Source organism: Chitinophaga sp. (assembly GCF_039596135.1).
Lineage (GTDB): Bacteria > Bacteroidota > Bacteroidia > Chitinophagales > Chitinophagaceae > Chitinophaga.
This window is the reverse complement of the sequence record NZ_JBCNKH010000019.1, coordinates 57,672-100,662: the sequence shown is the minus strand read 5'-3', so window position 1 is coordinate 100,662 and position 42,991 is coordinate 57,672. Positions and strand designations below refer to the sequence as shown.

Sequence of the window (42,991 nt, the reverse complement as noted above, 5' to 3'; positions counted from 1 at the left end):
TGTCCGGGCAAGGTGGAGGTAAGACACTATTAATCGAACTAGGTAGAATTGAAATCCTGATGAATTGGATTATGGGCAAGTTTGATACATATCTATTAATCGAACTAGGTAGAATTGAAATGGTGATTTTACCCCTGTTGCCGGCGTCCCTTTGGGCCTATTAATCGAACTAGGTAGAATTGAAATATTGTATACAACTGGTAATATTGGCGGCAATACGAACTATTAATCGAACTAGGTAGAATTGAAATGCTGGAAAAAAGTTTCTTCCTCTGCATTGGGCACTATCTATTAATCGAACTAGGTAGAATTGAAATTGACATATGAAGAGCGTTTGCGACATTATGCGCAACTATTAATCGAACTAGGTAGAATTGAAATATCCGGGAACTAGTATGCTGGTTAAACCGATGCAGATCTATTAATCGAACTAGGTAGAATTGAAATCCGTCCCGGAATAATATCCAGTCCTCCGGGTCTTTACTATTAATCGAACTAGGTAGAATTGAAATACTTGTACGTATTGTCCGGCTTTTAGACCGGAAATACCTATTAATCGAACTAGGTAGAATTGAAATAGAAGGACGTATTATGAAATACATAATCAAGATAGACTATTAATCGAACTAGGTAGAATTGAAATTTCCTCAAACATCTTTGCGCCGAATTTAACGGCTATCCTATTAATCGAACTAGGTAGAATTGAAATTTTGCGTCTGAAGAGTGTCCATACTTTTCGTAACTCTATTAATCGAACTAGGTAGAATTGAAATTCGAATGGTTGCAGCTTCTCAATATTGCTCCCCACTTCTATTAATCGAACTAGGTAGAATTGAAATACAAATGAAAAGTAAAGATCGCATCATGCGAGCTGTCACTATTAATCGAACTAGGTAGAATTGAAATTCATATGCCTGTAGCACCACTTGCAAACCTTCTTCAGCTATTAATCGAACTAGGTAGAATTGAAATTTTAAAGCCGTTAATTCGGCTCCTACCGGCATCCTGACTATTAATCGAACTAGGTAGAATTGAAATTAGCAAAGTATTACAGCAATGGCGGTCAACTGAACACTATTAATCGAACTAGGTAGAATTGAAATATATGTTTGCCTTCACATGTATACCGTATACACACCCCTTAATTGAACTAGGTAGAATTGAAATGGTAGCTATTTATTGCATGGCAACCTTTGATCAGGATCCCTTAATCGAACTAGGTAGAATTGGAATCTATCCTTTGCCCCTTTTCGTATGCTGCTTTCTGGCCCCTTAATCGAACTAGGTAGAATTGAAATAAATTAATTACATAAAAGGACGGTTTATTCTTACCCCCATTAATCGAACTATGTAGAATTGAAATATGGTCAATGTACCCAAGTTCATGATTCTGGATTTCCCTTTAAACGAACTATGTAGAGATAAAATTTGGGAAAATGGCTAAAACCCGCAAAACCCCGCAAAATCCATGCTGTCTTTTAATCGAACTATGTAGAATTGAAATATTGTGAGACTCGTTTAATTGCTTTTATTTGCCTCACCTTTAATCGAACAAGATAGAATTGAAATGGAGATACTGCGTAATAAATAGTTTTATCACTAATCCCTTAATCGAACCAGGTATAATTGAAATGGGATCAGGTCTGGGCTCAAGTCTGGGATCAGGTCGCCCTTAATCGAACTATGTAGAGTTGAAATTGGTATCGGTGAGATAACGTATAGCATCCCAGCTGCCTTTAATCGAATTATATAGAATTGAGTTACGTAACTCGTGATGGTACAAATCTGAGGAAGGAGCCTTTAATCGAACCTGGCAGAATTGAAATCCAGGTTTGAGCTGTGTGAAAAATGCAGATCGTACCCTTTAATCGAACCAAGTATTATAAAACACATTTGTGGCAGGATGTGAAAATTTATATTTCGCCATAACTCATAAAAATAACAACATGGCAAATTATAACTTTGTAGCTGCAGGCTTTTTATTTTTAAAAAAACCTACTCAATATGAAGGGTAAATTAGCCCTCAAGCTGCCAATGAATAACCAATCCATTTGAATTTATTGCCTTCTCATTTGTGTTGAACAAATGCGGAGCATAAAGCATTGCCCGCTATACAAAGAGTGGCAAATGAAAAGTGAAAACCATAGGATTTATGAAATGATAACGAAGATAGGTACTAACTTATTATATTCGTAAAAGTAAACACAAGCTAATGGAGAGAGCCCTGCTGTTTTATATATTCCAGGAACCATCGTTTAGCATCCCAAAACGCGGGCTATGCAACCCGATGATACCATTCTACAAACCCGAAATAAGGCGAATGCTTCTATGGAAAGTCGAATGCAGATCACGGTGACGCCAATGGTAAATGATATAAGAAATGAAGCAGACAAGGCACTGGAGCTACTTCAAAAGTAAAAGTTAAAGGACTACTTCATTATCTAAACACATGAAATTCTTAACACGCACCATCTGGATACTCTCATTTATCAGTCTACTCACTGACATCGCCAGTGAAATGCTGTACCCTATCATGCCTATATATTTAAAAACCATTGGTTTTTCTGTATTACTGATCGGCATTTTAGAAGGCCTTGCAGAGGCAACTGCCGGATTAAGCAAAGGATATTTCGGAAATTTGTCTGATCATCTAAACAAACGTGCACCCTTTGTCCGGCTGGGTTATACGCTTAGTGCTTTTTCAAAACCTATGATGGCATTGACAGTATATCCTTTATGGATATTTCTTGCACGTACTGCCGACCGTTTGGGCAAAGGTATCCGCACCGGAGCAAGAGATGCCATGTTATCAGACGAAGCAACACCAGCTACGAAAGGTCGGGTATTTGGTTTCCACCGTTCAATGGATACGCTGGGTGCTGTACTGGGGCCTACATTGGCATTATTGTACCTGTATTTCTACCCCGGTCGTTACCGAATGTTGTTCCTGTTGGCGTTTTTACCGGGAATGCTGGCTATTAGCTTGTCCTTTTGTCTGAAAGACAGAAACGCACAACCAAAAGAAAAGAAGTCCACGGTTTCTTTTTTCTCCTTCCTGCATTACTGGAAAAATAGTCCTGTCATTTATCGCAAGCTGGTAGCAGGGCTGTTAATATTTACTTTATGCAATAGTTCTGACGTATTCCTGCTTTTAAAAGTGAAACAGGCAGGTTTAAATGACGTTTCCACCATAGGGGTATATATTTTTTATAACCTGGTATATGCCATTGCTGCTTTCCCGCTTGGTGTGCTGGCTGACCGGATAGGATTGAAAAAAATATTTCTTGCCGGACTGTTGCTATTTGTAATGGTATATATAGGTATGACTGCTATCGGTAGTTGGTATTGGTATGGGTTATTGTTCCTCCTGTACGGATTGTATGCAGGGGCTACAGAAGGAATATCAAAAGCGTGGATAAGTAATATTACAGAAAAGGGGAATACGACCACTGCTATAGGTACTTTCACTGCATTTCAAAGTATCTGCACCATGCTGGCAAGTGCTCTTACTGGTTGGTTATGGTTCAGGTTTGGAGCCGGAACTGCATTTTTAATTACGGCAATGATGGCTTTTGCGGTGGTACTTTATATTTTATTTGCTATTCCCGAACCCCGGAATGATAAATAGCCACTTTCGGATCTACGTTTTATTACAAAGTATCAACCCACACCTGATTATTTCTAAATATTGACAAATATCAGTAAAATACCATTAACCCTGATAGAGATCAATAAACAATATCACCTAATTTCCTCAAAAATGTCCCTATCTTGTAGAACTGCTGGTAGTCCAAAAATACCAGCAAGTGAGGTTGCCATGCTTTATAGATTTATGTCCCGGAAGATGTGGGACATAATTACTGCTCCAACCATTTTTATAAGAACAGAAAATCCAATTCCATGATAATGAAAACTAGACTATTAATGTCAGCTTTGGCTTTTTTAGCCTTATCTTATACAAATGCCAACAATCTGCAGGTACAAACAGCCATCCCCCAGAGCTATTTTAAACTAACCACCTCCAATGGCCTAATCGTATCAGTCTACAACGAAAAAACAGGAGGTATCGACTATGTCTATCCACATATTTTTACCAATACTGATTCAATCCACTACGTCAACCCTTTTATAGGAAACATAAAACTCAGAAGCAAAGAGAAACCGCTCCGAACAGTTTATGTTCAAAATACCCATGTTATTTCGGCTGAATATAAAGATTTTAAAGTCTACTATACTGCTTCGTTTCTGCGCCATGACAAAGTCTTCTATATAGTGGTACGGGGCACCAAAAATAAAATAGAAAACCTGGAATTCGATGCTGAAATGGGAGCCGGAAAGCAGGTATCCGGAATTGATCATCTCGAAAATTCGCTGCAGGATTTACCCTGCCTGATAGAAGGTAATGCTATTTCAGGTTCCATTATCAAACAATATAAAGGTGATATCTACGAGAAATATTTCCTTTACTCATTTACTGACCCACGACATAAAGACCGGGATATCGTAAATAAGGCAATTGAAAATATCAGGTCCTCGCCAAGGTCATTAATTGACGCAGAAATAAAATACATGAGAAAGCTGATTGACAACTGTAAATATCCGCCAGCTTTGTCTTCAAAAGAACGGGATATCTTAGAACAGTCTGTAACTATGCTGAAAATGTCCCAGGTATCCGATTACGAAATATTCCCAAATTCCCCCGGCCAGATCATGGCTTCCTTACGCCCCGGGTTATGGCATACAGCATGGGTTCGTGACGCTGCCTTTGCCATACAGGCAATGACCAGGCTCGGCATGTATAACGAAGCAAGGAAAGGCCTGGAATTTATGCTGAAAGCTCCCGCCAATAAGTATAAGCATTATATTTATAAGGATGGTAAAGATTACGGCCCCGGAATGGATTACCAGATATCACTTACCCGCTATTTTGGAGATGGCAGTGAGGAATGTGACACCAACAATGAGGGCCCGAATATCGAGTATGATGACTTTGGGCTTTTTCTTATTGCCTATATAGATTATGTGAACCGTAGCGCAGATTGGGCATTTTATAAGAAATGGAATGATATTGCCACCCATAAAATAGCAGATGTGATCATTCACTGTATGGAATCCAATAATCTTATAAAGGCCGATTCCGGACCCTGGGAGCATCATCTGGCATTGACCAAACAATATACCTTCACTTCAGGTGTCTGTGCCCGCGGATTAGAACTGTTCAGCAATGCACAAAAAAGCCAGGGGCTGCCTTACAAAAAATATAAAGAAGCCGCAGGAAAAATAAAACAAGCCATATTAGATCATATGCTGGTTGACCATAAATACCTGAAGGGCAATGCCGGTGACATGAATATTACCGATCATGAGTACTGGGATGGCGGTTCCTTTGAGCTTTTTGCCAACGGACTAGTAGCCGATACAAATCTTTTTAAATCACACATGGAGGCATACAATAACAGGTTAAGAATAAAAGGAGAACGGCCCGGTTATATTCGCCTGGAAAGCGGTGATCCGTATGAAAACCAGGAATGGATGTTCATCAATCTCCGCATAGCCTATGCCCATTTGAAATTTGGAAATAAAAAAGCTGCTCAACCCCTGATTGGCTATATCACAGAACAGGCTGCTGCCAATCACAACACGATTCCCGAAATGATCAGCAATAAATCTCAGATGGAAAAAGTGCCGGCAGAAAAACGTGACATTGAGGTTTGGTGCAATTGCGTTCGAGACCAGGATGATATGTACATAGGTATGATACCGATGATTGGATATGGGGCAGGGGCATATACTTTGGCCCTGCTGTCATTTTATGGACTTAACTGAGCATAATGGATATAGAAGTATGCAGCTCTTATGAAGAAATAAGCGTAAAAGCAAAAGATATAATCGTTGAGCAGCTTAGGTACCACAAGCGCCTCCGCCTCTGTGCTGCAACGGGTGGAAGCCCTACCGGGCTTTACAAAGAATTAGCAGCGGAATTTGGTAAACAACCCGATCTGTTTGACCAGCTTCATATCATAAAACTGGACGAATGGGGCGGGCTTGACATGAACCATCCGGGAACCTGTGAAACATACCTGCAGCAACATGTTATCCAACCCTTAAAAGTAGGAGAAGACCGTTACCTGTCTTTTCAAAGTGGTCCGGATGATCCCCTGGCAGAATGTAATAGAATCAAAAATGAATTATACTGTCTGGGAGGGATAGATATCTGCATCCTCGGGTTAGGGATGAATGGACACCTGGCACTGAACGAACCTGGTAGTGCTTTGGAATCTCAATGCCATGTTGCCCGGCTGGATCCCCAATCCCTGGAACATCCTATGCTCGGTGACGGTGAAAGACCCCAATATGGCCTGACCTTAGGCATGGCAGAAATCCTGCAGGCAAAACAAATAGTCCTGCTTATAAGCGGAGAGAAAAAGAAAGAGATAGCATATAAGCTGCTGTCTTCAAAAAGTGTAACCACCATTCTCCCTGCATCATTTGTCTGGCTGCACCCCCATGTTAAATGCCTGATAGATCGTGAGGCATATCAGGGCCTCAATAATCTTAATAATGAAAACAAATAAACTGGTGAAAAAACATATATTCTTACTATTAGTAACAGGTTGCCTTACTATTCATACCAAGGCACAAAAACAGGATATCAACGCACGGGTCGAAAATCTGCTGGCACAGATGACCCTGAACGAAAAAGTCGGACAATTGAACCAATATAACGACGATGGTGCTGCTACCGGACCTGTAACCGTTGATGGCGATAAAGAAAACCAGATCAGGCGTGGTGAACTGGGATCTATGCTAAATGTATTTACCGTATCGCGTATGCGCCAATTCCAGGATATTGCCATGCAGTCCCGCCTGAAGATTCCCCTTATATTTGGGCAGGATGTCATACATGGTTATAAAACCACTTTCCCCATACCATTAGGAGAAGCTGCCAGCTGGGACCTGGAAGCTATCAAACGCTCTGCGCGAATAGCAGCTACAGAAGCTTCGGCAGGTGGTATACACTGGACGTTTGCCCCTATGGTTGATATCAGCCGGGATCCCCGTTGGGGAAGAATAATGGAAGGGGCAGGAGAGGACCCCTACCTGGGATCACTCATCGCAAAAGCAAGGGTAGAAGGCTTTCAGGGCGATCAAATAGGTGCAACAAACAGCGTGCTGGCATGTGCCAAACATTTTGCTGCTTATGGAGCTGCGGAAGCTGGTCGCGACTATAACAGCGTGGATATGAGTGACAGGTTGCTATGGGAGGTATATCTTCCACCTTACAAAGCTGCCCTGGATGCGAATGTCGCTACTTTTATGACCTCTTTCAACGATCTGAATGGTATTCCGGCTACAGGTAACACCTATCTCTACAGGGATATTCTAAAAGGAAAATGGAACTTTTCAGGATTAGTTGTTTCCGACTGGGGTGCCATAGGTGAAATGATTAACCACGGGTTTGTCAAAAATGGAAAGGAAGCTGCCAGAGCCGCAATAACAGCGGGAACTGACATAGATATGGAAAGCAGGGCCTATAAAAACAACCTGGCGCAGCTGGTTACAGAAGGCAAAGTAGATATTGCATTGGTAGATGATGCAGTAAGGCGCGTATTGCGAAAGAAATTTGAACTGGGGTTATTTGACGATCCTTATAAATACTTTGACGAAAAGCGGGAAAAAGAAGAAATGAATAATCCGGAACATACAAAATCTGCAAGAGCTATTGCAGCGAAGAGCATTGTTTTGATGAAAAATAAGGATAACCTGCTTCCGCTTTCAAAGGAACTAAAAACCATTGCATTCATTGGGCCTTTAGTGAAAGAATATAAACAAAACCTGGGTTTCTGGTCAATCGAACTGAATAATGTAGATTATGAAAAATTTATTGTTTCACAATGGGATGGCCTGAAAAATAAGGTTGGAGAAAATACAAAACTGCTTTATGCCAAAGGTTGTGAAATAGAAGGTACCGACAAGAGCGGTTTTGCGGAAGCTATTGAAACAGCCAAAAAAGCGGACGTTGTGATTTTGAGTATAGGAGAACGCCGGGATATGAGTGGAGAGGCTAAAAGCAGAAGCGATATACACCTGCCCGGGGTACAGGAAGATCTTGTAAAAGCGATCCAGGCCACAGGAAAACCAGTAGTGGTACTGATTAACGCGGGCCGCCCCCTGATATTCAACTGGACGGCAGATAATGTTCCTGCTATTCTCTATACATGGTGGCTTGGCTCAGAAGCCGGCAACGCTATTGCAGATGTCTTGTTCGGAGATGTGAATCCCGCCGCCAAACTACCTGTTACTTTCCCCCGTGAGGTAGGGCAAATTCCGATTTATTATAACCATTTCAATACAGGCCGCCCTGCTGAGTGTGACGACTGTACATTTTACAGATCAGCGTATACCGATTTGAAGAATAGCCCTAAATATGCCTTTGGTCATGGCCTGAGCTATACATCCTTTGAATATAAAGATCTGAAGTTATCTAAAACAAAAATGAATAAAAATGAAACCATTGAGGTTTCGTTCAACCTGTCAAATACAGGGAAATATGATGGGGAAGAAGTGGTTCAGCTTTATCTGAGAGATAGGGTAGGATCAGTTGTACGCCCTGTAAAAGAGCTGAAAGATTTTAAGAAAATAATGCTCAGGAAAGGGGAAACCAAAACGATCACGTTTGTTATCGATAATAGTAAACTCTGTTTCTATGACAGGAAGTTAGAGTATAAATCTGAAGATGGAGAGTTTGACATTATGATCGGTGCGGCTTCTGATGACATCCGTTTACATAGTGAGTTTGAGCTGGTGGACTAAATAAAAGGCGATAAATGTAAGCGTATTTATCGCCTTTTAATATTTTACGAAAAATATTTTATTAACTGGCTATTGGCAAAATCAATAAAAAATCCAATCCCAAAGGCTGTTAAAATATGTTCCAGGGAAGGAGTTCTGCGTCTATGGCTTATTCGTTTCATTACTGCCGGCAGAATTGCGAATCCAAATATTAACGAAGCGAAAAATACATTCCATTTAAAATTATCCATATTCATTGTTACTTTAGGGAAATTGGTGATCTGCCTGCAAAATATTCCAAGGGATACTAAAATATAGACAGCAATTGTCCAATTCATTTTCTTTTGTAAAATTTTCCTCCCATTAAATCTTGCATCCGGGTAAAATCCCATATCTCCAAAATAGGTTGAAATAGATGTTGCGATGTTCATATTTTTCTAGTTAAAGGGTAATAAATATTTTCAACGTGCTCGCCCCATCCGGGAAATTGCTGTCTCAGCTCTTTGATGGTACGTTTATCAATTAATCCCTGTAAAATGCTCAATGCCTCTGTGTCAGGAATTTCATGTTCCGGGGCTATAATTCTATCAGCATACCCCTGGTTTAAGAGCAATTCTGAAAAGGATGCTACTCTTTGTTTAAACAGTAATCCGGTTTTCAGATTTTCATTGCTGGCTTCACATACTAAAAGGACAATCACCCGCTCTTCATTGGACGATGTCGTTCTCTGCGGCCAGGATTTAATTTCATCAATCGAAACTGTTTCTCCCCCAATGAACATTTTCATACCATCTGAATGTGCTACAACCAACAGAACGTTTTCAGCGCCGTTGATTAAAATATTTTTGAAGTCATCTTTAGATCTTATTGCCTCCTTAAAATGCCCTTTGACCTTTTCATTTACTTCATTGTAATATTTTATCCAGCCGTCTAGCCCTAAAAGAGTGAAACCAGTTTTGGCCAGTTCATCTTTATTAGTTGGTAACCCATTGCATACAAGTGCCTGTTCACTATTAAAGGAAATTCCATCTGAAGTAATTGCATTTGATAATGGCTTATTGACATAGGGACTCCTTCTTAAAGTATGCACCTTGTTTTTATCTGCCAATGCCGTTACATCAGTAGCAGTGACTTTGTCTCCGCTCCAGATAATATGATCAATAAGCCCTTTCTCTTTTAGGTATTGAATATCAGTATTTAAACTCTGCTCCTTCCATAGATTTTTGTATTTATCGAATTTTATAATTTCGGTATAGCCTATCAATTGATTCCCCTGGGGAAATATCGTAGTTAGGTATTCTGTTCTTTTATCCGTGGCTTTATAGGTAAATACAAAAAGCGTTTTCTGAAAAGAGCTTAGGTCCTCAGGTATTTGATTTATAAAGATGGATAATTTTGAAAAATATAGTAGACTGTCCTTCCCGTATTGAAAAAAGGTTGGCGAAAAAATGTAATTTCCTGTTGGATCTAATTTTGTAAAACCAACTCCTGAAGACCTAGCACTATAAATTATCCGATGTGTTATTTCTTTGAGGGGATGAGTCCAAACGTTGTCAGTTGAGTCAGGAAGAAAGTCAAATGGCAATTTGGGCGGCAATAAATGGTTTTTCCAATTAGGATAATGATTAATAATATTTGGATAATACTTTGATAGTATAAGTTCAATGGTATTGTAGTCAAAATCGCCTGTAAGCAGTAAATTCTCCGCTTTTTGTAATTTAAGGAGACCAATTCGAACGTCAAGTTTGGGATATTTTTTAAGACCCGACGGTAGATACTTTTGGGTGATGAGATATTTTATGTATTTATTTTCTGCATTGTAAGTAGCTTCGAAATTATTAAAGATATTTTCGTGTAAATGATGACTCCCGTGAAGGTCCAATAAGGCCGACCAGCCTGAATCCTTCAGTAATGCACTGATAGTTTCCTCCGAATAAGTACCCGTAACTTTAAACCCGTTATCTATCTGGAACAAAGTTAAAAGACTCTTCCCGTCTTTTCCTTTATAATTAGTGAAATAGGAGGTTTTCTCAAAATTAATAGCCGCAAAATGTTTTCTGATCGCTCTATATATTGTTGCATTTACTATCCCGTTTGCAGGGAGATGTTCATCCTTGCATATTTTAATAACGGTAGATTCGAATTGCTCGATAGTGATATGCGTATAGGGGTCATCCCTGGTCTGATCATCAATTAAATCAAATGCTAATTTCGTTTCTTTATTTGGGGCAATCCACAAATCTCCTTTTGCCTTGCCTAATTTTGTACGATTATCTTCATACCATTTATTAAATGAAATACGATTATTATTTTCTATGACGTAGGAATTTTCTTTTAGAAATGGAATTAACCTTGATGGTTTTATACTGGTTCCGGATTCACTGACTATAGCCCCTACTTTTTGAGAAAGTGTTATCTCTCCTCCTTCACGTCCTAGTAATGAAAGACCTTCTACAATTATTTCGCCTATCTGTGCATGCAAAGTAATCTGCTGTAAAAGCAGCATGATAAATAAGGGGATAATTTTCCGGGTAATCATTTGGGGGCGTATTTTATTGGAAGATATAAGGGAATATGCTTTTATGTATTATCCAAATAAAATTAATAAAAGATTTATGATGTAATAACAAAAGAAGTAAAATTATGTTTGAAAAAAACATGGCTTTGAGATGAAATGTACAAAATCTCTGAGCCATGTTTACAAAGTCACTAGTAACCGATTTCCAAAAACTGCCTGATCAACTCCCCGATCCTTCCCGGCGCATCTTCCAGACTATAATGCCCCACATCAGGCAATTCATGTACTACGCCAGCAGGAAATACCGATTTGAAAAGCGGAATAAAATATTTCCCATGCAAAGTTCTATCGCACCCACCCCAAATAACCAATGCCGGTAGGCGGCCTATTTTTTCTTTGGCCTCATTTGATGGCACTTCAAAATTATGAGCACCAATTGCAAATCCCTTTGCCCAACCTATTGCACCCAACGTCTGACCGGGTGTTGGAAAAGCGGCACCATAGGCTGCTATCCAGGTATCAGTAATGATTTCATTTCGTTCAAACCCATTTAATTTGAGGGTACTTAAAATATGATAATGAAGTTCATGCAAAACCTGTTCAAGTTTCCCCGAATTTTCCGCCGCAAGAATCCATTGAAACCATGGAGATTCCTTCGTATTTGCCTGGAGTACCTGTACCAATTCGGGTTGTCCGAAAGGTGTAGGGCTATTAAGACTGATTACACGGAGTATACGGTCCGGCTGCCGCGCTGCTAACCCCATGCCTACTGGTCCTCCAAAATCGTGCACCACCAAAGTGATACCCCGAAGGTCAAGGTCAATTACGAACTTTTCAAGGTTGTCAATGTGATCCTGCAGCCAATAGCTCCTGTCGGCAGGTGTCTCACTTTTCCCGAAGCCCATATGATCAGGAACAATTACCCGGTAGCTGCCTGAAAACTGGGTAATAATATGCCGGAACAAATACCCCCAGGTCGGTTCGCCATGCAGACAAAGCAAAATATCTCCCTGCCCCTCGTCAACATAATGCATATTGAATCCTGGCGCCGAATTAAAATGAGGTGCGAAAGGAAAGGTACCCTCAAACGTTTCATTCTTTGAAATCATAATTAAAATATTCATAGTAAAATTAGACTGAAAAAAAGCATAATTCCGGTATAAATACAGGATAAAACAGTACATTTATCCCTCGAATAAGGTATGTATGCATCAGTCCGTGGAAGTCATTTATAGAAAAGAAGATGAGGGAAAGACAGGAGAATTGCATTTTCCATTTTTCCAGATGGCTTATGTTATCTCCGGTAAGGGAAGTCTTGGAATTAACGAAAGCCGTGTACCTTACTGGCAGGGAAACCTAATGCTACTGACCCCGGACGACCGGCACCATTTTGAGATTGAAGCCGAAACAGAATTCCTCCTGGTTAGATTTTACACCAACTATATAAAAGAGTACAGCTGGCGGAGTATTGACCATATGGAGTGTATTTTATATTACGCTTCACACATGTCTGGCTGCATTCTGCATAATACTTCCGATTTTTCACTGGTAGCAGCACTGGTTGACTCCATTCTCCACTGTATTAAACATGAGGGTATCTATAACGAGGACTTAACAATTAACTTTGTCAATGCCCTGATTGTGATCGCAGCAAGAAATATTGCCCTCATCAAACCTAAAGGTATCAGCCCAAATGCGGATAAGAGAATTTTAGATATCATCGCCTATATTCAACGTCATATTTTTTCTCCACAGCAGTTAAAAGTTCCCTTAATAGCCAACCAGTTTGGTATATCTGATACTTATCTGGGAAGTTATTTCAGGCAGCAATGCGGAGAAACCATACAGCATTTTATTTCAAACTATAAGATCCGCCTCATTGAGCATAGATTGAAATTCAGCGACAAGCGGATCAAAGAAATTGTCCATGAATTTGGGTTCGCTGATGAAAGTCATCTGAACAAGTTTTTTAAAAAACATAAAAATGGAATAAGCCTGACAGCATACAGAAAGGAGAATTCAAAAGATAAATTTGCAGAGAGCCAATCTCTGGCATAATTCCGGTCATAGAATAGAAACAAGACGTATGAAGAAAATAGGATTTTTATCATTCGGGCATTGGTCTGATCATCCAGCCTATAAAACCCGTACGGCGGGCGACACCTTGCTTCAGTCCATTGATCTGGCCGTCGCTGCCGAAGAAATCGGTTTAGACGGCGCATATTTTCGGGTACATCATTTTGCTGCTCAATTAGCATCTCCATTTCCACTGCTTGCTGCCATCGGCGCCAAAACAAGCAGCATAGAGATTGGAACAGGTGTGATTGACATGCGTTATGAAAATCCCCTCTATATGGTGGAAGATGCCGGAGCTGCCGATTTAATTTCGGGTGGACGATTACAACTGGGAATCAGTAGAGGTTCGCCAGAGCAGGTGATAGATGGGTGGCGCTATTTTGGGTATGAACCCGCCGAAGGAGAAACTGACGCAGATATGGGACGCAGAAAAGCGTTGCAATTTTTGGATCAGCTCAAAGGTGTTGGATTTGCAACGCCAAACCCGCACCCAATGTTTCCAAATCCACCGGGCTTATTACGGTTGGAACCTCACTCAGAAGGATTGCGGGAACGTATCTGGTGGGGAGCAGCCTCCAATGCTACAGCTATCTGGGCTGCCGAAAATGGCATGCACCTGCAAAGCTCTACCCTGAAATTCGACGAAAGTGGCAAGCCATTCCATGTTCAACAGGCAGAACAGATCAGGTTGTATAGAGAAGCATGGAAAAAAGCAGGGCACCAGCGCGAGCCAAGGGTGTCTGTGAGCCGGTCCATTTTTGCATTGATGAATGACCAGGATAGATATTACTTCGGTCGGGATAGCAATGCCGCTGACAAAATTGGTTACATTGAAAAAGATAAACGAGCCATTTTCGGGAAAAGCTATGCTGGGGAACCGGATCAGCTCATTAAGGAGCTGGCCCGGGACGAAGCTATCCAGGAAGCCGATACGCTCCTTTTGACAATTCCCAATACGTTAGGAGTGGAGTATAATATTCATGTTCTGTCTTCTATTCTGAAGCATGTTGCGCCCGGTTTAGGATGGCGTTAAAAATATAGAGCGTGTTACTTTTTTCAAACCTACGAAAAAAGAAACACGCTCTCCCTAATTTTTATTTTCCCAAACAATCCCATCTTTAATAATCGTTTTCCCTGCCAGAAAATTCTTCTTATCCTCAAACGGGCTATTGTCCCAAATCAGCAAATCCGCTTTCTTCCCTTTCTCAACAGCTCCATATTTATCTGTTAATCCCAAAGCTACCGCTCCATTGATTGTTGAAATCTGCAGAATTGCCGGGATGCTAAATCCATATTCTGATAAAAGTAATTGCTCAGAAATAAATGCCTTACCACCATTGGGCCAGTCAGTGCCGATCCGTAGTGTTATCCCCTTGTCAAATGATTTTTTTACATACCCCATCAATATATTAAAATTCTCCCTGCACCTGGCCAATTGCGCTGCCGATAAAGACGTATCCAGCTTATTGGAAAAATAAGTTAACCCAAATGGCTCCCCCATCAAATGAATGGATGTAGAATACGTTGCATGTTTTTTTGAAAGTTGATCAATCAACGCGTTTAAAACTTCCGGTTTTTTGTCGTGAATAAAACGAAACATCTCCAATCGCTCTACCTGGCCATTAGCATGGCCCGGGCCATAATATTTCTGCATGTCCAGGTTAAAATCGCCCACATCTTCCGGTGTGTACAGTACACTGTTCACCAAAGTCAGCATATGCTCATAGTTGCGCAAGCCAATATCCAACGTTGAATCGATATGCATGATATTTTGGTCTATATGCCCATAAACGTTCATTCCCAGGCTGTCGGCCGTCTTAAACGCCGCTTCAAATTCCGGCCCTCTTAGCTTCCAATATAATTTAATATGCCTGATGCCTAATCCATAATATTCGAGCACCTTTTGCCTGGCATCCAAAGGCGAATTCACCACAACATGATTGATATAAGGCTTACGGCCTCCATTTGAAACCAACGCGCCGCCTACTGTATAGATGTCCAGGTAATCAGGCTGTGGATGATTTTGCCAGTCAAGTATTGGCGGCAACCATTTTTCAGACTGCCCCATGATCATGGCGGTTGTAACACCATAAGGCAAGAATTTATCAGAAAGGCGCTTCCTGTAGAGTTCCAGAGAGTCTTTTGGCAGGTACTCCCGCAACTCACCATAGCTGCGATAAACATCGGTCGGATGAATGTGCGTATCGACAAATCCCGGGGTTACCAGTTTGCCCCCGGCATCGATGGTTTTTGCTGCAGCATAGTGCTTTTTATCGCTGGTTACTTTAGCAATGATGCCATCTTTGATGAGTATTGTTTGATTGGGTGAAAGCGTTGCCGTTTTGCTGTTAAATACCTTTGCGTGTTTAATGATCAGGTCAAATTTCCCTTTCTGCGCAAAAGAAGTATGGGCAATAAACAATGCCAGGGTAAGCGTAAATAATTTCATAATTAAATAAAGATATAGTACAATTTGAAGATGAATACTGCATTTGGGATGAATGCCCCGAAAAAAGGTATCAAAAATTACCACCCGCCTGCCTCCATTTTTTATATTCACCTTTCATACAATTCCCACAAGGACGATAGCCATTTTGCAGTGCTTCCTGCACCGAACTAAAGAAAACCCTGTTTTCCCTTTTCATTCGTTTGCCCGAACTACAAGACAGCAAACCGTAAATACGCAGTGCTTTATTGCCGGCAACACAAATTTCCTTGCGCCGGATCCTGTACCTTAATCCTTTATCCGAAATATCACGATGTTCTATCATTGTCTAACTGGTTGCATCATGGAAAATAATTCCCAGCGTATGGCGTTCACCCGATTTAACTTCGCTCACCCCATGTTTCATGTTTACCCGGTAATATCCTTTGGTACCCTTTTCTGGTTTAAAGTTCGTAGTAAAAATCAGTACATCTCCTTTCCCGGGCTTTAATACAATCGCTTTCGATTGCGCCCTTGGAATTTGCTGTGTGAGGACAAATTCACCTCCGGTAAAATCTTTATCAGGCTCATTCAACATCAATACTATCTGAATAGGAAAATAAACATCTCCATACAAGTCCTGGTGTAATGTATTAAATCCACCTGGTCCATATTTTAAAATTAAAACAGTGGCTTTATCCTGCCTGCTTTGATGGCATTGTTGTAATAGTGCTGTATGTTCCAGCGGAAATTGCGTAGTGATATTTAAGGCTTTAAACCACGCGTTGGCAATAGGGGCAAGTTTTGCATAGATATTTGTTCTGATGGTCTGGATAACTTCAGGAAGGGGATAATTGAAATATTTATATTCACCTAACCCAAAACGATAACGGGCCATTACGATCGTTTTGCGATAAAGTGTTGCATCTTCATAATTTGCCTTCAGCAATTCACATTGTTCATCTGATAGTAAATCCTGAATAATGGCATAACCGTTTTGATGCATAGCTCCGGTAATGTTTTCCCAATCTGCATTTTCTATTTTTTGAATTATTTCCTGCACTGGTTTGATGATTTATAATTCAAATTTCTGAAAAGAAGGGAAACCCAAAAATCCGGAACATGCTAAATGTAAAACAGCCCATACTTTGATAGTACAGGCTGTTTATATCTTATGCCATACCCACCTCTTCAATCACCGTACTATACACCTTCAACCCCGCTACCCAGGTTTCCAACACTTCAATATTCCGCATGTTCATGTACGGATTTTCCATTGTGAGCGGATCCTGCTGCAACACCACAAAATCTGCGAAGTTCCCCACCTTCAGCGATCCCGTCCACTGTTCTGCATAACACTGCCACGCTGCATCGTAGGTAATCGCTTTCAATGCCTGCCTATGCGATATACATTCTGCCCCATTCAGCACACCAGCTGCAGGATCAGCTTCCATTTTGCGGGTAATAGACTGCTCCATCATCCGCAACGGTCCCAGCGGACTTACCTGGTTATCACTATGCATTGTGATCTGCATACCTGCCTGTAGTGCACTGTTACAAAGATCAAGCATACTTGATTTCTCCCCGAAAATCGCTTCCTGGAAAGCATATCCCCAATACCCTACGTGGCCAATCAGGAAACTTGGAGATACCTGTAGCTTTTTCATGTCAGCTAAATTCTTCTGCGTGGTCAATGAGCAATGTTCTATCCTATGCCGTACTCCTGCAGCAGGATCAGGAATCGATTCCTTAAATGCTTCAATAGCGAATTGAACAGCCAGGTCACCATTCGCATGGAGCATGACAGGCCATTTTTTCTCCCTGACGATCGTTTCCATCAGATCTCTGAACGCCAATGGCGGATGTTCCGGCTTTGTATTATCCTTGCCTCCGAAATTATATACGCCATAGTTATCGGCTGGCTTACATAAATAGGGTTCAGACTGATAACCTGTCAATCCCTGGTTAGAGCCATCAGAAATTACTTTTACATGGCTCAGGTAGATGTCTTTGTACGAAGCTGGTATGGAGAATGTCCCCAATTTCTTAGCATCCTCTATCGTATCGCATACCTGGGCGGCCCCAATGCGTACAGTCGGTGCATGCACCTTTAAATAGGCTTCCAGTATGGATTTCTGACCATCCGTCATCCCAGCATCATGCATAAAGGTGACACCTCTGGAATTGGCGGTCTCGAATATTTCTTTCAGGTATATAAATGACTTCAGGAAAAAGGCTGCCTTCTGTAACAGTGGAATTGTTTTTAAGGCTGGATCCATGCCCGCAGCTTCCTGCAACTGACCTTTTGTTTTACTCTTGTAATCGTTGAAGGAAGAATAGGTGTTTAATAACTCGAGGTTACCCGGGAAGTTCCATATTAACTGCAGTGCAGGCGTGTTCACATAAAGCGTATGCATAGATGCACTAATGATACATACAGGCGCTTCTATAGTAATACTATCTAAAAGGTCGATATCTATTGTTAATAATTCTGTATTATTATTTAACAGTGGCATCAACGCCGGGTCAAGACCGGCACCCAGGAACCACAGGTTCGGGTCTAATTTGTTTAATTTACTGGCTTCCTTCGCAATAATAGCGCCTACTGTAGCGATGTCATAATTCGGTTTCAGCACCTGCCCGTCAAATCCGCCCAGATCAGTCCAGCCCATTAGCATAGCCGTAGGTACCAGGTGAACATGTGGTTCTATCAGACCGGGCAATAAAGTATTGCCTTCGTCCAGCTCCCTGGAAGTAAATCCAGGATAGTTTTGCTGCATAAATGTGGATACATCTTCTTCTGTACCCGCGGCTACCACAAGCCCATTTGCAAATCCGATGGCAGCTACCGGCTCCGCCGATCCGTTGATCATCGGGCGTATCGTTCCGCCAGTGACCATAAAGGGTTCGGATTGTTCTTTTTTTTCAGTAATCCTTTGGGTGGGGAGCTGTGCAAAATTTTCAGGGGTAAAGAGCTCATCTTTTAGGAGTTTGAGAATAGGATTGTTGCAGGCACAATGTGTGCAGGAATGGTGGTGGTGTTCCATGTGATTTGAGGTTTTGGTTATTCTGCTGCAAAAGCACATGGACTATAACACCAAACCGCTATTATTGTTTAAAGTAGATCGCTGCACTGCCACCTGCTACCTTTACTGTAAATGTATCTCCTACAGGTACTGTTTTTTTGCTAAACAATTCCGTAGCCATGCCTCTCTTTAAAAATGGCACACGATACACCTGTGCCTCTTTCCCATAATTAAAGATGGCTACATATTGATCATCTTTTATAAACACATTGTTTCCATCTACGGGCCTAAAACTCTTCCCGCTTTTTGTAACGGCCAGCAAATCTTTATCCTGTAATAATTGTAATGCCACTGTTTTCCATGCACCATCGGTTGCATAGTCGTCGCCCACTACAAGGCTGCCCGTTACCAGCGCCGATGCTAATCTGGCCTTATTGGCATCCAGAGATGCATCCTTAAATACCACATGATCTGCATCCAGGTAAGAATACATCAGCGACTGCCACCAGCCATAGGCAGTGCTGTTCAAGGTGTATTCCGTATTTTCTATAGAGCTGAAAGCATCACAGGCAATGCGGCGCATATGTACATAACGGGAGGTGGCGAGGTTAGGAGAAATAGCTGCGTACAACAGCATATCCTTACCCGCCATACTATCTATCAGTGTCATCCCTTTGCGAAAAGCCTGCATGCCGGTAGTAATACCCTGCTCATAAAAATGATCGCTTTCTATAGCCCCGTGTGATAAAAAGTCTATCTTGACCATCTCATATCCCATGTCTTTAAATTGCTGCATAAAGTATATAATCCTTTGCCGGGTGGCTGGATGAGTGGGGTCCATTGCACGGCCGCCATCTGTATCTGCATACTTACCGTTCTGCGTGGTCCATGTATCTTTGTAATGGTAAGCACTGCCCTCTACAGTACGATCATATTTTCCCCAGTCTACAAATGGCGCCCAGTAAATACCTGGTTTAAAACCTTTCGCTTTGCAGTAAGCCGCGAACGTTTTCAACTGAGCAGGCGTCATATTATCCCAGTAGGAGTCAAGGTCGATGTAGAGGGTATGGTCGGCAGTGCGATAACCGGTGCAGGAGTCATGAAAGAAGTCCACCACCCCCCTGGCTTTTGCAAAGTCTATCCTGGTCTGTAGTACTCCCCAGCTGTTCCAGCATATTGGTGTGGCGCCTTGCCACTTATAAACATAACGGGGCGTTTTATTTGAAAGCGCATAGGTTTCCATCGCATTTCGCCAGTCTTTATTATACCCGATAAAGATCGGAGCTGATTGACAATAACCATCTACAGGTTGTACAAAGCCATGAGCTTTGACATCGTGCGTACGGAGAGAATCAGTATACCCGCAAAATACTTTCAACGTGTTGCGATTTACCCGGATGCCTGTTTTCCATACATCCTGTGCGAGTGAACCGATTACTATGCCACTATGTTCATTATAGATGGCAGTTACTTCGCTGCCTGTAAAGTCAGCTTTCTCAATTGATGGTGCATCATACCGGAACCACATATCATTGTCAAAAGGAACATCCACGACGTGGCCGGTAGCAGCTATTTGAGAAGTGTTCAACGGCGAAAGATAATTACAGGCCATGCCTGCCACCTGTATGGAAATAATGCAGTAATCTTTGCCCGGGAAGGTATAGAACAGTTGTTGCAGCGGACCGCTGTTTACTGCATATACTGTGCCTGTACCGGTTTTTTTGATCACATAACCCCGCTTAACTGGTGTACGGGAATCAATATCCTGTGCAATGGCATACATATTTTCAAAAACGGTCTGACCATCCAGCACTACCGAATAAGTACCTGCTTTCAGATCGTAAATGATTTTATGATTTTTCCCAAATGGTATGTTTACCTGCGCATAGGCAGCTGCCTGCAGTAGGAGCAAACATGTAATAATAGACTTTATCATTCATCCTGGTATTTAAGAGCCCTGTAACCTAGTTCTGCACCACCACTTACGTGCATGATATGACCTGTTATAAACCGCGCCTTTTCTGACACAAGGAATACACATGCATCTGCAATCACATCGCCTTCGGGGCAGTACCCCAGCGGATGGATGGCATTCATATATGCATCAATTCCCTGACCGTTGTTCTGGTATTTTCCCCATTCGCGTAGCATGGGCGTCCATACACCGGCAGGTGCTACTGCATTTACACGAACCTGGTAAGGTGCATAATCCAGCGCCATAGACTTGGTAAGCGCATTGACAGCTCCTTTTGTCGCGGTGTATGCAGCATGATTTTCCTGTCCTATTTCGCCTACCAGGCTGCTCGTATTGATAATGGTACCCTTGCTGCTTTTTAATGCCTCAATACCATAACGGGTGGTTAGAAAAATACTCTTCAGGTTAATGTTCATCAGGTCATCCCATTCTCTTTCCGCAGTTTCATGCAGTGGTTTGGACGGATGTGCGATCGCAGCATTGTTGTGGATTACATCTATCCTGCCATATTTCTCCAGGGTTTGTGCAATCATGTGTTGTACATCTGCTGTTTGTGAAATATCTGCAAGAATACTGGAATGATGATCTCCCAGTTTGTCGATGGCGGAAGCCAGTGTAACGGCATCATTCGATACCACTACGACTACTGCACCTGCTTCCGCATATTTTAATGCACATTCGAATCCGATACCTGTGGATCCTCCTGTTAGTAATATTATTTTGCCGGTCAAAAGTTGCATGTCTCCTTATTTAAATATTGAATATAGTATCGCCATTACCAGTAATAACAGTACAGACAGGAGTTTATAACTGCCTTTGTTTTTCAAGGGTTCCAATGGGGATTTCCAGTATAATGTGGCACTTACTGTAGTATGCTGCATAGGATATATAAAAGAAAATGAAACCTGTATGATACAACAGATGATGAACAGGTAAAACGCCATCATCATAAATGGAATCTGTGCAAGTGAATTATCCGGATACAATTTATTGACTGTATAAACCAACGCCCCCAGCAGGGAGCCGATCAGCAGTGTAAGCTGTGCTGCCCTTGCAGAAGCCCCGGACCAGAAAATGCCCAACAGAAATACGCAGGTAATAGGAGGGGCGATATGCGAAATAATATCATTTACCCCATTGAAAATACTGTTATAGCTATTGAGCAATGGCAGTAAACAAATGGATAATAATAAAGCAATACCCGCTGATATACGTCCCATGCTAACCAGTTGCCGATCGCTGGCAGATGGTTTAAAACGTTTGTACAGATCAAAGCTAACCAGCGTGGAAATGGAGTTTAGTGCACCTGATACCTGGCTCATCAAACCTGATAACAATGCCGCGACTATTACCCCTGCCAGCCCGGATGGCACCAGTTGTGTGATCATCACCGTGTAGATGCCTTTGCTATCTTTCGGTGCAATCAACAAACCTTTTTGTGCCAGTGTGCTGGCAAATAATCCGGGTAGAATGAAAATAAATACAGGGAGTATTTTGATAAAGCCGCAAAACAAAGGGCCTATCCTGGCATGGTTTTCATCTTTAGCTCCTAATATGCGTTGTACAATCGTCTGGTCCGCACACCAGTACCAGATGCCAATTACAGGGTAGCCCAGGAATACGGCATACCAGGGCAGGTTACCATCACTCCGCAGCATAGATAATTTATGCAGTTGTCCCTGTTCCTGTAGTACTGCTGTCATCGCATGCCAACCACCCATTTTATGAAAACAGGCAATAGTGATGATCACTGCACCTGTTACCAGTACAATGGTCTGTATACTCTCTGTGACCACAACAGCCCTGAGGCCGCCGATAATGGTATAAACAGCTGTAATGCAGGCAATCACGGTTACGCTGATATACATATTGACTCCAAATAGGGTTTCCAATACAATGCCACCTGTGAGTAAGGAGAATGCAATGTGTATGGTGATGGCAGAGATGATGGAGATTAATGTCAGCCAGTCCCTGCACGCGCGGTTATAACGTTTTTCAAGAAAGTCGGGTAAGGTGCTGATGCCACTGCGAATATAAAATGGTGCAAAAAAAAGCGCCAGCAATATTAATGTAAATGCTGCCATCCATTCAAAGTTGCCACTCAGCAAGCCATCGTCGTACCCGCTTTGTGCCAGGCTTACCAGGTGCAGGCAGGAGATATTGGTGGCAAATAATGCGAGCCCGATCATGGGCCAGCGCAATGTTTTGCCTGCCAGAAAATAGTCTTTTGAACCGGGGGCTTTTTTAAGACCGGTCCATAATCCTATGGCCACAATCGCAGTGATGTACAGAATAACAACGATAATCATACAATTTGTTTAAGGTCACAGCTGCTACCCGATTCCTGTGGCGTAAGATAGTATCCTTCCCTGATTCGTACGGGGTGTACAAAATGTTGCTGCAGATGCGGAATATGTTCCAGGAACAACGCTTCATGCCCCAGCGAAATATGATTGAAGAGCACCAGGTGCTGATGCAGCTGCCCCATATCACCCACATGCGGCACTACCGGAATACCATACTTACGGCTTAACAGGCTGACTGTAATAAATTCACTCACACCACCCACTCTTAGGGCATCAACCTGTATAAACCCTACACATTTTGCCTGCAGGTAATTTTTAAAAATAACCCGGTTGGGCACATGTTCTCCTATTGCCAGTTTCGTAGGGGCAATGGCCTTAGCCAGCTGTTGATGTGCGATCACATCATCCGGATGTGTAGGCTCCTCTATCCAGTAAGGGCGCATTTGTTGTAACCTTCCGCATATATTCAATGCCTGTGGCAATGTCCATTGTTGATTTGCATCCAGCATGATCTTTACATCATCACCAGTCACTTCTCTGACCAGGTTAGCCCGCCTGATATCCCGCTCAGCATCTGGTGAACCAACTTTTAGTTTCATGGCCTTAAAGCCTTCTGCTACGGCTTTTTTCGCGTTCTCCCTGATCTGTTCGTCAGGATAATTAAACCAGCCAATAGAGGTATCATAACCCGGATAACCGGTATTAGTAATCTTTTCGCGTGTCAGATCCCTGTTAGCGGTAATCAATGCAATGGCCTGTTCGGGTGTCAGTTCATCTTCAAGAAAGGAGAGGTCGAGGGTATTGACAATTTCTTCAGGAGAGAGATCAATCAGCAATTTCCACAGAGGTACGCCTCTCTTCTTTGCCCACAGGTCATAGCAGGCATTAGTAACAGAGGCAAGTCCCAGGTGCACAACGCCTTTGTGTGGGCCTAGCCAGCGAAACTGTTGTTCATTGGATAACTGGTGAAATACCTGGCCAAAGTTGGCCATGATTTCTTCAATATCCCGACCTTTTAATTGTGCCGCGTAAAAATCGGCTGCTTTACAAACGAGGTCATTCCCTTCTCCTAATGTAAATGCGAGTCCCGTACCGGTATGGCCGCTATTATCTTTTAACAGGGTCACAGCATAGGAATAGACAGGATCGCGGTGTATGGCATCGCTGCCAGCTCCATGTCCGAGCGGATAGCGTACGTCTTTAATAATTGTCTGTTGTATCATGAATTATATTTTGCTGGCAACGATTTCCCTGATCTCTCCGTTTATTTTTATTTTAACCTTTTGCCCTGCAGTTGGTGCAGTAACACGATAACTGGTCACCTGCCCGTTTTTCCATGCAAAGTCTACAGTAAAATTCCCCCTTGCTTTCAATCCTTTCACAGCCCCTGCCACTTTCCAATGATCAGGAATAGCAGGCAGAAAATTGATAACCCCCGCATGGCTCTGCAACAACATTTCCGCTATACCTGCGGTAGCACCAAAGTTGCCATCTATCTGAAACGGTGGGCCTGCTGATAACATATTTTGATATACCCCACCACCTGCACCGTAGTTGATATCAGTTCTTGCAGTAGGTTTCAGTATCTCTTTCAGTAGTTTAAATGCACGGTTACCATCCTGCAATCTCGCCCAGAACAATAGCTTGTAGGCAATCGTCCAGCTTGGACCGTCATCACCTCTTACTTCCAGTGTTTTTTTGGCGGCTGCTGCCAGATCGGGGGTTGTTTCTGCTGTGATAAGCGATGCCGGATACAATCCCCACAAGTGTGAGATATGCCTGTGCTGCAGATCTGTTTCTTTATAATCTTCCAGCCATTCCATGATCCTGCCATCTTTAGAGATCACACCGGCAGGAGGGAGTTGTTTTATCTTCAAAGCCAGTTCATTGCTGAAATTAGCATCCTCTCCCAATACTTTCGATGCGGTGATCACATTGTTGAACAGATCACGCACTATCTGGTTATCAATAGTAGCACCTATACAAATGCTGGCATGATGACCATTAGGCAGAAAAAACGCATTTTCAGGAGAAGAAGAAGGAGACATTACCAGCCAGCCCGTTTTTTCATCCTTTATCAGCAGACTACTGTAAAACTCTGCAGCGCCTTTTAATACAGGATAAATGTCCTTCAGATAATGTAAGTCATTTGTAAAAGCATAATGCTCCCACAGGTTATTACACAACCAACCGGAACCTGATTTGGTAGCTCCCCAGGACGCACTTTCCCCCGGTTCTGTGAATCCCCATATATTAGTGATCACATGCGCCACCCATCCCGGTGCATTGTAATAAGCTTTTGCAGTACGTGTTCCGGGTGTAACAAGGCCCTTCACCAGCGCTGCCAATGGCAGGTTCAGTTCTGATAAGTTAGATACTTCCAGCGGCCAGTGATTCATCTGCACATTTACATCAAGATGATAATCTCCATTCCAGGGTGTCTGTATTTGATTTGCCCATAAGCCTTGTAAATTTGGCGGTAATAAACCCGGTCTGGTGCTACTAATAGATAAATAGCGACCATACTGGTAAAACAATACAGGCAGTTCATTGTCCGCTGCGGGGTTGTTATAAAATGCAGCCAGCCTTTTATCTGTTGTTGCATCCAATCCGCGTCCAAGATCAATCTTTACCCGGTTAAATATTCGTCCATATTTACTGATGTGCTGTCGCTTTTCGGTGGCATATGGTTTTGCCATAACCGTTTTCAACACCGTATTAATTTTGCTTTTAAACCCCGCATCTTTATAATCCGTACCCGCAGCAACATACAAGATAACCTCTGTGGCATTCTTAATCACCAGCGCGTGCTCTTCGGTAGTCAGTGTACCCTGTTTCAATTGCGCTTTTACGGCCGCCTGGTACTGCATCCCTTTCCCATCTGTGCCATTGTCCAGTTGCCCGTATAGCAGCAAGGCATTGTCAGCAACACGGGTAGTACCTCTTTCTGCCCGACTCATCGTCACACGACATGAAAGCTTCCCCGGCACATCAGCCGTCAGGCGAATAATACTGATATCATCATCAAAGCTGGTAAAGTATTCTCTACGATATGTAACCCCCTTAGCTGTATACTGGCAACTGGCAATCGCCTCCGTTAAAGAAAGTGTTCGTTCATAATTTATAGGTGCATCATGATCAAACCGGATCTGCAATTCCCCCATCGTCTGGTAACAACCAAAAGGCACACTGCCGGAACCCTTCCCCGTACAGATAAAGTTTTTATCCATCAGTGCCTGCGCTTCGTCATTTCTGCCTTCCTGTAGCAATTGCCTGATAGCAGGTAACTGCTTGTACGCTTCATAGTTGTTCGCATCCTGTGGAGCCCCTGACCAGAGGGTAATATCATTTAGTACGATCTTCTCCATCTGTACACCGCCATCAGGCATCATGCCTAATCGCCCATTGCCAAGCGGCAGGGTTTCCTCCCACACCTGTGCAGGTTTATCATATCGTAAGGTCTGTCCGCAAATCATTGCCGGCATCATCCCTATGATAGCTGTCAAAATATACTTCATCAATAACTATTCTTTATTCCAAAAAGTAATCTCTGAAAGGTTCACATAATTAGTTGAACCATTAGCACAATGTGTTACCCTGATCCGGATATATCGTACCGGTGGTGGATTATTCATCAGATCTGTCTTAAAGGCCGCATTACCATTATCTGACCTCACTACTTCCTTCAGCAATGTCCAGCCTTTACTTTGCATGGCACTCTTCCATCCTGCATCATCCGAATTCAGTTCAGGCACTGCATCCGCCAGGTCATCAATACCCCATACTTCAAACTGATCCGGGTTATTACAACATCCTCTGCCGGTTTCTTCTATCGCAGTCAGGTTATTATATACCTTTCCCATATCAAAACTCAACACCCTTGGCAGCGACCCATTGCCATCACTATGATATATATTCGGGTAATCCTGCGGGCCTACTGATCCATCCCATAATTTACTTACCCGGGTATCCGATTGATAGATGCCCATATCTCCCCACAAATCATGCTCCTGGAACAGGCTCTTATCACATTGCACCAGTCGCCATATACTGGGAAAGGTATCGTACCGTGATGTATAAAATGTATCCAATGCACCCGTAACCGGAATATAAGAAGATTGATAGAGGATAGGCGTACCAAATTTATAATCGGTCAGTTTCAATGAATCTTCCAAAGGTGAGATCCCGGTCGTAGTTATCTCCCCGTTCTGGTTAGTATATTTTATAGCAGTAGTAATATTGATCGTATCAGGTGTTACAAAACGCAGGGTTACGGTGTTGTCATCATTGATCGTGTATGGTGCTGTCTCCGGCAATCTGTTGTGCAAAGTGGCTTTGTATATGGAACCATACACCCTTGCATTGTTAATCTCCGTAGCTACAGACCTGTTGCCCTGAGCGTCGTAAGAATAAATAATAAAGGTATACACATACTCAGCCAGTCCGGGTATTGTACAGCGAACAGTATCTGAAGTATTATGTGTGGTAGCGTTGATGGTCATAGAGTCAGCACTATTATTCCAGTATATCTTGTACTTTGCAATGCTCTGATCCGGGCTGGGCTGCCATATTAATTGCAGGCGTCCAGCGCCGGGCAAGGCTTTTGCATTAGATACTTTGCCCGGGTATACCAGTTCCGTTCCGTCCAAAAACTCACGGTAGTCTGTCGGTTTTTTGCTGCATGCTACCAGCAATAGCACGCATACCAGTAGATATCTCATTGTATGCCGTTTTATTGATTACCTGGGGTCTCCCCAGAAGGTGAGCTCAGTAATGTTAAAAAATGTATTCGTTTGCGCCATGTTGGATACACATTCAAAACGGATGTACCTGACTTTCGGCAAACTCAATGAAAAATTATAACTGAACCCATTATTCCAAAACGCCAGATCTGCATTGGTATACTGCGGGTTCGGTAATCCGGATGGTTTATTGGGCGCTGTATAAAATCCCAGGTTGATCCACCCGTTAGGTGTAGTTCCGCCCACGGGAGGAAGATGATCTGCATCAGGCATCGTTTCGTCTACAGGCGTATCTTCTCTGCCCCATAATACCCACGTCTGAGGTGCACCCGCCTGCCACAACCAGTTCCCACTACCATCAATTCCCCTGTTCCAGATCGTATACCTGCTCAGCCGTGCCGCCTGTCCCATATCGAATGTAATCACTGCCGGCCATACCAGTGGTTGTATAGGCTGTTCTGTATGATAGCCGGGGGATGCAGCAGTATTGTTCCAGAGGTTTTCTATCACCCAGCCAAAACCTGTTTTCGCATCGGTACCTAATGGATAACTGCGAAAGAGCGACTTATCCATCTGTGCTTCGTACACAGGCGTGATAGTGGAGAATAGAGTGTCTGAAATATTCCCCCACTGGTCTGTGACGTAAATACCAAATTGCTGGGGAATCGTATCAAATCCATGCAGACTGTATGAGATCGAATCCGCATTGGTGTAGTTCTGCGAAATGATCTGGTACTTTTTAGTCTGGTCAGGCAGGATAGTAATAATGCCAAGATTGGCTTTTGCCTTATTCTCGCACGTGATACTAACGCCCCCGAAGTCTGGTTGCATCACTACCGTAGGCCGTGCCAGCAGGTAAGGCGGCGTATCAGGGTGCACTATTACCGTCACCGGATCGGATACCACCTGTGCACGGCTCACCGTATGCAGCACCACTTCATACTCCTTACTTGCTGCAAAACCACTTACGGTAATGCTGTCAGAATAGTACGAAGACTTTGTCTGCCTGCTGGTTTTATCATTAATTTTATATTCCGCCTGTACATACAGGATATTGGATGAATTAGGAAGTGTATAAGTGATATAAGCACCACCATTGAAGTTGACCACCCTGACATTGGTCACCACACCCGGTTTGGTCATATCGGTAGATACGATATCGTTGTAACCGTCCATCTTTTTGCAGGATACGATCAGCAATAATAAAAGGAGTTTTTTCATACGTGTCATGTTTTACCAGTAAAGGGTTTGAACAAGATTCGGATTGGTCAGCAAATCATAATCCTGTATCGGGTACAGGTAATTCCTGATACTGAAAGAGGTCTGCTGTACAAGTCTTAACTGGTAATACCCCTCAGTCGTCCTGTTAAATACATTCCATCCCTGTACGGGTGTGCTCAGCACGTTCTGTAGTTCTTTCCACCTTCTCAGGTCCCATCCTGCCTGGCCTTCGAAAGCAGTTTCAATTCTTCGTTCCTGGTGAATAATATCACGTAATCCTTCTTTGGAGCTATATTTATTCGGGTTGATTGAATACTGTGACCAGGATGCTACAACGCCGTCCAATCCTGCTTTGGCCCTCACCTTGTCTATCCATTGATAGACTTCTGCACCAGGGCCGTTCACTTCATTCAGGCATTCAGCATAGAGTAACCAGAGGCCGGTTAACTGTATGAATGGCCATGAATAATTCTGCTGTACGCTGGTCTGTCCGAAAGTCGTCTGATAAGGCACGAGCTTTTTGGCCCAGTACCCGGTGGCGTTGTAACGCAGCTGATCAGGTGGCGCGGCAGGTCCATTGACTGCATTGATATAATTCGGATTATTATCATCCAGGTTGCCGGAGCCAAACCATACGCTACCATCAAAAGCTACATCAGCATAATAACGGGGCTCCCTGTTAAAGTTACCTTTGGCACAGGTATAGCCTTTTTTGATGTAGTACGCATGCGCATCGTCGCCTGCCTGCAACTTATAGCGGTTATTATAGTCGAAGAATCTGTCTTCGTTAATAGGCACACCATGATTAGAATAGAATATTTCTGACGCTGCGATTGGTACAGAGAAGTTGGAATATACAGCAAACACATTGGCCGCTGCATCAGTAGTTACCCGCGGAGAGGCCATGTATTGCCAGCCAAACTGCGGATTGAGGGTCCAGATCTGTTCCGAATTCCAGCTGTCTACAAAAGCACCTTGTATAGTGAGCAGGCGCCGGGTAGTGTCGGACATGTGTACAATGCCACCACTCAACCTTAACTGGTACAATGCAGCACTCCCAGCGTTATCGATCGCATCTTTACAAGCCTGTAAGGCACGTTGCCATTTGCTTTCATCATAGGCTGCAGGGAATAGTGGTACGCCATCATGGTTTTTCATGGAGGCATAGTCAGGGTTGCCATTGAATAAGGGGCTTGCCTGTGTAACCAGTACTTCTGCCTTCACTGCCTGTGCAATGGTGGCGCTGATGCGACCCTGTTCTGCCGCCAGGTTCTGTATCACAGGAGGTAAGTCAGGAATGGCTTCATCCAGCAATCTCACTACATAATTAAAGCAGGAGTCAAGCGGTTGTTGTTTTATTCTTACTTCATCAATAGAGGCATTCACGGGCAGGTTCACATCCACAATGGGAATAGGACCGTACATCCTGATGAGCCAGTAATGGAAATATGCTTTCAGGAATTTCGCTTCTGCCGTCCATCTTTTTCGCTGGTAGTCCGGAAGATCAGGAGGGATATGTACATTCTCCAGGAAGATATTGCATTTTCGGATCGCCTGCCACATGTTCAATCCCATGTTATACCCATCCCAATAGTTCAGCAATGGATTGGCGCTGTTCTGTAACCCGCGGATGATGCTGAAACCTGCATCCCCACCTGCGCCACCCAGTGTAGTCTGGTCTTGTAAAGGGTAGGGGAATATCACTTCTCCTGATGTAGTAAAACCTGGATTACGCCTTACGTCAGCCAGGTTCTGTAAGGTGGCATAGCAACCGAACAGGTATGCCTGTGTTTCATTGGCGTTGGCAAATGCGCTTTCCAGGGTGGCGACATCGTCTGGAACGACGTCGAGATATTTCTTACAGGATGAAAAAAGGAATATGACTACAAGTATTTTTAAGATCGTTTGCATCTGAAATCGTTTAAAGGTTTACATTAATACCACAGTTGAAAACCTTCTGTACCGGGTAACCAAAGCCCTGACCTGCCTGTTCGGGATCCCATAATTTAAAGTGACTGAATGTGAGCAGGTTTAAGCCGCTGAAATAAATGCGCATGCTCCTGATGTACATTCTTTTCGTCAGTGTCTTTGGCAGACTATATCCCAGTTCTACCGATTTAAGGCGCATAAAACTACCGTCTCTCAGCCACCAGGTGCTCTGCTGCTGGTTGTTCAGGATATCGGTGGTGGAGAGCCTGGGCCATAATGCGTATAGGTTCTGGTTTTCTTCTGACCAGTGGTTCTCTGCATATGCCTGTAGAATCTGGGCATTGTTTACAAACGGTGCGGTACCATAGTTGCCATAATACCTGTCATCCTGCGAAGTGGCATTGATAAAGAAAGACTCTCTTGCAAGACCCTGGAAGAAGGCATTCAGGTCAAAGTTTTTATATCCGAGTGAAAATCCGAACCCATAGATGATCTGCGGCGTTGTTGGCAAACCAATAGGCACCTGGTCATCCTGGTTGATGATGCCATCTTTATTGACATCCCTGTATTTGATATCGCCACCTGCAGGCAGGGGAGAAGAGCCGAATAACTGGGTGGGTGAATTGGCTGCTTCTTTATCATCTACAAAGAGTCTTTCTGCAATGTATCCGAATGGCTGGTTGATAGGTTTACCATTTTGAAAACGATAAGCGTATTTATATTGCGGTTCTTCAAAACGTTGGTACTTATTGGAAGTAACTGTGAGGTTACCCAGTACAGATGCCCAGAATGTTTTGGAGAATGTTTGTTTATAGTTAACGTTCAGGTCCAGCCCCCTGGCAGATGCTTCACCTACATTGGATTTCACAGCAGCTTCCAGTCCGGTGGTGACAGGTATATATCCTCTTTGTTGCAGGATGTTGTACCTGAATTCATGGTAGATTTCTGCCGTGATGTTCAGCTTATCAAAAAAGGTGAGTTCTGCAGCCAGGTTCGATTTGCGGGCGGTTTCCCAGGTTACGCCGGGGTTGGGGTAATTTTGTATGGTTGTGCCGTACATCTTCACACCATTGGTGGTACCGAATACGGCAGAAGGACCGTTCACATCGTCCGGCGTTACATTTGACAGGTAATAAAACCTGGTATTATCGATATTGTCATTACCCACCAGTCCATAACTGCCTCTTAATTTCAGTCTGGTAACGATATGAGCAATATCTCCTTTCCAGAATTTTTCATTAGACAATACCCATCCTGCACCGATAGTAGGAAAGAAACCCCAGCGATATCTGGTGGAGAAGCGTTCTGACCCGTTATAGCCAAAGTTGAACTCAATAAAATATTTACTGGCGAATGAATAGGTGGCTCTTCCCGCCAGTCCCAGGTTGCGATAGGGAAGGGAATACTGAAGCGATGGTAGGTGAGTGTTAGGATCATTGGCATCAGCATTCAGCTTTTGTTGCCTGGTGGCAATCAGTGCACCGCTGATGTTATGTTTGCCAAATGCCCGTGCATAATCCAGTGAACCCTGCAGGTAAAGGAAGGTGTTTACATTTTTAGTGCCCGGATAATAACTAAGGAATTCCTGTGCGGCGCCTGGTTGATTATTCAGCCAGGTTAAACTATATGTATTGCTTGCCTGGTCGTAGCTCTGCACATCGTAGTAGAAAGGTTTGTATGATCTGGTCAGGTCAAAATAAGCGTACCTGTTGGTGCTGAATAACCCGTGGAATGACAGCCCTTTGGTAATGAAATTAAAGTCCTGGTTCAGTTCAAACTGTGCCGATAATCGTGACTCAGAAAAACTTTTATAACCATACATCAGGTCAGCGTAAGGGTTGGCCTGTAAAGAACCGAAAGAGTTCAGTGAGTTACCAAAAAGGATATGTTTGGTAAGCAGGTTGGCACTGTCAGCAGGAAAATAAGCAGGAAAAGATACGGGGCTGGTATGCAATGCCCTGTCGTACAGATCACTTGCCAGTCCAGACTGATCGCCGGTGATAGGACCGGTATATTCATTGAAATTACCCCATAGGCGCACCACGGCTTCGGTGGTTTTGGTCAGTTTCACATTTACATTGGAACGCAACTGGTAGTTTTCAAACTTCATAGATGAATTGAAGTTGTTGACAGGGTTTACCTGCAGGATGCCGTTGTCCCTATCGTAAGAGCCTGCGATATAATACTTAGCTACCTCGCTGCCTCCCTGAACACTGAAATTGGCGCGCTGTGTGGTTGCCTGGTCTTTAAACAATGTCTTCATCCAGTCTACCGCCGGATATACATAAGGATTATACCCCGGTGCCTTGTCCATAGTAGCCTGTGTATTGATGATCTGGTTGGGCGTATACAGTGGCGTGGCCAGTGGGTTCCGGGTAGTGAGTGCCTCGTTGTATAATTTCATATAGGTAACTGGGTTACCTAATTTTACGGTCTGGGTAGGCCGGGAAACGGAGCGTTCATAGCGTACGTTCATATTGGCTTTGCCGCTTTTACCTTCTTTGGTAGTGACCAATATCACGCCGTTAGCGCCTCTGGCACCATACAGTGCGGCGGCACTGGCATCTTTCAGAATGGAAAAGCTCGCGATATCATCTACCTGTAAGCGGGCCAGGTCATTGGTGCTGAGTTCCACATTGTCTACCAGAATCAGTGGACTGGCACTATAACCGAATGTGGTCACCCCGCGGATGAAGAAGGAGGAATTATCCAATCCTGGTTGTCCACCTCTCTGGAAAGAAATCATACCGGCAATCTGGCCCGCCAGGGCATTTGTAAGGTTGCTGGATGGTATTTTCAGTGCACCGGGATCAATGGTGGTTACGGAACCTACTACTGCTTCCTTGCGTTGTTTTCGGCCATAGGCGACTACCACAACCTCTTCCACATTGGCAGAAGCATGTTTCATAACAAGGTTGATCACCTTTGAATTTGATGATACCGTAATGTACTGTTGTTCGTAACCTACATACGAGAAGCGCAGCAGGGTGCCTGGTTCTGCATCCAGGATAAACTTACCGGTGGAATTGGTGGAAGTGGCGATGTTCTTTTTGTTTTCCGCCACCACGTTCACGCCTTCCAGCTTTGCGCCTGAAGAGTCGGAGATAGTTCCTGTAACAGTGATCTTTGTAGGTTGTTGAGCAGAAGCGCTGATGCTGATGTACAGGAAAATGATGAGCAGTACCCCTGGTAGAGGTACAAACGGGAATTTTGGCATAAACCAATTTTTTGGAAAAATTGAGAATTATTTCATAACTGGAATTGTGAAACAAAAGTATCTAATCACAGGGCTGTAATAAATGGAGGATTCATTTATTTTCATGAATTATACTACGATTTTGTATTTTGTAGATAAATCCCGGCGGCGCGTTATGAAAACTGTAAAACGAAGAGATGGCTTTGCAGGTCAACAGCTCATTAGTCTTCCTGATGCAGTCTGGAAGAATGCAATCAAGGCAAATACTGTACTAAGCCAGCTATATGTCACGCATATAGGTTATTTCCCCAAGGCAGCGTTTCACTACCGTGACAGAAAGAACGGTTGTGTAGATAATATTCTTATTTATTGTACCGGCGGAAAGGGGTGGTATGAGATTGGCAACAGGCGTTTTGAGGTGGGCATCAATGAATTCGTGATAATTCCTGCTACCGGTTTACACCTGCGTTACGGCTCTGACGACAGTAATCCCTGGACTATTTACTGGGTACATTTCAGCGGAAAAGACATGGACACGTTTAACCGGAATTTCAATATAGGTCCGTTTGATGGTCCCCGGCATATTCATGCCAATGAGAAGGGGATTGAGTTGTGGAATGCCATGTTTCAGAGTCTGAAGATGGGATTTGGAAAAGATAACCTGAGCAAGGCGAGCTTGTACCTCTATCATTTTATAGCCACATTTGTATATCCTGACAAGGTATCCGGGGAACAGTCAGCCATCAATGACCGGATCAATGATACGATCCGGTATATGCAGCAGCAGCTTTCAGCAACACTGACGGTGGAGGATCTGGCCCGGAAGATTGATTTGTCTCCTTCTCATTTTTCCAGTTTGTTTAAAAAGGCGACGGGAATGTCTCCTTTGAATTATTTTATTCATCTTAAATTGCAGAAGGCATGTTTGTTGTTGTATACAACAGATATGAAGATAAAAGATGTGGCAGTGGCGATAGGGTATGATGATCCTTTTCATTTTTCAAGGTTGTTTAAGAAGAGTATGGAGGTAAGTCCTGAGCAATACCGGGGGCTTAGGAGAAAGGGGAATATGTAGGTAGGTTAAATATAAGTCGGACAATATAGAATTTACATATGGAAGATCATGCCCTTTATTTGGACCGTTGCCTGGAACTTGCGCAGGAGGCTGCCCAGCTTTTCAATATTCTTACTACTGATGTAATTAAGGCATGGGATGCTGTGCCAGCGGTGGAGGTGGCACCGGTGAGAGGACTTACCAATATGTAACTGCTTTCCTGTAGGAAACTACCAATTTATATATAGTGGATGACATTAATTTTGCATCTACTATGGAGAATATAAGCGCGCTTAAGAACTACACAGATCAACTTTTGGTACAAAGCAAAAAAATGCCCGTGCTGTTTACATCTCATGGCAACCCCATGAACATTATAATGAGCCGGGATGAACATCCATTCTGGAATGCCTTATACCATCTTGGAATAGAACTGAAAAATAGTTACGATGTAAAAGCTGCCGTGGTTATCTCCGCGCATTGGTGTACAAACGGCACCTTTGTAAATCAATCCGCAGTTCAGCAACAAATATTTGACTACTACGGGTTTCCCGAAGCGTATTATAAGGTACATTATCACGCAAAAGGCGCACCTGAGTTTGCGCACGAAGTGAAGAAAGCCATTCCTCAGGCCGTAGAAACTGCTGAATGGGGACTGGATCATGGCGCATGGCCTATGTTGATGCACTTATTTCCAGACGCTGACATTCCCGTTTTTGAACTGAGCCTGGACTATTATGCAAAACCTGAATATCATTACGCCCTTGGGCAACAATTGAAGTCCCTGCGCAGAAAAGGCGTGCTGATCATTGGCAGTGGCGCCTTGATCCATAATCTTTCACTCGTCAGGGAAAAAATGCAATTCAATGATATGACCCCTTTCGGCTGGGAAGCCGATTACGATGCCTGGCTCAAAAAGCAGGTAGACCAGCGAAATTTTGAAGATATTGTTCAATATGCATCCAGCCATCCCTTAGGAAAGCTCGCAGCGCCCACACCAGACCATTTCGTACCCGTACTATATAGCTTAGGTCTGTCAGAACCAGGTGACGACATCAGGTATTTTTACGAAGCGCCACCTCTGCTACCTGCTTTTAGTGAGCGCAGCTTTATCATCGGCGGCTAACACCCGTTTCACTTATTGTTATTCCCCATAATCTCCGTCCGGTGTTTGATCCCCCAATCCGTCAGGTTATTGATAATCGTCCTTAACGACATGCCATGCTCTGTCAGTTCGTACTGTACTGATATGGGCTGCGTATCTATCACCGTTCTCCTGATGAGCTTATTTAATTCCAGTTCTTTCAATTCCTTGCTCAGCATTTTATTTGAAATACCATCTATATCCCCCAGAATGTCTGAGAACCTCCTTTTGGTATAAAAGCAGATAGATGAGATAATAGATATTTTCCATTTCCCATTTAACACGTCCATTGAATCCTGAACTGCCCGCATCTCCTTTTTATGGTGTTTTTCAAAGTTGGTACATTCCTTCATATGTTACTTTGTTACCTCTGAGTTACTGTTACTTTTGGTTACAAAATTACCAAAATAAACCTACATCATCTAGTTTTGTATCCGCATTAAATGATCAACAAATGAAACTAAAGAACAAAGTAGCACTCGTAACAGGTGCATCAAAAGGAATAGGCGCGGCTATTGCTAAATATTTTGCGGCAGAAGGAGCAAAGGTGGTGGTGAATTATGCATCCAGCAAGGAAGGGGCAGAGAACGTGGTGAAGGCGATTACTGCTAATGGTGGTACTGCCATTGCTGTGCAGGGCGATGTAGCGAAAGAAGCGGATGTAAACAGGCTGTTTGAAGAAACAAAGAACACTTTCGGTACGTTGGACATTTTGGTAAATAATGCCGGTATTTATCAATTTGAACCAATTGAGCAGGTATCTGCAGGTACTTTTCATCAGCAATTCAATACGAATGTATGGGGGCCAATCCTCACTATCCAGGCTGCTTTAAAATTATTTGGTACCCGTGGTGGAAACATTATCAATATCAGTTCTGGTGCAAGTAATATGCCTATGGCGACAGGTTCCGTGTATTCTGCATCAAAGGCTGCATTAGATGCGATCACAGTAGCTTTGTCAAAAGAGCTGGGGGGCAATAATGTTCGTATCAATTCTCTTTTGCCGGGTAGTGTTGAAACTGAAGGCACGCATACGTCAGGGATCATGGGGAGTGACTTTGAAGCGAAATTAGTGGCGAATACGCCGCTTGGGCGTATGGGGCAGCCGGACGATATCGCAAAGGCTGCAGTGTTCCTGGCTTCTGATGAAGCAGCATGGGTAACGGGAGAGAAGCTGGCCGTTTCCGGAGGTATTTATGGATTCTAAAAAAGGTGTCCTGATCTGGTGGTTGTATCAAACTTTGATACAACCACTTGCATCTATATTTAAGCGTTGAGCCGGATTTTCATCCTGCCTTCTGTTTTAAAAATTACCTTTGTCACCATATGAGTGCCATACCCGTTAAGTCAAAAATTGACAGGGACCAGCTTTTAAAGATCAGTCCTTTCAAAGAAGTGATCAAACCTACCGTCCCTCATAAACATGCCGATTACTTTGAGTTAATTCTATTAGAACAGGGAGGTGGTTATCACGTAATCGATGACCAGCGTTACGAGGTATTACCCCCTACCGTTTATTTCATGAAACCAGGACAAACCCATTGCTGGGATTTTTCACGAATCCCCAAGGGATACGTGATCCTGTTCCGGGAAGAATTATTGACCCGGGAGTGCCTGGACGTTGCCTATAATTTACCTGTCAACATCACCTTGAATGATGTTGAAACATTACCCGGGCTTACCCGGCAGTTTTGCGATGATTACCGTGCCGGGGCTTCTCCGGCTATTCTGAAAGCCTACCTGCAGCTGATCGTGTTGAAAACAGGAGAGGAAGCCCGCACACAATCAGCCGAAGGCAGGTTTACCCCTTTGTATTACCAGTTCAGAAGCCTGGTAAATGAGCACTTCCACCAGGTCAGAAAAATTCAGGCATATGCGAACATGTTGCATATACCTGCCGCACAGCTGAACCTGATCTGCAAGTCCGCATCCGGAAAAACACCTTCCATGTTGCTGAATGAACGAATCGTGCTGGAAGCAAAAACGTTGTTGTCCAATACCGACCTGTCTATCAAAGAAATTACGGATGTGCTGGATTTCTCTGACCCTTCTAATTTTGTGAAATTCTTTAAGCTCTACACCAGCTTTACCCCGAAGCAATACCGGGAAATGGCCATAGCCAGGCTGCATTAATTTTACCATAAATTCAGGGTTTGGCACCATGAGGTTCTAAAAAGGAGCGGCTACTTTTGACAGATATGAAACTCATTTGCTCCATTCTCGTTTGCATTAGCTTCGCAGGTATCTCCTATGCACAAACTTTCAGTGTCAAAGGCCGGATTATAGATGCACAAAGTCAGCAACCTATTGAATATGCCAGTGCAGTGTTGCTGCAGGAAGATGATTCCCTGCTGGTAGCAGGAAGTGTGAGCAGGGCGAATGGAACCTTTGAGATCAAAGACAGGGCGCCGGGTAACTACCTGCTGAAAATCTCTTTCCTGGGTTATAATACCCGCTTCATAGCACAGGTCGCCGTAAAAAATACAATGCTGAACCTGGGTGTGCTGCAACTGACTCCTTCGGGGAAAATGCTGCAGGAAGTAGGCGTATCCGGTCATAAAATTACCTCCCTGAATAAGATCGATAAACAATCTTATGATGCCGGACAATTCGAAAGCGCCAAAGGTGGTTCTGCCATCGACGTTATAAAGAACCTTCCTTCAGTAGCGGTAAACTCCCAGGGCGATATCACGGTGCGGGGAGCAACAGGGTTTATGGTCATGGTGAATGGAAAACCGGTATTGGCAGATGCGGAGACGGTATTGACCCAACTACCTGCCAATGCAATAGACCATGTAGAACTCATTACAGCTCCTTCCGCTAAATACGATCCTGATGGTAGGGGCGGGATGATTAACATCGTTACAAAAAAGGGAGCCAGCGATGGCTTTACCCTCAATGCCAATGTGCAGGGCGGACTGAGTACAACGGATTACGGTAACCTGGAAAACCCCAAACGCTTTGGGGCAGATGCTACCGTTAGTTTTAAACAACGTAAATGGGATGTGTCTGCCGGGGGAAATTATACCCGCAATGATAATTCCGGATACAGGGAGGGGGATGTTTATACCAAAAATTTTACCCGGAATACTATCACCCGTTTCCCTTCGGCCGGCGAGCGTAGCTTTGATAGATATAACTATGCGGGCCGTTTTTCTGTAAGCTTTGCTGCGGATGCCAATAACACTTTCTCTGCCGGTTTTTACAGTGGTAAAAGATACCAGGCGCGACTGGCCGATTTGCTGTATCACAATACTACGGCCGATCTTACAACCGGTGCGCTTATCAGCAGTGCAACCTACTTCAACTCAAACTTACAACGAAAAGAAGGTACATTCAACCTGGGTAACTTCGATTATGCCCACACCTTCGCCAATAAATCCAGCCTCTCTGCCGGAGTTCAATATGAACATGACAATCTATATGGCGGAACGCTGAACCGCAACCTTCAGTATCCCAACACAAAGGATACCATACAATTCGTAAATAATCCTTATAAACGCCCTATCAGCGCCTTTCGTGCAAAAGTGGATTATGCCACGCCGATCAGTGGCGGCAAACTGGAAAGTGGGATACAATATCGCCATGATACCCAGAATGGAATATTCGATTACTATGTAACACCAGCCACCTCGCAACCAGATATTGATCAATTCAGGGGTACTACCCATGCACGCAATGAGATCTATTCTGTATACAGTCAGTATACCGGAAAAGCTGGAGCGCTGGAATACAATGGTGGCTTGCGCTATGAGTATGCGACAAGGACCGTTAATTTGTCTTTTGATCCTAACCCGCATATACTGCACCTGTCCAACTTATTTCCCGCTGCTAACCTTCTCTATCATTTTACCCAGACATGGAGCATGAAAGCCGGCTATAGCAAGCGGGTACAACGCACTTCTAACCTGGAGCTGAATCCTATTCCTGAACGGGAACATTCAGAAACGCTGGAAGAGGGAGACCCTGACCTGTTGCCTGAATTTATTGACCTGGCGGAGGTAGGCGTGAACAATACCTTTGGCAAAGGATCTTTTTTTGGTACGTTCTATTATCAGCATATCAAAAATCCTATTCAACGACTGAACAGTGTATATGCAGATACGATCCTTAACCGCGTTTATTCCAATGCAGGCGCTGCACAACAGTTTGGAATAGAAGCGGGCCTGAATGTGTCGCCTGTCAAATGGTGTACATTGTACCTGGGTACGAACATTTATCATTACAAAATCAATGGAGATATTTCCATACTAGATAAACCGGTTACAATTGCTAACCAGCAATGGGCCTATACGATCAATGGAAACGTTACCTTTCAGTTCGCCAAAACATGGAATGTACAGTTAAATGCCAACTACCTGTCTAAACGGCCAACAGCACAGGGGCAGGATGGTTCTTTCTTTGTACCCAATACATCGGTCAGAAAGAGCCTGATGGCTGGCCGGATGAAGGTAGGGGTGTTGTGGCAGAATATGAATATGGGTTTCCTGGGGGCCAACAAGCAGCGGATCACTACTTCCGGACCTGCATTTTTTACAACCACCAATTATATCACAGAGACAGATGTAATTATGATTAATCTCGGTTTTAACCTGAACCGCTTTGCCAGCAAACTGAAATTACCGGTTAGTGAAACCGGGGATCGGGAATTTTAAAATACCTCGAATTCTGCTATCATTACCTTATTCTCTTTATTGATATCCAGCATGGAGTTTGTTCTCTTTGCATATATGAGAATAATAACTTTAGAAGAACACGTCTCCTTCCCGGAAATGTTCATATCGACCTCCACCGCTGCCGCCCAACATATGCAGGCAAAACTGGCGGATATTACAGGGGAGCGCCTCAGCTCCATGCAGGCAACTGGTATCACCATGCAGGTGCTTTCTATAGAAAATACAGATGTACCCTCACCCGCGTATGCCTCCGCCTATAATGATTTAGTGGCAGACAAAATAAAAGACCACAGGGAATCATTTACGGCATTTGCACTTCTGCCTATGACTACCCCGGCAGCAGCGGCAGATGAGTTAGAACGTACCGTAAAAACGTATGGTTTTCAGGGTGCTATGATCAGGGGCACCATCAATGGAAAATTCCTGGATGCGCCTGAATTTGCGCCTGTTTTTGAACGGGCAGAAAAGCTGGATGTTCCACTCTACCTGCACCCTGGTGTGCCACCACAGGCAGTGATCGATGCCTATTACAGCAATATCGGCGGTACCACAGGCCCTAATGAAGCAATCGCCTGCTACGGTTGGGGATGGCATTCAGAAACAGCAATCCATATACTCCGCCTTTTTGCCGCTGGCATATTTGATAAATATCCTAATTTAAAGATCATCATCGGTCATATGGGTGAAATGTTGCCGATGATGTGGACGAGGATGAATAGGATCTTTAGCCAGGGTAAACGATCATTGATCGATACATTCAGGGAACAACTTTTTATTACTACCAGTGGGATCTTTACACAACCACAATTGCAGCTGGCAATAGATACTATAGGTATAGATAATATCCTCTTTTCCATAGATTACCCGTTTAGCAGCAACGAGATGGGGATCGACTTTCTGAATAATATCCGGCTCCCGGCTGAGCAGGTGGCCAAAATAGCCCATGGGAATGCAGATAGATTGCTGAGATTGAAATAGCTATTTTTGTGTTATGCACAGTATTCCAATAAGGAAATTACAAGACAAGGGCGGCCTGGGATTTTTGGTGAAACCATTCTCGCAGGATGAAATTAGTCACCGGCAATCTATAGACGTAGGCGCACACCGGGATGACCATTATATATTTTTTATCATGGTGGAAGGATCGGGCTCCACAGTTGTAGACTTTGAGGAAAAGACGGTTGGCCCCAATTCGATCTATTATATTTTGCCGGAGCAGATTCATTATCGCATCAAATCGAAAAAAGCAAAAGGATGGTACCTGGCAGCGGATCCAGGTTTGGTTGACCCTGCATGCAGGAATATGATTGAAAGCTGGTCCGGGCAGCATGAGCCGATTACTTTAACGCCTGAGGAGATAAAGGATTTTGATTTGTTGCTCGGTATTTTACATCGGAAAACATCCAGCCAGCAACGCAATGTGTTGCTGGCATTACTGCGTGCATTTCTTGAAATGGCTGCTAATGCTGTGCAACAGTCTGCAAAGGTAATATCAAGACCAGCCTTGTTATCTATGGAGTTTAAAAAGCTGCTGAATGAAAATATAAAAGCGTATAAAAGTCCTGCTGATTATGCGGGGATGCTCCATATTTCGGCACCGTATCTGAATGAAGTGATAAAAAAGATAACTGGTTCTACAGTTTCATTCTGGATAAAATATAAAATTATCACAGAGGCGAAGCGACTGTTATACTTTACAGACCTGAATGTAAAGCAGGTGGCGGGGGAGTTGGGGTTTGAAAATCATTCTTACTTTTCGCATATATTTCTGAAAGAGACGGGTATGACGGCGCTAACGTTTCGAAAGAAGATCAGGGGCGGGGAGTTAATTTCATAGACAAAAAAACTCGTTTGGAAGATAAAAAAATCGGTAATACATTTTCTGTTTTATTGTTGTGACGACTGTTCAT

General features: G+C 43.4%; 32 protein-coding genes and 1 CRISPR repeat array. Of the genes, 15 read left to right on the top strand and 17 right to left on the bottom strand.

Annotation, left to right across the window (positions count from 1 at the left end; all coding sequences use genetic code 11):
• Nucleotides 1-26 precede the first annotated feature (26 nt).
• Nucleotides 27-1,826: a CRISPR direct-repeat array (repeat unit 29 nt; unit sequence CTATTAATCGAACTAGGTAGAATTGAAAT).
• Between the two features lie 451 nt (nucleotides 1,827-2,277).
• The 5 genes from ABDW16_RS13920 to bglX all read left to right on the top strand — a co-directional run bounded on the left by ABDW16_RS13920 (nucleotide 2,278) and on the right by bglX (nucleotide 8,814).
• Nucleotides 2,278-2,418 carry a hypothetical protein gene (locus tag ABDW16_RS13920; RefSeq protein ID WP_343670495.1) on the top strand — a complete coding sequence of 47 codons (141 nt, stop codon included), beginning with the start codon at nucleotides 2,278-2,280 and terminating at the stop codon, nucleotides 2,416-2,418.
• A 31-nt stretch (nucleotides 2,419-2,449) separates the two neighbouring features.
• A complete protein-coding gene (locus ABDW16_RS13915; RefSeq protein ID WP_343670494.1) occupies nucleotides 2,450-3,628 on the top strand; it encodes an MFS transporter in 1,179 nt (392 codons plus the stop codon).
• Between the two features lie 278 nt (nucleotides 3,629-3,906).
• On the top strand, nucleotides 3,907-5,826 hold the full coding sequence (locus ABDW16_RS13910) for a glycoside hydrolase family 15 protein (protein WP_343670492.1): 1,920 nt from the start codon (nucleotides 3,907-3,909) through the stop codon (nucleotides 5,824-5,826).
• Between the two features lie 5 nt (nucleotides 5,827-5,831).
• Nucleotides 5,832-6,575 carry a galactosamine-6-phosphate isomerase gene (locus tag ABDW16_RS13905; RefSeq protein WP_343670491.1) on the top strand — a complete coding sequence of 248 codons (744 nt, stop codon included), beginning with the start codon at nucleotides 5,832-5,834 and terminating at the stop codon, nucleotides 6,573-6,575.
• The gene (bglX, locus tag ABDW16_RS13900) at nucleotides 6,562-8,814 is read left to right on the top strand and encodes a beta-glucosidase BglX (RefSeq protein WP_343670490.1); all 2,253 of its coding nucleotides are present in this window, start codon (nucleotides 6,562-6,564) and stop codon (nucleotides 8,812-8,814) included. Before ABDW16_RS13905 ends, bglX begins: the two co-directional genes overlap by 14 nt.
• Nucleotides 8,815-8,858: 44 nt before the next feature.
• On the opposite strand, the gene ABDW16_RS13895 is transcribed toward bglX, so the two are convergent.
• The 3 genes from ABDW16_RS13895 to ABDW16_RS13885 form a co-directional block, all read right to left on the bottom strand.
• Nucleotides 8,859-9,224 carry a hypothetical protein gene (locus ABDW16_RS13895; RefSeq protein ID WP_343670488.1) on the bottom strand — a complete coding sequence of 122 codons (366 nt, stop codon included), beginning with the start codon at nucleotides 9,222-9,224 and terminating at the stop codon, nucleotides 8,859-8,861.
• Nucleotides 9,221-11,332, bottom strand: coding sequence for a hypothetical protein (locus ABDW16_RS13890; protein ID WP_343670487.1), 2,112 nt, complete (start codon nucleotides 11,330-11,332; stop codon nucleotides 9,221-9,223). Before ABDW16_RS13890 ends, ABDW16_RS13895 begins: the two co-directional genes overlap by 4 nt.
• Nucleotides 11,333-11,502: 170 nt before the next feature.
• A complete protein-coding gene (locus tag ABDW16_RS13885) occupies nucleotides 11,503-12,420 on the bottom strand; it encodes an alpha/beta fold hydrolase (RefSeq protein WP_343670485.1) in 918 nt (305 codons plus the stop codon).
• 97 nt (nucleotides 12,421-12,517) lie between these two features.
• Between ABDW16_RS13885 and ABDW16_RS13880 the strand changes: the two genes are divergently transcribed.
• Both ABDW16_RS13880 and ABDW16_RS13875 read left to right on the top strand, forming a co-directional pair.
• Entirely contained in the window at nucleotides 12,518-13,369 is an 852-nt protein-coding gene (locus ABDW16_RS13880) for an AraC family transcriptional regulator (RefSeq protein ID WP_343670484.1), read from the top strand.
• A gap of 28 nt (nucleotides 13,370-13,397) precedes the next feature.
• Nucleotides 13,398-14,420: an LLM class flavin-dependent oxidoreductase gene (locus ABDW16_RS13875; protein ID WP_343670483.1), complete on the top strand. Its 1,023-nt coding sequence runs from the start codon at nucleotides 13,398-13,400 to the stop codon at nucleotides 14,418-14,420.
• 54 nt (nucleotides 14,421-14,474) lie between these two features.
• Here the strand turns inward: ABDW16_RS13875 and ABDW16_RS13870 are convergent, their stop codons facing one another.
• The 13 genes from ABDW16_RS13870 to ABDW16_RS13810 form a co-directional block, all read right to left on the bottom strand.
• Nucleotides 14,475-15,836: an amidohydrolase family protein gene (locus tag ABDW16_RS13870; protein ID WP_343670482.1), complete on the bottom strand. Its 1,362-nt coding sequence runs from the start codon at nucleotides 15,834-15,836 to the stop codon at nucleotides 14,475-14,477.
• A gap of 70 nt (nucleotides 15,837-15,906) precedes the next feature.
• A complete protein-coding gene (locus ABDW16_RS13865) occupies nucleotides 15,907-16,158 on the bottom strand; it encodes an Ada metal-binding domain-containing protein (RefSeq protein WP_343670480.1) in 252 nt (83 codons plus the stop codon).
• A 3-nt stretch (nucleotides 16,159-16,161) separates the two neighbouring features.
• A complete protein-coding gene (locus tag ABDW16_RS13860) occupies nucleotides 16,162-16,875 on the bottom strand; it encodes a 2OG-Fe(II) oxygenase (protein WP_343670479.1) in 714 nt (237 codons plus the stop codon).
• A 109-nt stretch (nucleotides 16,876-16,984) separates the two neighbouring features.
• Nucleotides 16,985-18,859, bottom strand: coding sequence for an amidohydrolase (locus tag ABDW16_RS13855; protein ID WP_343670478.1), 1,875 nt, complete (start codon nucleotides 18,857-18,859; stop codon nucleotides 16,985-16,987).
• A 61-nt stretch (nucleotides 18,860-18,920) separates the two neighbouring features.
• Nucleotides 18,921-20,774, bottom strand: a complete 1,854-nt coding sequence (locus ABDW16_RS13850; RefSeq protein WP_343670477.1) for a hypothetical protein — start codon at nucleotides 20,772-20,774, stop codon at nucleotides 18,921-18,923.
• Nucleotides 20,771-21,553 (bottom strand): SDR family oxidoreductase, encoded by a 783-nt coding sequence (locus ABDW16_RS13845; protein WP_343670476.1) that lies wholly within the window; start codon nucleotides 21,551-21,553, stop codon nucleotides 20,771-20,773. Before ABDW16_RS13845 ends, ABDW16_RS13850 begins: the two co-directional genes overlap by 4 nt.
• A gap of 6 nt (nucleotides 21,554-21,559) precedes the next feature.
• On the bottom strand, nucleotides 21,560-23,122 hold the full coding sequence (locus ABDW16_RS13840) for a sodium:solute symporter (protein WP_343670475.1): 1,563 nt from the start codon (nucleotides 23,120-23,122) through the stop codon (nucleotides 21,560-21,562).
• Complete coding sequence (locus ABDW16_RS13835) at nucleotides 23,119-24,342, bottom strand: enolase C-terminal domain-like protein (protein ID WP_343670474.1); 1,224 nt, start codon at nucleotides 24,340-24,342, stop codon at nucleotides 23,119-23,121. The genes ABDW16_RS13840 and ABDW16_RS13835 overlap by 4 nt, the downstream gene beginning before the upstream one ends.
• Before the next feature lie 3 nt (nucleotides 24,343-24,345).
• Entirely contained in the window at nucleotides 24,346-26,637 is a 2,292-nt protein-coding gene (locus ABDW16_RS13830) for a glycoside hydrolase family 95 protein (RefSeq protein ID WP_343670473.1), read from the bottom strand.
• Between the two features lie 6 nt (nucleotides 26,638-26,643).
• Nucleotides 26,644-27,840 carry a DUF4998 domain-containing protein gene (locus tag ABDW16_RS13825; protein ID WP_343670472.1) on the bottom strand — a complete coding sequence of 399 codons (1,197 nt, stop codon included), beginning with the start codon at nucleotides 27,838-27,840 and terminating at the stop codon, nucleotides 26,644-26,646.
• A gap of 18 nt (nucleotides 27,841-27,858) precedes the next feature.
• Nucleotides 27,859-29,082, bottom strand: coding sequence for a DUF4959 domain-containing protein (locus ABDW16_RS13820; protein ID WP_343670471.1), 1,224 nt, complete (start codon nucleotides 29,080-29,082; stop codon nucleotides 27,859-27,861).
• Nucleotides 29,083-29,094: 12 nt separating this feature from the next.
• Nucleotides 29,095-30,993 carry a RagB/SusD family nutrient uptake outer membrane protein gene (locus ABDW16_RS13815; protein WP_343670470.1) on the bottom strand — a complete coding sequence of 633 codons (1,899 nt, stop codon included), beginning with the start codon at nucleotides 30,991-30,993 and terminating at the stop codon, nucleotides 29,095-29,097.
• A gap of 10 nt (nucleotides 30,994-31,003) precedes the next feature.
• On the bottom strand, nucleotides 31,004-34,228 hold the full coding sequence (locus ABDW16_RS13810) for a TonB-dependent receptor (RefSeq protein ID WP_343670469.1): 3,225 nt from the start codon (nucleotides 34,226-34,228) through the stop codon (nucleotides 31,004-31,006).
• A gap of 154 nt (nucleotides 34,229-34,382) precedes the next feature.
• On the opposite strand from ABDW16_RS13810, the gene ABDW16_RS13805 reads away from it, so the two are divergent.
• From ABDW16_RS13805 to ABDW16_RS13795, 3 genes are all read left to right on the top strand, one after another.
• Entirely contained in the window at nucleotides 34,383-35,282 is a 900-nt protein-coding gene (locus tag ABDW16_RS13805; RefSeq protein ID WP_343670468.1) for an AraC family transcriptional regulator, read from the top strand.
• 38 nt (nucleotides 35,283-35,320) lie between these two features.
• Nucleotides 35,321-35,473 (top strand): hypothetical protein, encoded by a 153-nt coding sequence (locus tag ABDW16_RS13800; protein WP_343670467.1) that lies wholly within the window; start codon nucleotides 35,321-35,323, stop codon nucleotides 35,471-35,473.
• Between the two features lie 62 nt (nucleotides 35,474-35,535).
• The gene (locus ABDW16_RS13795) at nucleotides 35,536-36,387 is read left to right on the top strand and encodes a class III extradiol ring-cleavage dioxygenase (protein WP_343670465.1); all 852 of its coding nucleotides are present in this window, start codon (nucleotides 35,536-35,538) and stop codon (nucleotides 36,385-36,387) included.
• An 8-nt stretch (nucleotides 36,388-36,395) separates the two neighbouring features.
• On the opposite strand, the gene ABDW16_RS13790 is transcribed toward ABDW16_RS13795, so the two are convergent.
• Complete coding sequence (locus ABDW16_RS13790) at nucleotides 36,396-36,758, bottom strand: helix-turn-helix domain-containing protein (RefSeq protein WP_343670463.1); 363 nt, start codon at nucleotides 36,756-36,758, stop codon at nucleotides 36,396-36,398.
• A 101-nt stretch (nucleotides 36,759-36,859) separates the two neighbouring features.
• Between ABDW16_RS13790 and ABDW16_RS13785 the strand changes: the two genes are divergently transcribed.
• The 5 genes from ABDW16_RS13785 (at nucleotide 36,860) to ABDW16_RS13765 (ending at nucleotide 42,918) form a co-directional block, all read left to right on the top strand.
• Nucleotides 36,860-37,612: a glucose 1-dehydrogenase gene (locus ABDW16_RS13785; protein ID WP_343670462.1), complete on the top strand. Its 753-nt coding sequence runs from the start codon at nucleotides 36,860-36,862 to the stop codon at nucleotides 37,610-37,612.
• Between the two features lie 119 nt (nucleotides 37,613-37,731).
• Nucleotides 37,732-38,538: a helix-turn-helix transcriptional regulator gene (locus ABDW16_RS13780; RefSeq protein ID WP_343670461.1), complete on the top strand. Its 807-nt coding sequence runs from the start codon at nucleotides 37,732-37,734 to the stop codon at nucleotides 38,536-38,538.
• Nucleotides 38,539-38,603: 65 nt separating this feature from the next.
• Nucleotides 38,604-41,060: a TonB-dependent receptor gene (locus ABDW16_RS13775; protein WP_343670460.1), complete on the top strand. Its 2,457-nt coding sequence runs from the start codon at nucleotides 38,604-38,606 to the stop codon at nucleotides 41,058-41,060.
• A gap of 75 nt (nucleotides 41,061-41,135) precedes the next feature.
• Nucleotides 41,136-42,059, top strand: a complete 924-nt coding sequence (locus ABDW16_RS13770) for an amidohydrolase family protein (protein ID WP_343670459.1) — start codon at nucleotides 41,136-41,138, stop codon at nucleotides 42,057-42,059.
• Nucleotides 42,060-42,072: 13 nt separating this feature from the next.
• Entirely contained in the window at nucleotides 42,073-42,918 is an 846-nt protein-coding gene (locus ABDW16_RS13765) for an AraC family transcriptional regulator (protein WP_343670457.1), read from the top strand.
• Nucleotides 42,919-42,991: the final 73 nt, after the last annotated feature.

Bases quoted from the DNA above. Each gene is read 5' to 3' on its own strand.
- ABDW16_RS13920 (WP_343670495.1), top strand. From the start codon at position 2,278: ATGCAACCCGATGATACCATTCTACAAACCCGAAATAAGGCGAATGCT.
- ABDW16_RS13915 (WP_343670494.1), top strand. From the start codon at position 2,450: ATGAAATTCTTAACACGCACCATCTGGATACTCTCATTTATCAGTCTA.
- ABDW16_RS13910 (WP_343670492.1), top strand. From the start codon at position 3,907: ATGAAAACTAGACTATTAATGTCAGCTTTGGCTTTTTTAGCCTTATCT.
- ABDW16_RS13905 (WP_343670491.1), top strand. From the start codon at position 5,832: ATGGATATAGAAGTATGCAGCTCTTATGAAGAAATAAGCGTAAAAGCA.
- bglX (WP_343670490.1), top strand. From the start codon at position 6,562: ATGAAAACAAATAAACTGGTGAAAAAACATATATTCTTACTATTAGTA.
- ABDW16_RS13895 (WP_343670488.1), bottom strand. From the start codon at position 9,224: ATGAACATCGCAACATCTATTTCAACCTATTTTGGAGATATGGGATTT.
- ABDW16_RS13890 (WP_343670487.1), bottom strand. From the start codon at position 11,332: ATGATTACCCGGAAAATTATCCCCTTATTTATCATGCTGCTTTTACAG.
- ABDW16_RS13885 (WP_343670485.1), bottom strand. From the start codon at position 12,420: ATGATTTCAAAGAATGAAACGTTTGAGGGTACCTTTCCTTTCGCACCT.
- ABDW16_RS13880 (WP_343670484.1), top strand. From the start codon at position 12,518: ATGCATCAGTCCGTGGAAGTCATTTATAGAAAAGAAGATGAGGGAAAG.
- ABDW16_RS13875 (WP_343670483.1), top strand. From the start codon at position 13,398: ATGAAGAAAATAGGATTTTTATCATTCGGGCATTGGTCTGATCATCCA.
- ABDW16_RS13870 (WP_343670482.1), bottom strand. From the start codon at position 15,836: ATGAAATTATTTACGCTTACCCTGGCATTGTTTATTGCCCATACTTCT.
- ABDW16_RS13865 (WP_343670480.1), bottom strand. From the start codon at position 16,158: ATGATAGAACATCGTGATATTTCGGATAAAGGATTAAGGTACAGGATC.
- ABDW16_RS13855 (WP_343670478.1), bottom strand. From the start codon at position 18,859: ATGGAACACCACCACCATTCCTGCACACATTGTGCCTGCAACAATCCT.
- ABDW16_RS13850 (WP_343670477.1), bottom strand. From the start codon at position 20,774: ATGATAAAGTCTATTATTACATGTTTGCTCCTACTGCAGGCAGCTGCC.
- ABDW16_RS13845 (WP_343670476.1), bottom strand. From the start codon at position 21,553: ATGCAACTTTTGACCGGCAAAATAATATTACTAACAGGAGGATCCACA.
- ABDW16_RS13840 (WP_343670475.1), bottom strand. From the start codon at position 23,122: ATGATTATCGTTGTTATTCTGTACATCACTGCGATTGTGGCCATAGGA.
- ABDW16_RS13835 (WP_343670474.1), bottom strand. From the start codon at position 24,342: ATGATACAACAGACAATTATTAAAGACGTACGCTATCCGCTCGGACAT.
- ABDW16_RS13830 (WP_343670473.1), bottom strand. From the start codon at position 26,637: ATGAAGTATATTTTGACAGCTATCATAGGGATGATGCCGGCAATGATT.
- ABDW16_RS13825 (WP_343670472.1), bottom strand. From the start codon at position 27,840: ATGAGATATCTACTGGTATGCGTGCTATTGCTGGTAGCATGCAGCAAA.
- ABDW16_RS13820 (WP_343670471.1), bottom strand. From the start codon at position 29,082: ATGAAAAAACTCCTTTTATTATTGCTGATCGTATCCTGCAAAAAGATG.
- ABDW16_RS13815 (WP_343670470.1), bottom strand. From the start codon at position 30,993: ATGCAAACGATCTTAAAAATACTTGTAGTCATATTCCTTTTTTCATCC.
- ABDW16_RS13810 (WP_343670469.1), bottom strand. From the start codon at position 34,228: ATGCCAAAATTCCCGTTTGTACCTCTACCAGGGGTACTGCTCATCATT.
- ABDW16_RS13805 (WP_343670468.1), top strand. From the start codon at position 34,383: ATGAAAACTGTAAAACGAAGAGATGGCTTTGCAGGTCAACAGCTCATT.
- ABDW16_RS13800 (WP_343670467.1), top strand. From the start codon at position 35,321: ATGGAAGATCATGCCCTTTATTTGGACCGTTGCCTGGAACTTGCGCAG.
- ABDW16_RS13795 (WP_343670465.1), top strand. From the start codon at position 35,536: ATGGAGAATATAAGCGCGCTTAAGAACTACACAGATCAACTTTTGGTA.
- ABDW16_RS13790 (WP_343670463.1), bottom strand. From the start codon at position 36,758: ATGAAGGAATGTACCAACTTTGAAAAACACCATAAAAAGGAGATGCGG.
- ABDW16_RS13785 (WP_343670462.1), top strand. From the start codon at position 36,860: ATGAAACTAAAGAACAAAGTAGCACTCGTAACAGGTGCATCAAAAGGA.
- ABDW16_RS13780 (WP_343670461.1), top strand. From the start codon at position 37,732: ATGAGTGCCATACCCGTTAAGTCAAAAATTGACAGGGACCAGCTTTTA.
- ABDW16_RS13775 (WP_343670460.1), top strand. From the start codon at position 38,604: ATGAAACTCATTTGCTCCATTCTCGTTTGCATTAGCTTCGCAGGTATC.
- ABDW16_RS13770 (WP_343670459.1), top strand. From the start codon at position 41,136: ATGAGAATAATAACTTTAGAAGAACACGTCTCCTTCCCGGAAATGTTC.
- ABDW16_RS13765 (WP_343670457.1), top strand. From the start codon at position 42,073: ATGCACAGTATTCCAATAAGGAAATTACAAGACAAGGGCGGCCTGGGA.